General features: G+C 65.7%; 47 protein-coding genes (2 of these 47 running past the window's edge). 28 read left to right on the top strand and 19 right to left on the bottom strand.

Translation table 11 applies throughout. From position 1 onward, the window contains the following. A protein-coding gene (locus tag EN857_RS17270; protein ID WP_127309616.1) for an alkaline phosphatase crosses the window boundary here: on the top strand, positions 1-12 show its 3' portion. It extends 1,563 nt beyond the left edge of the window; only the last 12 of its 1,575 coding nucleotides appear in the window; its start codon lies beyond the left edge, outside the window; the stop codon is at positions 10-12. A gap of 99 nt (positions 13-111) precedes the next feature. On the opposite strand, the gene EN857_RS17265 is transcribed toward EN857_RS17270, so the two are convergent. Next, a complete protein-coding gene (locus tag EN857_RS17265) occupies positions 112-390 on the bottom strand; it encodes a hypothetical protein (RefSeq protein WP_127309615.1) in 279 nt (92 codons plus the stop codon). Positions 391-591: 201 nt separating this feature from the next. Between EN857_RS17265 and typA the strand changes: the two genes are divergently transcribed. Then, positions 592-2,421 (top strand): translational GTPase TypA, encoded by a 1,830-nt coding sequence (gene typA / locus EN857_RS17260; RefSeq protein ID WP_127392094.1) that lies wholly within the window; start codon positions 592-594, stop codon positions 2,419-2,421. 57 nt (positions 2,422-2,478) lie between these two features. Here typA and EN857_RS17255 read toward each other — a convergent pair whose 3' ends face one another. Continuing rightward, positions 2,479-3,105: a DUF1062 domain-containing protein gene (locus EN857_RS17255; protein WP_135858923.1), complete on the bottom strand. Its 627-nt coding sequence runs from the start codon at positions 3,103-3,105 to the stop codon at positions 2,479-2,481. Between the two features lie 417 nt (positions 3,106-3,522). Between EN857_RS17255 and EN857_RS17250 the strand changes: the two genes are divergently transcribed. Then, entirely contained in the window at positions 3,523-4,137 is a 615-nt protein-coding gene (locus EN857_RS17250) for a LysE family translocator (protein WP_127392096.1), read from the top strand. Between the two features lie 4 nt (positions 4,138-4,141). Here EN857_RS17250 and EN857_RS17245 read toward each other — a convergent pair whose 3' ends face one another. Together EN857_RS17245 and EN857_RS17240 are read right to left on the bottom strand one after the other, a co-directional pair. Then, positions 4,142-4,465, bottom strand: a complete 324-nt coding sequence (locus EN857_RS17245) for a YciI family protein (protein WP_127284803.1) — start codon at positions 4,463-4,465, stop codon at positions 4,142-4,144. 195 nt (positions 4,466-4,660) lie between these two features. Continuing rightward, the gene (locus tag EN857_RS17240) at positions 4,661-5,248 is read right to left on the bottom strand and encodes a peroxidase-related enzyme (RefSeq protein WP_127392097.1); all 588 of its coding nucleotides are present in this window, start codon (positions 5,246-5,248) and stop codon (positions 4,661-4,663) included. A gap of 140 nt (positions 5,249-5,388) precedes the next feature. On the opposite strand from EN857_RS17240, the gene EN857_RS17235 reads away from it, so the two are divergent. Together EN857_RS17235 and EN857_RS17225 are read left to right on the top strand one after the other, a co-directional pair. Continuing rightward, complete coding sequence (locus tag EN857_RS17235) at positions 5,389-10,188, top strand: NAD-glutamate dehydrogenase (RefSeq protein ID WP_135858919.1); 4,800 nt, start codon at positions 5,389-5,391, stop codon at positions 10,186-10,188. Between the two features lie 275 nt (positions 10,189-10,463). Continuing rightward, positions 10,464-11,843, top strand: a complete 1,380-nt coding sequence (locus EN857_RS17225; protein WP_127393248.1) for an MFS transporter — start codon at positions 10,464-10,466, stop codon at positions 11,841-11,843. 151 nt (positions 11,844-11,994) lie between these two features. Here EN857_RS17225 and purH read toward each other — a convergent pair whose 3' ends face one another. The 3 genes from purH to EN857_RS17210 form a co-directional block, all read right to left on the bottom strand. Next, complete coding sequence (gene purH / locus EN857_RS17220) at positions 11,995-13,611, bottom strand: bifunctional phosphoribosylaminoimidazolecarboxamide formyltransferase/IMP cyclohydrolase (RefSeq protein ID WP_128345984.1); 1,617 nt, start codon at positions 13,609-13,611, stop codon at positions 11,995-11,997. Between the two features lie 105 nt (positions 13,612-13,716). After that, positions 13,717-15,441, bottom strand: coding sequence for a heparinase II/III family protein (locus tag EN857_RS17215; RefSeq protein ID WP_127392992.1), 1,725 nt, complete (start codon positions 15,439-15,441; stop codon positions 13,717-13,719). 158 nt (positions 15,442-15,599) lie between these two features. Continuing rightward, positions 15,600-16,436, bottom strand: coding sequence for a helix-turn-helix domain-containing protein (locus EN857_RS17210; protein ID WP_127392993.1), 837 nt, complete (start codon positions 16,434-16,436; stop codon positions 15,600-15,602). 94 nt (positions 16,437-16,530) lie between these two features. On the opposite strand from EN857_RS17210, the gene EN857_RS17205 reads away from it, so the two are divergent. Beyond that, positions 16,531-17,448 carry a phytanoyl-CoA dioxygenase family protein gene (locus EN857_RS17205; RefSeq protein ID WP_127392991.1) on the top strand — a complete coding sequence of 306 codons (918 nt, stop codon included), beginning with the start codon at positions 16,531-16,533 and terminating at the stop codon, positions 17,446-17,448. A gap of 144 nt (positions 17,449-17,592) precedes the next feature. Here the strand turns inward: EN857_RS17205 and EN857_RS17195 are convergent, their stop codons facing one another. Next, on the bottom strand, positions 17,593-18,969 hold the full coding sequence (locus EN857_RS17195) for an RsmB/NOP family class I SAM-dependent RNA methyltransferase (protein ID WP_245493236.1): 1,377 nt from the start codon (positions 18,967-18,969) through the stop codon (positions 17,593-17,595). Then, on the bottom strand, positions 18,966-19,985 hold the full coding sequence (htpX, locus tag EN857_RS17190; RefSeq protein WP_127286786.1) for a zinc metalloprotease HtpX: 1,020 nt from the start codon (positions 19,983-19,985) through the stop codon (positions 18,966-18,968). Before htpX ends, EN857_RS17195 begins: the two co-directional genes overlap by 4 nt. Before the next feature lie 102 nt (positions 19,986-20,087). Here htpX and EN857_RS17185 point away from each other — a divergent pair, with 102 nt between their 5' ends. After that, positions 20,088-20,309, top strand: a complete 222-nt coding sequence (locus tag EN857_RS17185; protein ID WP_127286787.1) for a DUF1674 domain-containing protein — start codon at positions 20,088-20,090, stop codon at positions 20,307-20,309. A gap of 44 nt (positions 20,310-20,353) precedes the next feature. Here the strand turns inward: EN857_RS17185 and EN857_RS17180 are convergent, their stop codons facing one another. Beyond that, positions 20,354-21,016 (bottom strand): HAD-IA family hydrolase, encoded by a 663-nt coding sequence (locus EN857_RS17180; protein ID WP_127392989.1) that lies wholly within the window; start codon positions 21,014-21,016, stop codon positions 20,354-20,356. Positions 21,017-21,268: 252 nt separating this feature from the next. Here EN857_RS17180 and EN857_RS17175 point away from each other — a divergent pair, with 252 nt between their 5' ends. Both EN857_RS17175 and EN857_RS17170 read left to right on the top strand, forming a co-directional pair. Further along, a complete protein-coding gene (locus EN857_RS17175) occupies positions 21,269-22,138 on the top strand; it encodes a transglutaminase family protein (protein ID WP_127310069.1) in 870 nt (289 codons plus the stop codon). A gap of 408 nt (positions 22,139-22,546) precedes the next feature. Then, a complete protein-coding gene (locus EN857_RS17170; protein WP_127391482.1) occupies positions 22,547-23,959 on the top strand; it encodes a pilus assembly protein in 1,413 nt (470 codons plus the stop codon). Positions 23,960-24,271: 312 nt separating this feature from the next. Here the strand turns inward: EN857_RS17170 and EN857_RS17165 are convergent, their stop codons facing one another. Further along, positions 24,272-25,021, bottom strand: a complete 750-nt coding sequence (locus EN857_RS17165; RefSeq protein ID WP_127391483.1) for an MOSC domain-containing protein — start codon at positions 25,019-25,021, stop codon at positions 24,272-24,274. Then, positions 25,021-26,976, bottom strand: a complete 1,956-nt coding sequence (gene acs, locus EN857_RS17160; RefSeq protein WP_127391484.1) for an acetate--CoA ligase — start codon at positions 26,974-26,976, stop codon at positions 25,021-25,023. The genes EN857_RS17165 and acs overlap by 1 nt, the downstream gene beginning before the upstream one ends. Before the next feature lie 304 nt (positions 26,977-27,280). On the opposite strand from acs, the gene EN857_RS17155 reads away from it, so the two are divergent. Beyond that, positions 27,281-27,553, top strand: coding sequence for an aspartate-semialdehyde dehydrogenase (locus EN857_RS17155; protein WP_127283041.1), 273 nt, complete (start codon positions 27,281-27,283; stop codon positions 27,551-27,553). Positions 27,554-27,733: 180 nt separating this feature from the next. Here EN857_RS17155 and EN857_RS17150 read toward each other — a convergent pair whose 3' ends face one another. Beyond that, positions 27,734-28,768: an aldo/keto reductase gene (locus tag EN857_RS17150; RefSeq protein ID WP_127391485.1), complete on the bottom strand. Its 1,035-nt coding sequence runs from the start codon at positions 28,766-28,768 to the stop codon at positions 27,734-27,736. A 38-nt stretch (positions 28,769-28,806) separates the two neighbouring features. Continuing rightward, positions 28,807-29,988 (bottom strand): MFS transporter, encoded by a 1,182-nt coding sequence (locus EN857_RS17145; RefSeq protein WP_127391492.1) that lies wholly within the window; start codon positions 29,986-29,988, stop codon positions 28,807-28,809. A 122-nt stretch (positions 29,989-30,110) separates the two neighbouring features. Between EN857_RS17145 and EN857_RS17140 the strand changes: the two genes are divergently transcribed. After that, entirely contained in the window at positions 30,111-31,016 is a 906-nt protein-coding gene (locus EN857_RS17140) for a LysR family transcriptional regulator (RefSeq protein WP_127391486.1), read from the top strand. A gap of 54 nt (positions 31,017-31,070) precedes the next feature. On the opposite strand, the gene EN857_RS17135 is transcribed toward EN857_RS17140, so the two are convergent. Continuing rightward, positions 31,071-32,120, bottom strand: coding sequence for an aldo/keto reductase (locus EN857_RS17135; protein ID WP_128345985.1), 1,050 nt, complete (start codon positions 32,118-32,120; stop codon positions 31,071-31,073). A 161-nt stretch (positions 32,121-32,281) separates the two neighbouring features. Further along, a complete protein-coding gene (locus tag EN857_RS17130; RefSeq protein ID WP_135858916.1) occupies positions 32,282-32,944 on the bottom strand; it encodes a YggS family pyridoxal phosphate-dependent enzyme in 663 nt (220 codons plus the stop codon). Between the two features lie 147 nt (positions 32,945-33,091). Between EN857_RS17130 and leuS the strand changes: the two genes are divergently transcribed. Beyond that, complete coding sequence (leuS, locus tag EN857_RS17125; RefSeq protein ID WP_127391489.1) at positions 33,092-35,719, top strand: leucine--tRNA ligase; 2,628 nt, start codon at positions 33,092-33,094, stop codon at positions 35,717-35,719. Continuing rightward, complete coding sequence (gene lptE, locus EN857_RS17120) at positions 35,706-36,287, top strand: LPS assembly lipoprotein LptE (protein ID WP_127391490.1); 582 nt, start codon at positions 35,706-35,708, stop codon at positions 36,285-36,287. Before leuS ends, lptE begins: the two co-directional genes overlap by 14 nt. A 218-nt stretch (positions 36,288-36,505) precedes the next feature. Here lptE and fsa read toward each other — a convergent pair whose 3' ends face one another. Continuing rightward, a complete protein-coding gene (gene fsa / locus EN857_RS17115; RefSeq protein WP_127283048.1) occupies positions 36,506-37,162 on the bottom strand; it encodes a fructose-6-phosphate aldolase in 657 nt (218 codons plus the stop codon). 89 nt (positions 37,163-37,251) lie between these two features. Here fsa and EN857_RS17110 point away from each other — a divergent pair, with 89 nt between their 5' ends. The 9 genes from EN857_RS17110 (at position 37,252) to lepB (ending at position 47,156) form a co-directional block, all read left to right on the top strand. Further along, complete coding sequence (locus EN857_RS17110; RefSeq protein WP_127309054.1) at positions 37,252-39,435, top strand: primosomal protein N'; 2,184 nt, start codon at positions 37,252-37,254, stop codon at positions 39,433-39,435. Between the two features lie 30 nt (positions 39,436-39,465). Beyond that, on the top strand, positions 39,466-40,161 hold the full coding sequence (locus tag EN857_RS17105) for an aspartate/glutamate racemase family protein (RefSeq protein ID WP_127391491.1): 696 nt from the start codon (positions 39,466-39,468) through the stop codon (positions 40,159-40,161). Between the two features lie 94 nt (positions 40,162-40,255). Beyond that, the gene (locus EN857_RS17100; protein ID WP_126057603.1) at positions 40,256-40,651 is read left to right on the top strand and encodes a DUF4345 family protein; all 396 of its coding nucleotides are present in this window, start codon (positions 40,256-40,258) and stop codon (positions 40,649-40,651) included. A 246-nt stretch (positions 40,652-40,897) separates the two neighbouring features. After that, positions 40,898-41,458 carry a F0F1 ATP synthase subunit delta gene (locus tag EN857_RS17095; RefSeq protein ID WP_127390811.1) on the top strand — a complete coding sequence of 187 codons (561 nt, stop codon included), beginning with the start codon at positions 40,898-40,900 and terminating at the stop codon, positions 41,456-41,458. Then, positions 41,458-42,987: a F0F1 ATP synthase subunit alpha gene (gene atpA, locus EN857_RS17090; RefSeq protein WP_126057605.1), complete on the top strand. Its 1,530-nt coding sequence runs from the start codon at positions 41,458-41,460 to the stop codon at positions 42,985-42,987. Before EN857_RS17095 ends, atpA begins: the two co-directional genes overlap by 1 nt. A gap of 34 nt (positions 42,988-43,021) precedes the next feature. After that, a complete protein-coding gene (locus tag EN857_RS17085; RefSeq protein ID WP_126057606.1) occupies positions 43,022-43,909 on the top strand; it encodes a F0F1 ATP synthase subunit gamma in 888 nt (295 codons plus the stop codon). Between the two features lie 76 nt (positions 43,910-43,985). Next, positions 43,986-45,551, top strand: a complete 1,566-nt coding sequence (atpD, locus tag EN857_RS17080; RefSeq protein ID WP_127283052.1) for a F0F1 ATP synthase subunit beta — start codon at positions 43,986-43,988, stop codon at positions 45,549-45,551. A 108-nt stretch (positions 45,552-45,659) separates the two neighbouring features. Continuing rightward, entirely contained in the window at positions 45,660-46,067 is a 408-nt protein-coding gene (locus EN857_RS17075; protein ID WP_127390810.1) for a F0F1 ATP synthase subunit epsilon, read from the top strand. 342 nt (positions 46,068-46,409) lie between these two features. After that, entirely contained in the window at positions 46,410-47,156 is a 747-nt protein-coding gene (gene lepB / locus EN857_RS17070; RefSeq protein WP_127390814.1) for a signal peptidase I, read from the top strand. Positions 47,157-47,185: 29 nt separating this feature from the next. Here the strand turns inward: lepB and EN857_RS17065 are convergent, their stop codons facing one another. Continuing rightward, the gene (locus tag EN857_RS17065; RefSeq protein ID WP_127390809.1) at positions 47,186-48,757 is read right to left on the bottom strand and encodes a mannitol dehydrogenase family protein; all 1,572 of its coding nucleotides are present in this window, start codon (positions 48,755-48,757) and stop codon (positions 47,186-47,188) included. 374 nt (positions 48,758-49,131) lie between these two features. Between EN857_RS17065 and kduD the strand changes: the two genes are divergently transcribed. Beyond that, positions 49,132-49,911, top strand: coding sequence for a 2-dehydro-3-deoxy-D-gluconate 5-dehydrogenase KduD (gene kduD, locus EN857_RS17060; protein ID WP_128345986.1), 780 nt, complete (start codon positions 49,132-49,134; stop codon positions 49,909-49,911). 11 nt (positions 49,912-49,922) lie between these two features. Continuing rightward, positions 49,923-50,261 carry a cupin domain-containing protein gene (locus EN857_RS17055; RefSeq protein WP_127390807.1) on the top strand — a complete coding sequence of 113 codons (339 nt, stop codon included), beginning with the start codon at positions 49,923-49,925 and terminating at the stop codon, positions 50,259-50,261. Positions 50,262-50,276: 15 nt separating this feature from the next. On the opposite strand, the gene EN857_RS17050 is transcribed toward EN857_RS17055, so the two are convergent. Beyond that, entirely contained in the window at positions 50,277-51,290 is a 1,014-nt protein-coding gene (locus tag EN857_RS17050; RefSeq protein ID WP_135858912.1) for a glycosyltransferase family 9 protein, read from the bottom strand. A gap of 343 nt (positions 51,291-51,633) precedes the next feature. Between EN857_RS17050 and EN857_RS35780 the strand changes: the two genes are divergently transcribed. The 4 genes from EN857_RS35780 to hutH form a co-directional block, all read left to right on the top strand. Continuing rightward, positions 51,634-53,301 (top strand): sulfotransferase, encoded by a 1,668-nt coding sequence (locus EN857_RS35780; RefSeq protein WP_245511334.1) that lies wholly within the window; start codon positions 51,634-51,636, stop codon positions 53,299-53,301. A gap of 138 nt (positions 53,302-53,439) precedes the next feature. Further along, positions 53,440-55,284 carry a DNA helicase RecQ gene (gene recQ / locus EN857_RS17040; RefSeq protein ID WP_127390812.1) on the top strand — a complete coding sequence of 615 codons (1,845 nt, stop codon included), beginning with the start codon at positions 53,440-53,442 and terminating at the stop codon, positions 55,282-55,284. Positions 55,285-55,931: 647 nt separating this feature from the next. Beyond that, entirely contained in the window at positions 55,932-56,102 is a 171-nt protein-coding gene (locus tag EN857_RS34800) for a hypothetical protein (RefSeq protein ID WP_187331380.1), read from the top strand. A gap of 261 nt (positions 56,103-56,363) precedes the next feature. Further along, positions 56,364-57,671, top strand: partial view of a histidine ammonia-lyase gene (hutH, locus tag EN857_RS17035; protein WP_135858907.1) — the 5' portion only. The gene runs 180 nt beyond the window's last position; only the first 1,308 of its 1,488 coding nucleotides appear in the window; the start codon lies at positions 56,364-56,366; the stop codon falls past the right edge of the window.

The following is a 57,671-nucleotide window of genomic DNA, read 5'->3' as shown; positions in this document are numbered from 1 at the left end:
CGCTCGGCTTAGGAGACTGTTGGAAATCCGGCGGCCATCTGCTGGCGTTTTCTGACTCGCCGGAGCGAATTTCGAAACAGTCTCTGGGAGGACGACCGCGACCGGTGGTCGTCAGTCCGGATAGCAAGTCGCGGGAATCTTCGGCCACACGGCGCTGTCGCAGCCGGCATCCTGCTGCCGCTGCTTGAAGGCGGCGCTGACGGGGCCGGTCACGACGGGGTCGACGCCATCGGGGGCATCGGCGAACATCTGCTCCGCCGTCTGCGTATCGGGGGGCAGAGCGGGATTTCCCTTGAGTGTCGCGGCCGACTGCGCGGCGCCCACCGCCAGCAGCACGGTAAGTGCTGCCCAGGCCAGGATCGGACGCAATCTGATGAAAGAATCGGTCATGGGAGTCGAACTGCCCGGACCCCGAAAGGTTCCGCCCTGGTGAATTGATACATTTGACGCAAAGACGCTTAAGAATTGGTAACCACATATTTGGGTACGAGCCTCCCCTTTCGCAAATGCGAAAAACCCTGTATGAGCCGCGCAACCGAAAAAGGCGGCGCCTCTGGGCCTGCTGCCTGCAACGCTCCCGAGACCAGACACATGAACCTCCGCAATATCGCGATCATCGCGCACGTCGACCATGGAAAAACCACCCTCGTCGACCAGCTCCTGAAACAGTCCGGCGCCTTCCGCGACAACCAGCGTGTCGCCGAGCGCGCCATGGATTCCAACGACCTCGAAAAGGAACGCGGCATCACCATCCTGGCCAAGGCGACCTCGGTCGACTGGCACGGCACCCGCATCAACATCGTCGACACGCCCGGCCATGCCGATTTCGGCGGCGAGGTCGAGCGCATCCTGTCGATGGTGGATTCGGCGATCGTGCTGGTCGACGCCGCCGAAGGGCCGATGCCGCAGACCAAGTTCGTGGTCGGCAAGGCGCTCAAGGTCGGCCTGAAGCCGATCGTCGTCATCAACAAGATCGACCGCCCGGACGCCCGCCATGTCGAGGTGGTCAACGAGGTGTTCGATCTCTTCGCCGCGCTCGACGCCACCGACGAGCAGCTCGACTTCCCGATCCTGTACGGTTCGGGCCGCGACGGCTGGGTTTCGGAAAATCCTGAAGGCCCGAAGGACCAGCAGCTGGCGCCCCTGTTCGACCTCGTTGTCAAGCATGTGCCGGCGCCGACCGTGCATCCCGGCCCGTTCCGCATGATCGGCACCATCCTGGAAGCCAATCCCTTCCTGGGCCGCATCATCACCGGCCGCATCGAGTCCGGCTCGCTGAAGGCCAACCAGGCGGTCAAGGTGCTGCACCATGATGGCACCCAGATCGAGACCGGCCGGGTCTCCAAGATCCTCGCTTTCCGCGGTCTCGAGCGCCAGCCGATCGACGAAGCCCAGGCGGGCGACATCGTCGCCATCGCCGGCCTGTCGAAGGGCACCGTCGCCGACACGTTCTGCGATTCGACGGTGACCGAGCCGCTGCACGCGCAGCCGATCGATCCGCCGACGGTGACGATGTCCTTCCTCGTCAACGACAGCCCGCTCGCCGGCACGGAAGGCGACAAGGTGACCAGCCGCGTCATCCGCGACCGCCTGCTGCGCGAGGCCGAAGGCAATGTCGCGCTGAAGATCGAGGAATCGCCGGAAAAGGATTCCTTCTTCGTCTCCGGTCGTGGCGAATTGCAGCTCGCGGTGCTGATCGAGACGATGCGCCGCGAGGGCTTCGAGATCGCCGTGTCGCGGCCGCGCGTCGTCATGCAGAAGGGCGAGAACGGCGAATTGCTGGAGCCGGTCGAGGAAGTCGTCATCGACGTCGACGAGGAGCATGCCGGCGTCGTCGTGCAGAAGATGTCGGAGCGCAAGGCCGAGATGGTCGAATTGCGTCCCTCCGGCGGCAACCGCCAGCGCCTGGTCTTCCACGCGCCGACGCGCGGCCTGATCGGCTACCAGTCGGAACTGTTGACCGACACGCGCGGCACCGCGGTGATGAACCGGCTGTTCCATGCCTACGAGCCCTACAAGGGCGAATTGCCGGGCCGCACCAACGGCGTGCTGATCTCCAACGAGCAGGGCGAATCGGTCGCCTATGCGATGTGGAACCTGGAGGATCGCGGCCCGATGGTCATCGATCCGGGCGTCAAGGTCTACCAGGGCATGATCATCGGCATCCACTCCAGAGACAACGACCTCGAGGTCAATGTGCTGAAGGGCAAGAAGCTCACCAACATCCGCGCCGCCGGCAAGGACGAGGCGGTGAAGCTGACGCCGCCGATCCGCATGACGCTGGAGCGCGCGCTGGCCTGGATCCAGGACGACGAGCTGGTCGAGGTGACGCCGAAGACGATCCGGCTGCGCAAGCTTTATCTCGACCCGAACGAACGCAAGCGCTTCGAGAAGTCGGCCAAGGCGGTCGGCGCGGCGTAAGGTTTTCGACGGAGCAATCATCGAGGGAGGGAGCACTGCTCCCTCCCTTTTTCGTTTCTACGCGCCGGCAGCGGCGACGATGGTGTCGCGATCCGGTTCGTCGCTCAGATCGATACGGATGGCCATGCCGTCGCGCGGCGGCCTGCGCAGCGCCCTGGGGCCATCAAGCTCGACGCAAAGCTGCCGCCGCTCTTCCCAGGCCTGAAGCCGCGAGCGCGAGACGCCGAGTTCGCCGGCCAGCAACCGGTCGAGCCGCAAGGGCACAGGCATTTCCAGAGTGAGCCGCAGGTCCAGCACGGTCGCATGTTCCGGCCGCCGTTCCAGCACATGCCTTTCAACGGCGACGTCTGAGAACTCCTCGATGCGTCCGACGTGGCTCTTCAGTACGGCGGCATCGAAGGCATGACGCCGGGCCAGCGCCGGGTCGTTGCCTTCGAGCGCCGCGAGCAGCGCCGGCTCGATGTCGCGGCGGTTGCGGCGCTCGAAGATGGCGAAATTCCAGGAATTGTCGCAATCGACGCAGCGGTAGATCAGCCCGGCGTCGATGCGCTTGCCGTTGGCGTTGACGCGGAATTTGCCGCTCGATCGATATGGCCTGAGGCCGCCGCAGCGATTGCAGGTGATGAGAGGTCGAGGCGCGATCTCGGGCGCGATCGCCCAGCGGATACGCAAGAGTCCAGACATGCCGAAAGCCCTTCCCGTCGGGAAGTTCGCCAGGTCGGCGATGTCGAGTTGCCCGGGCGGGCACGGCGTGGCTGGAGAGCTGCGGCTTTAAGGAAATCAGGCGTCGCGCGGCGCGCGACAGGTTCAGCAATGCCAAGCCGGTCTCGAACCGCCGCCTGAGGAACACATGAAATGATCGGGACGCCGCAGCTGCAGCGCCCTGTGTTTTCAGGAGAGTTGACGAGACCGGCGGTTACTGAGGCAAAGTGAAGCTCGGAATGAATGTCGGGGCGGCTCTTCTAGCCGTGGCCGACGGGAACGGCAAGACGGCAATTGTCGAGATCGGCGCCGCCGCGACCGAAGCGATTGCCTGTTCTTTGCCAAAGCTGCCGTTGCTGGCTAGATTGGCAGCCAAACCTCAGATCGGAGATTTTGGCCATGCATCTCACCTCGCTGCTGATCTTCGCCGCCGCGCTTTTCGTCGCCGCCGGGTCGCCCGGCCCGTCGATCGCCGCCCTTGTCGCAAGGGTGATCTCGAAGGGTTTTCGCGACGTGTTCCCGTTCCTGCTCGCCATGTGGATCGGCGAGGGCATCTGGCTGTCGCTGGCGGTGTTCGGGCTGGCCGTGGTGGCGCAGACCTTTCATCTCGCCTTCGTCGCCGTGAAATGGGCGGGCGTCGCCTATCTCGCCTATCTGGCGTGGAAGATGTGGACCGCGCCCATCGAGGCGAAGGAAGGCGAGATGCCGCGCGAGGATTCGCCGGCAAAACTGTTCTTCGCCGGCATGGCGGTGACATTGGGCAACCCCAAGATCATGATGTTCTATCTGGCACTGCTGCCGACCATCATCGATCTTGCCTCGGTCAGCGTCGTCGGCTGGATGGAACTGACGGCGACCATGGCGGTGGTCCTGGTCGCCATCGATCTTGCCTGGGTGCTCGCCGCCGCGCAGGCCCGCAAGCTGCTCAAAAGCAGGCGGGCGATGAAGATCGCCAACCGCGTCAGCGCCGCCACCATGGCAGGCGCCGCCGCCGCGATCGCGGCCCGTTCCTGAACGGCTACATCATCTCGATGATCGGCGCGATCTCGACGGTGAAGGCCGGGTCCATCAGGATCGGGCAAGCCTTGGCCTTGGCGACGGCGTCGTCGATATCCCTGGCTTCGACGATGGTGTAGCCGGCGGTCGGATTGCTGCCGCCATTGTTCTCGACCTTGCCGCTCGCCAGCACCGTCTTCGACATGCCGACCGGATTGCCGCCGTCGACCACGGCCGGGCCGAGCTTGTCGTACCAGCCGGTCCACGCATCCATGGCCGCCTTCCGCTCAACCTCGTCGGTCGGCATCTTGCCGGAGCCATGATAGACATAGAGAAACTTCGCCATGTTCTCCTCCCTTGATCGGCGGCATCGAACCGGCATGCGGCCATGCCGCTTGGCGATATGCGGCTCAGCCGCAATCGTGTTGATATGCGGCGATGCCGCAATCCTTGATATGCGGCGATGCCGCAATCGTTGATCATCGGACCAAAACGGCGGAGAAGCAATGAGAATGCGCGATAGCTAAAATAGTGCCGCCGCCTAGCGTGCCATAGCGTGGTATTCGTCATTCGGGCGCATGTCTATCGCGGCCGCTACCCGGTTCGACATGTTGAAGAAGGCGGCGGTCGAGGCGATGTCCCAGATGTCGCGGTCGGAAAAGCCTGCCTTGCGCAAGGCGGCGCGGTCGGCCTCGATGGTCTTCGCCGGCTCCTCAGTCAGCTTGACGGCGAATTCGAGCATCGCGGTCTGCCTGGGTGAAAGGTCGGCGGCGCGGAAATTCATCACCATCATCTCGCCGAGGGAAGGGTCGCCGGAAAGCTGGCGCACCGCGGCGCCATGCGCGGCCAGGCAATAGTAGCAGTGGTTGATCGAGGAGACGACGACGGCAATCATCTCGCGCTCCAGTTTCGACAGGCCGGACTCGCCCAGCATCAGGTCGTTGTACATGTCGGTGAAGGCGCGCAGCTTCTTCTCGTCGAAGGCGTAGGCCTTGAGCACGTTGGGGACGAGGCCGAGCTTTTCCTCGCATTTGGCGAAGTAGGCTTTCGTCGCCTCGCTGAGCTCGGCCTGGGCGAGGTCGAGCGCGGTGATCTTGCCGGTGGTTTTGGCGGTCTTGCTTGCACTCATTGGGCTTCGTCCTTCTCATTCGCTGCCGATTTGCGATCAAAATTCCGAAGAATCTTTGCAAGCCGTCAAACCTTTGTCGCCAAACGGCGGTCATCTGCTACCATAATCGCAAAAGCATGTGACGGGAGGGACTTCACATCATGGCCAGCCTCAAAACCGCAAGCCAGCCGAAGAAGACGGTTCCAGCAAAGGGAGGCGCGGCGAAGGGAGGCGAAAGACCGGGTCGGCTTGCCGACTATCTTCTTGCCCGCGCGCCGGCCGAGGACGTCGCCGCGTACGAGGTTGCCGATCTCGAGCGTGCCGCCGATCTTGCCGGGCGAGCCGTCGCCAGGCACAAGAAGGGCGACTGCATCGTCGCGATCGACGTCGATTCCGGCGTGGCGCGCCAGGGCCGGCCGGTGACGGTGGTCACCGTCGTCAACGACAATATGCCGTTCCTGTTCGATTCCATCCTGGGCGAGATCACCGAGAGCGCCGGCGAGCCGCTGCTGGTCACGCATCCGGTCGTCACCGTCAGGCATGGCAAGGCTGGCGTCGAGGAAATCCTCGGCGATGGCGGTTTCGCCAAGGGCGACGGCAGCCACGACCGGCTGAGCGTCGTGCATGTCCATATCGGCCGGCTGTCCGCCGACCAGGCCGAAGCGCTGGCCGGGCGCTTGAGGAAGCTGCTGGTCCAGGTGCGCGCCGCCGTCACCGACTGGAAGCCGATGCTCGCCCGCCTCGACCAGGCGATCTCGGAATTCCGCTACGCGCCGGTGCCGCTCGACAAGGCGCACGTCACCGAGGCGATCGCCTTCCTCGAATGGCTGCGCGACGACAATTTCACCTTCCTCGGCATGCGCGAGTTCAAATACACCGGCGGCGAAAAGAGCGGCACGCTGGAGCGCGCCGACAAGCCCGGCCTCGGCATCCTGTCCGATCCCGACGTGCTGGTGCTGAGGCGCGGCACCGAAGCGGTGACGACGACGCCCGAGATCCGCGCCTTCCTGCACGGTCCGGAGCCACTGATCGTAACCAAGGCAAACGCCAAATCGTCGGTGCACCGCCGCATCTATCTCGATTACATCGGCGTCAAGACCTACACCGCCAAGGGCACGCTGCTCGGCGAATTGCGCATCGTCGGCCTGTTCACCTCGACCGCCTACACGCGCTCGGTGATGAAGATCCCCTATCTGCGCTCCAAGGCCGAAACCGTCATCACCAAGTCCGGCTTCAACCCAAGCGACCATTCCGGCAAGGCGCTGATCAACGTGCTGGAAAGCTATCCGCGCGATGAGCTGTTCCAGGTGCCGGTACCGATCCTGCGCAAGCACGCCGAGGCCATTCTCGGCCTGATCGAGCGGCCGCGCGTCAGGGCGCTGGTGCGCGCCGACCAGTTCGACCGCTTCGTCTCGATCCTGGTCTTCGTGCCGCGCGACCGCTACGACAGCGTCGCGCGCGAGAAGATCGGCACCTATCTCAAGACCGTGTTTGAGGGCCGGCTCTCGGCCTACTACCCCGCCTTCCCGGAAGGCGGGTTGGCGCGCGTCCACTTCATCATCGGCCGCTCCGGCGGCAAGACGCCGAAGGTCGAACAGGCGGCGATCGAGGCGGCGATCCGCGACATCGTGCGGACCTGGGACGATGCGCTGCGGGAGACCGCGGCCGAAACGGGCACGGACAGAGCCCTGACGGCAATCGCCGCGCGCTTTTCGGAAAGCTATCGCGACTCCTTCTCGCCGGCGGTGGCGCTGGCCGATGCCGGGCGCATCGCCAGGATCGACGCCGCCAATCCGATCGCCATCGACTACTATCGCCATGCCGACCAGAAGCCGCACCAGGCGGCCCTGAAGATCTATCATCATGGCAGCCCGGTGGCGCTGTCGCGGCGCGTGCCGGTGCTGGAGAACATCGGCTTCCGCGTCATCAGCGAGCGCACCTTCGAGGTCGGCGACGATCCGTCCGGCATGGTCTTCATCCACGACATGGAGCTGGAGAACAGCTACGGCAAGCCGATCGACCTCACGGACGGCGGGGCGCTGTTCGAGGACGCGTTCCTGTCGGTGTGGCGCGGCGATGTCGACAATGACGGTTACAACGGTCTCGCGCAGACCGCCGGCCTGTGGTCCGGCGAGGTCACCATCCTGCGCGCCTATGGCCGCTATCTGCAGCAAGCCGGCATTCCGCAAAGCCAGGACTTCATCGCCGCCGCGCTCAACCGCTATCCCGACATCGCGCGCGGCCTGCATGCGCTGTTCGTCGCCCGCCTCGGGCCGACGGCCGAAACCGAAGGCGTGGTGGCGGCCAAGCACCTCAAGGCCAAGATCAAGGACGCGCTGGAGGAGGTGCCGAACATCGATGACGACACCATCATCCGCCGCTACCTCAATCTGATCGAATCCTCGCTGCGCACCAATCATTTCGTTGCCGGAACGAAAGAGCGGGGCCAGTCGCTGGCGATCAAGCTCGATTCGCAGGCGGTCGACGGGCTGCCGGCGCCGCGGCCGTGGCGGGAGATCTTCGTCTATGGTTCCGAGGTCGAAGGCGTGCATCTGCGCTTCGGCCCGGTGGCGCGCGGCGGCCTGCGCTGGTCGGACCGCGCCCAGGACTACCGCACCGAGGTGCTCGGCCTGGTCAAGGCGCAGCAGGTGAAGAACGCCGTCATCGTGCCGGTCGGCGCCAAGGGCGGCTTCTATCCCAAGCGCCTGCCGGTCGGCGGCAGCCGCGACGCGATCTTCGAGGCCGGCACCTCGGCCTACAAGAACTATGTCTCCAGCCTGCTGTCGATCACCGACAATATCGGCATCGACGGCGTCATCCCGCCGGCCGGCGTGGTGCGGCGCGATCCTGACGATCCCTATTTCGTCGTCGCCGCCGACAAGGGCACAGCGACCTTCTCAGACACCGCCAACGCGATTTCCGAGAAGCACGGCTTCTGGCTGGACGATGCCTTCGCCAGCGGCGGCTCGGCCGGCTACGACCACAAGAAGATGGGCATCACCGCCAAGGGCGCCTGGGAAGCGGTCAAGCGGCATTTCCGCGAGATGAACCGCGACATCCAGACCTCGCCCTTCACCGTCGTCGGCGTCGGCGACATGTCGGGCGACGTGTTCGGCAACGGCATGCTGTTGTCGCCGCAGACGCGGCTGATCGCGGCCTTCGACCATCGCGACATCTTCATCGATCCCGATCCGGACGTGGCGGCGTCGATGGCCGAGCGGGAACGCATGTTCGCGCTGCCGCGCTCCTCATGGCAGGACTACGACAAGTCGAAACTGTCGGAAGGCGGCGTCATCGTCTCGCGCAACCAGAAGTCGATCACGCTGCCGCAAGCCGCCGCGGCCGCGATCGGACTCGGCAAGACCACCGCGACGCCGGTCGAGATCATGAACGCCATCCTCAAGGCGGCTGTCGACCTTCTGTGGTTCGGCGGCATCGGCACCTATCTGAGGGCATCGAACGAGACCAACGCCGATGTCGGCGACCGCGCCAACGACGCCATCCGCGTCACCGCGCTCGATGTGCGCGCCAAAGTCATCGGCGAGGGCGCCAATCTCGGCGTCACGCAGCGGGCGCGCATCGAATTCGGGCTTGCCGGCGGCCGCTGCAATTCCGACGCCATCGACAATTCGGCCGGCGTCAACTGCTCCGACGTCGAGGTCAACATCAAGATCGCGCTGGCCTCAGCCATGCGCAAGGGCGCGCTGGCCCGGCCGGCGCGCAACAAACTGCTCTCGGAGATGACCGGCGAGGTGGGCGGGCTGGTGCTGTCCAACAATTACCAGCAGACGCTGGCGCTCTCGATCGCGCGCAAGCGCGGGCTGGCCGACATCGCGCATCAGAGCCGCTTCATGACGGCGCTGGAGGCGCGCGGCCTGCTCAACCGCGCCGTCGAGACGCTGCCGTCACCGGCGGCGCTTGCCGAGCGCGAGGCGCGCGGCGAGCCGCTGACCAGGGCCGAGCTCGGCGTGCTGCTCGCCTATGCCAAGATCGTGCTGTTCTCCGACATCGTCGCCAGCGACGTGCCCGACGATCCGCATTTCGAGCGCGATCTGCTTGGCTATTTCCCGGAGCGGATGGCGAAGAAATACGCCGCCGAGATCGACGGCCACCGGCTGCGCCGCGAGATCATCGCCCGCGTGGTCGCCAACGACCTCGTCAATCGCGGCGGTCCGTCCTTCGTCAACCGGCTGCAGGAGGCCACCGGGCGCACCGCCGCCGATGTGGTGCGCACCTTCGCCGTGGTGCGCGACGGCTTCGCGCTGCCGGCGCTCTCCAAGGAAATCGACGCGCTCGACAGCCAGATCGACGGCCAGGTGCAGCTCGATCTCTACCAGGCGGTTAGCCGGCTTATCTTCATGACCAGCGGCTGGTATCTGAAGAACCATGCCGGCACGGCGCCGCTCGGCCAGCGCATCGCCGAATTGCAGGAGGCGCGCAGGGCGCTGGAGCCGAAGCTCGCCTCGCTGCTGCCGGCCTACTCGCGCGAGCGGATCGAGGAGCGGCGGCACAGCCTGTTCAAGGGCGGGGCGCCGGAACGGCTGGCCGGGCAGCTGGCGTTGGCCGATCTGGCCGAGTTGATCCCCGACATCGCGCTGACCGCGCGCACCGCCAATGCCGATATCGTCGCCGCCGCGAGAGCTTTCTTCGCCGTCAGCGACGCCTTCCGCATTCCGCGCGTCGAGGAGGCGGCGCGGGCGATCTCGCCGCCGGATTACTATGACCAGCTGGCGCTTTCGCGCGCCACCGACACGATCGGCGCGGCACGGCGCGGCATCGCAGTGGCGGCGCTAACCGCCCACGCCAAGGCGGCGGATCCGGTGGCGGCCTGGCTGGAAGCCGGTGGTGAACGCGTCGCGCGCATCCGCGAGCGGCTGCAAGCGCTGACAGAGGGCGGCGACATCACCGTGTCACGGCTGTCCGTGGCATCCGGGCTGATGAGCGACCTGACGGGGATGTAGGCATCTCCGAAACACCGGCGCCGCCCCTCATTGCCCTGCCGGGCATTTCTCCCCGTATAGTGACGGGGAGAAAGGGCTGGCCGTGGCCTCGGCGCTCCTTTTTGCAACGCTGTTGATTGGCGAAATCTGCGGCGACAGCGCCCCTCTCCCCGTCTCTATACGGGGAGAGGATGCCGGGAGGCAGGTGAGGGGCAGCACGAACATTTGCCAGTTTGCATGCTCATGAAAAACATGCAGACATGGCGCCCGACGCGGGGCGGGCCGAGGGAATCAGCATGGCGGCAATAGAGACAGTGCAGCGGGCGTCGGGGCGCGGCATCTGGGGCTGGATGTTCTTCGACTGGGCGGCGCAGCCGTTCTTCACCGTCGTCACCACCTTCATCTTCGGGCCTTACTTCGCCTCGCGCATGGTCAGCGATCCGGTGATGGGCCAGGCCGCCTGGGCCTGGGGCATCGCCGCCGCGGGACTGGTCATCGCCGTGCTGTCGCCGATACTGGGCTCGATCGCCGACCAGACCGGGCCGCGCAAGCCGTGGATCGCTTGCTTCGCCGCGATCAAGATCACCAGCCTGACGCTGCTGTGGCTCGCCGCCCCCGGCTCGAACGTCTTCCTGATCGTGGCCCTGTTCTCGCTGGCCTCGGTGGCGGCGGAGTTCTCAACTGTTTTCAATGATTCGATGATGCCGCGCCTGGTGCCGAAGAGCGAGATCGGCCGCGTCTCCAATATCGCCTGGGGGCTGGGCTATCTCGGCGGCATGATCGCGTTGATCTTCGTCATCCTGTTCATGGCCGGCAATCCCGAAACCGGCAAGACTATCATCGGCCTCGACCCGATCCTCGGGCTTGACCCGAAGCTTGGCGAGGATGCCCGCGCCACGGGGCCGATGTCGGCCGGCTGGTATTTCCTGTTCATCCTGCCGATGTTCTTCTTCACCCCCGATGCCGCCAAAGGCATCCCGATCGGACCGGCCGTGCGCCAGGGTCTGTCCGAGCTGAAGTCGACCCTGGCCGAGGCGCGCAAGCGCGTCGGCATCTTCCGCTTCCTCGTCGCCCGCATGATCTATCAGGACGGCGTCAATGCGCTGCTGACGCAGGGCGGCGTGTTCGCGGCGGCGATGTTCGGCTGGTCGATCACCGAGATCGGCATCTTCGGCATCATCCTCAATGTCGTCGCCATCTTCGGTTGCTGGATCGCCGCCCGCCTCGACACCGCGCTCGGTTCCAAAGCGGTGGTGATGATCGCGCTGGTGATGCTGACAGTGGCCACCGCCGGCATCGTCTCGACAGGCCCGGGTTTCACGCTGCTGGGCCTGATCCAGCTTTCCACCGTCGATTCCGGCGGCCTGTTCGGCACCGCGGCCGAGAAGGCCTACATCCTCTACGGGTTGTTGATCGGGCTTGCCTTCGGACCGGTGCAGGCCTCGTCGCGCTCCTACATGGCGCGCAGCGTCACCGCCGCCGAATCCGGCCGCTATTTCGGCATCTACGCCCTGTCCGGGCGGGCGACCAGCTTCCTGGCGCCGTTCCTGCTGGCGACGATCAGCTGGGCCACCGACTCGGCCCGGCTCGGCATGGCGGTCATCATCCTGTTCCTCGGCATCGGCATAGCGATCCTGATCAGGACGCCATATCCGGCGGACCAGCCTGTGGAATGAGAGACATTCGATAATTCTACTTCGCTGGCCGCCTGACGCGGTTTTCTGCGCTTCCGGTGCTCACGGACTTGAATGTCCCTCCGCTCCGGTTCTCGAAAACCACGCCATCCGACTCAGCGGAGCGAATTCTCAAACGTCTCTCAGCCGGGAGCTAGTGTCGGAAATGCCTGACGCCGGTGAACACCATGGCGATGCCGTGCGCGTCGGCGGCGGCGATCACGTCGTCGTCGCGCATCGAGCCGCCCGGCTGGATGACGGCGGTGGCGCCGGCTTCGATCGCCGACAGCAGGCCGTCGGCGAAAGGGAAGAACGCGTCTGAAGCGACCACGGAACCCTTGGTCAACGGCTCCGGGAGCCCCGCGGCTTCCGCCGCGTCGAGCGCCTTGCGGGCGGCGATGCGCGAGGAATCGACGCGGCTCATCTGGCCGGCGCCGATGCCGACCGTGGCGCCGTCCCTGACATAGACGATGGCGTTTGACTTTACATGCTTGGCGACGCGGAAGGCGAACTTCAGGTCGGCCATCTCGGCCGACGTCGGCGCCCGCCTGGTCACCACCTTCAGTTCGAGATCGTCGACCACCGCATTGTCGCGGCCCTGGACGAGCAGTCCGCCGGCGACCGATTTCGCTAAAGTGCCGGCGGCGCGCGGATCGGGCAAGCCGCCGGTGACCAGAAGGCGCAGGTTCTTCTTGGCGGCGACGATCGCGGTCGCCTGCTCGGAAGCGTCGGGCGCGATGATGACCTCGGTGAAGGTCTTGACGATCTCCTCGGCCGCTTCGGCGTCGAGGGTGCGGTTCATGGCGACGATGCCGCCGAAAGCCGAGACCGGATCGCAGGCGAGCGCCTTGGCGTAGGCCGCCTTCAGCGAGGTCCCTTCGGCGACGCCGCAGGGATTGGCGTGCTTGATGATGGCGACGGCCGCGGCGCGGGCCGGATCGAACTCGCCGACCAGCTCGAAGGCGGCGTCGGTGTCGTTGATGTTGTTGTAGGAGAGCTGCTTGCCCTGCAGCTGGCGCGCCGTGGCGACACCTGGCCGCTTGTCGCCGTTGGGGTAGAAGCCGGCGCTCTGGTGCGGGTTCTCGCCGTAGCGCATCACCTGATCGAGATGGCCGCCGAAGGCGCGCCAGGTCGGATGCTCGATGTCCAGCGCTTCGGCGAACCAGCCGGAGATCGCCGCGTCGTAGCTGGCGGTGCGGGCGAAGGCCTTGGCCGCCAGCTTCTTGCGGAAATCCAGCGACAGCGAGCCGATGTTCATCTCCAGCGCGTTGAGCACCGCGGCATAGTCCTCGGGATCGGTGACGATGGCGACATAGGCGTGGTTCTTGGCCGAGGCGCGGATCATCGCCGGTCCGCCGATGTCGATGTTCTCGACGATCGAGGCGTAGCCGGCGCCGGAGCGGCGCACCTCCTCGAACGGATAGAGGTTGCAGACGACGAGGTCGATCGGCTCGATGTGATGGTCGTGCATCGCCTTGGCATGCTCGGGATCGTCGCGCACGCCGAGCAGCGCGCCATGCACCGAGGGGTGCAGCGTCTTGACGCGGCCGTCCATGATCTCGGGAAAGCCCGTCAGTTCGGAGACGTCGCGCACCGCCATGCCGGCATCGGCGATCGCTTTCGCGGTGCCTCCGGTCGAGACCAGTTCGACGCCGCCGGCGGCGAGCGCCCTGGCGAAGTCGATCAGGCCGGTCTTGTCGAAGACGGACAGCAGCGCGCGGCGCACGGGAACCAGGTCGGGCGCGGGAATGTTCTTGGCGGCGACGGCCATGGGCTGGCGGCCTTTCAAGGCTGGATTGGAAGCAGCCCGCGCCGTAGCATATGAGGTCAGGAAATCAAGCACCGTGCGGTTGGCATCGCACGCCGTTGCGCGCCGTCAGCTGTTTTCCGGGTAGCCGGCGATGGTCGTGCGCGTCAGCTGCCAGTGGACCTCCGATAGCTCGGAGGCCTTGAAGGCAACCACGATCTGGCGGCTGCGGCGCGGGCCGCCGAGCCCGGCGAAATAGATCGATTCCTCCACCTCGGGCACCACCTCGGTGCAGGTGAACACCCAGGTGTCGCCCTGGTCGGCGGCGAGCACCAGCCGGTCATGCTCGTCCTGCAGCAGGTTGATGTCGGGGTGGACGTGGAAGCGGACGGTGACGAAGTCGCGGCCATTGTTGCGGATCGCGGCTCCCCCGGGGCGCAGGAAGCGGTCCCGGCCCGCCAGCACATTGCCATTGGTCGACAGCTTCAGTTCGCGCTCGTGCAGAAAGCCGAAGCGCTGGGCATAGCCATCGTGACGGGCAAGGAAACCCTGGCTGCCCTTCTGATCGGTGCGCTTGCAGGGCACATGCTGCGGGCCGCCGATCAAGGGCGAGCCGAGCAGGTCGTTGACGCGCAGCGAGTGGCTGAAGCGCGCCGAGGACGTGTCGTTGATGGTGGCGGTCGAATGCGCCGCGGTGGCGCGGGCCAGCGGCCGGAACTCGGCGGCGCCATAGGTGTCGATGCCGGCATTGACGATGTAGTGCTGGCGGCCGGAGGACATTTCGAAGGCGAGGCAGCCGGCATGCGCGGCGTTTGAGACGTCGACCGGCGGCGGCAGGCCGGTATCGGCTATGACGGTGACGCCGCCCATCGACAGCCGTTCATAGCCGGAATGCGGCGCGTGCAGCAGCGGTGCGCCGACGGTGTCGTCGTGGCGCAGGATGGTGGCGATGCGGTCATGAATGGTCGCGCCCATGCCGTTGAAGCGGGCGAGGCTGCCGTCCTGATGGCGAAAGAAGCGCAATGCCGGCAGCATGCGGTCGATGGCGCCCATCAAGGCCGGCGGCGGCGTCTCGGCCTGGTTGGCATAGGTCTGGCGCAGCGGCAAAAGGTCAGCAAGAAGCTCGAGCACCGTCATCGGGTTGCGCGAGATATGGCCGCCGTCGGGAAGGATCTGGCGGTCGAGCTCCTCGGCGAGGTTGCGGGTGGCGCCGCGCAACGCCGATGCCGGCGCCGGCAGCGACAGAGCGGCGAAGGCGAGCGCGATACGGGCGCGCAGCCTGTCCTTGCCTTCGGGCATCGCCCGCGCCATCGAGCGGAGATAGCGGATCTGCACGGCCAGCGATTTGAGGAAGGCGCGGTAAAAGGGGAATTCGGCGCCCTGCAGCACGACGGAGGAATGCTGCAGCCAGGCAATCACCCGCTTTGCGGTGGTGCCGGGCTCCCAGGCGATGCCGGAAATCTGGTTGCCGTGGATGGCGATCCAGTCGGAGACAAGGGCGCGGGCATTGGCGGCGGCAAGCTCGGTGCCGGCCGCGCGCATATGGCGCAGCCAGCGAAAGCCGTGCAACGTCTTTTGCCAGCCGCGATTGGGCACCTCGATCTGGAAGGGGGACTTGCCGCCGGTCTCGACGAGATGCCCGGACAGCGGATAGCGGCCATAGTAGATCTCAAGCGCGATCTGCGGATCGGCGAGTCTCAGGTCCGGCGGCGCGATCAGGACGCGTTCGGGCGTGCGGCCGGAATAGCGCCAGCGGTAGACTGGACCGGCGCGCAAACGCCGGCGCGTCTTGCGCCAGAACTCCTTCGCGACGAGCGTCCATAGACGCGTCGTGTTTCCGGCAACAAGTGCCAAAGCCCCTCCTGATGTCCCTGCCCAAGCACAAGCTTATATGATTCAAGAACTTATGCGAAGGCGCATTTCGCGGAAGTGAGGCCGTGCACGCAATCCGGACACGGCCCTCCCTGAAAAAGTCGGTTCATCTCGCCGATTGACGCGTCGTTTCTCGGCGCTCACTTCCGCCTGTGGCGGCCGCGGAACTCGCTTGGGGAGCAATTTTCGCGATCCCGGAACAGCCGGGAAAAATAAAACGCGTCGTGGAAACCAACCGCGGCTGCGATTGATTCGATGGGTGAATCCGAGGCGGCCAGCATTTGCTTGGCAAGATCGAGCCGGATGCGCAGTTGAAATGCCTTGGGCGACATGCCGGTGAGCCGCGCGGCCTTGCGGCGCAGCGTCGCCGGCGAGACGCCGAATTCCGCGGCGAAGGCGTCGAGGTCGATTTGCCCGACCGCGCGATTGCGCAATTCGTCGATCACATGCTGGAAGTCGGCCGCGCCCTGGCGATCTGGCTCCCGGCCGCTCCAGCCCGCCGCTTGCCGGGCGGCCCGCACGACGATCTGGTGCATGGTCGCGGCGGCTTCCGACCGGCTGAGCACGCTATCCTGCGACAGTTCGGCATGCAGCCTGTCAAACAGGCGCTGCATCTCGCCAAGATCCCGCAAGGGGACCACCGGCGCCGCGTCGATCATCAGCCGCTGCCGCGTGAAATCGCGCGTCAGGGCGCCTTCGAAGAGCGCCCAGCGCTCAAGCCATCCCGATCCGTCCGGCCCATAGGAGTGCGTCCTGCCTGGGAACAGCCAGAACAGGGACGGCGCCTCGATCGCCTGCTTGCCGCCGGCCCTGGTTTCAAGCCAGCCGCGCCCTTCCTCCACAAGCACCAGGGCAAAATGGGGCAGGCTGCGCTTGGTGATTGCCTGCGTGACGCGATGGCGGCCGACCCCGGTCACCGACAGGCCGCCCGCGGCCGCCGGCGGCGATCTGTACAGCGCAAAATGTCGATCGAGCATGAGCGAAAAGTCCAGCTCTGCTGTTCCGTCCATGGCCGCAATGCCACGTTCAAGGCACATACACGGGAGCTGATAACCGTCGAGGATGATTGAAATGTCAAGATCGGCCGACATCGTCCCTCCGGTCGCGCTGACGGCCAATGGCAAGGCGCTGTCGACGGCTCCGAACCGGTTGGGGTATCTGATGCCCACCGATGCTTGCGCCGGGATCGAGGCCATCCGCGAACTCTTCGGCAGGCAAGGTTATGTCTGGCTGAAGGGCTTGCTGCCGCGCGGCGATGTGATCGATTTCCGCGGCTGGGTGCTGTCGCATCTGGCCGAGAGCGGTCTGCTGATGCCCGGGCACGACCCTTCGCTCGGCATCGCGGCCGTCGGCGCGTTCGACCGCCAGCTCGCCGATCGCCGTCTGATGTCGCTGGTCCGCTCGACCGCCTATGAGGGGTTTTGCGCGCAGCCGCTGATGGCGCGCCTCATGGATGCGTTCGTGGGTGGGGTGTCCTATCTCCACAAGCGCAAGATCATGCGCTTCACCCAGCCCGGCACGTCCGTCGCCACGCCGGCGCATTACGACCTCGTCTATCTGCGTGGCGGCAGCAGCCGCGTGGTCACCGCCTGGATCCCGATTGGCGACATCCCGGTCGACATGGGCGGGCTCGTCTATCTCGAAGGCTCGCACGTCGTCGGCGCCGCCATGGAGGCGCAGTTCATGAAGGACAATGCCGGGCTCAGCGCCGAGGAGCGCATCAGCGCCTACAATCGCAATATGGGCGAGGGCGGCTGGGTGTCGAAGGACCTGCCCGATATGGCGGAACGGTTCGATACGCGCTGGCTGATGGCGGACTACGAGGCGGGTGATGTCGTTCTTCACTCGCCCTACATGATCCATGCCTCGACGACCAACCAAAGCCTGACCGGGCGGATCCGGCTCTCCACCGATATCCGCTATCAGAACGTCGATGACGAGATCGATGCCCGGTGGGGCAAGCATTGGTCGCTAGACGACATGCTCTAAAGGCGGACCGATATTCAGGTGAGGCCAGCCTGCAAATGGCGGCTTCCTGCCGGTGCTCGCTTACTTCAAGCACGCTCCGCTCCGGTTCTCGGAAGCCACCATTTTCGTCCCCGCCCTGACCTGAATCTCAGCCCGCCTTTGGCGCTAGGCCACTCGCCGCATACGGGCGGCGAAGAAGCCGTCCAAACCGGACAGTCCGGGCGATTCGTGCGGTAGATCGGCTGGTGTGGTGCGCAGCGTGCCGTGCGGCGTCAGGAACGGATCGATGCCGGCGATCTCGCCGGGGTGGATGGGATCGTCGGCGACATCGGCGGTATCGGCGAGGAAAGCGCGGTAAAGCTCCTCGCCTTCGAGCGGGTCGAGCGAACAGTTGGAGAAGACGATGCGCCCGCCGGGCCTGACCAGGCCGACGGCGCGGTCGAGCAGCTTGCGCTGCAGCGCGGCGAGCTTTTCGACATCGGCCATGGTCTTGGTCCACGGCACGTCGGGATGCCGCCTGACCGTGCCGGTCGAGGAGCAGGGCGCGTCGAGAAGAACGGCGTCGAACGGCTCCGCCGGCCGGTAGTCGAGCAGGTCCGTCTGCACGAGCTCAGCGGCCAGGCCGAGGCGTTCGAGATTTTGCGCCAGCCGCGTCAGCCGGTTCTTCGAGGTGTCGACGGCGGTCACGCGCGCGCCGGCAAGGATGAGCTGCGCCGTCTTGCCGCCGGGGGCAGCGCAGAGGTCGGCGACGCGCAGGCCATTGATGTCGCCGAACAGGCGGGCGGGAAGGCCGGCGGCGGCGTCCTGCACCCACCAGGCGCCATCGGCGAAGCCGGGCAGTTCGGGGACGGAGGCACTGAGCCTTTCCACCCGCACCGTGCCGGTCGGCAGGACGATGCCGCCGAGCCGCTCGGCCCAGACCACCGGATCGGACTTGACCGAGAAATCGACCGGCGCCTCGTGGCGATGCGCGGCAAGGATTGCCATCGCTTTGTCCGCGCCGTAGGCGGCCCTCAGCCGGCCGGAAAACCAGGTCGGCGCCTCCTCGATGGCGGCCAGCGCGGGAGCGAGTTCGGCGTCCTTGGCCCGCGCCAGAGTGCGCAGCACGCCGTTGACGAGGCCGGAAAAGCGTAGCGTGCGCGGATCGGACTTGGCATGGGTGACGGCAAGGTCGACGGCGGCGCTGTCGGGAATGTCGAGGAACAGGATCTGCGCCGCCGCCACATGCAATATGTGCGACAGCGCGGTGGCGTTCTGCGGCAGCGGCTTTTCCAGCCGGCGGGAAAGCAGCCCGGCGATCGTCATCCGGTGGCGCAGCGCGGTGACCAGTATGGCGCGCACCAGCGCGCGGTCGCGCATGTCGAGCGCCCGATATTGCGGGTGGCCGTTCTCGTGGTCGGTCAGCCCGTCGAGCGGCGTGCGCGCGTCGATGACAGCGGCAAGCAAGCGCGCCGCCGCCTTGCGCGCGGCGAGGCCCGCGACTGCCTCGGTCCTGTCGTCACGATCGCCTGGGGTGCGCTGCCGGCGTTTGGCGCCGCTCACGACCACGGACCCTTGGGCCCGGTCGGGTTGCGGCCCCAAGGATTGGGCCTAGGCCTGGCGGGTTGCGCCGGCTGCTCCGGCCGCGCGGCCTGGTCCCATGGACCTGGCGTCCGCTCGTCATCCGCCGGATCGGATGTCGGCGCCTGCCGTGGCGCCTGCGCTGGGCGGCCGCCCATCTCGCGCGCCATCTCCTGCAGGGCGGCGATGCGGTTGTCGGTGTTGGGATGGGTGGAGAACAGACTGTCCATGCGCTCGCCGTGCAGGGGATTGATGATGAAGAGGTGCGCCGTCGCCGGATTGCGCTCGGCATCCGGGTTGCGGATGCGTTCGGCGCCGCGGGCGATCTTGTCAAGGGCAGATGCCAGCCAGAGCGGATTTCCGCAGATTTCGGCACCGCGCCGGTCGGCCTCGTATTCGCGGGTGCGGCTCACCGCCATCTGCACGATCATGGCGGCGAAGGGCGCAACCAGCATCGCCACCAGCACGCCGACGAAGCCGAACGGGTTGTTGTTGTCGCGGTTGCCGCCGAAGAAGAAAGCGAAGTTGCCGAGCATCGAGATGGCGCCGGCCAGCGTCGCGACGATGGTCATGGTCAACGTGTCGCGGTGCTGGACATGGGCGAGCTCGTGCGCCATCACCGCCGCCACTTCCTCATGCGAGAGCTGTTCCAGAAGCCCGGTGGAGGCGGCCACCGCGGCATTCTCGGGATTGCGGCCGGTGGCGAAGGCGTTCGGCTGCGGATTGTCGATCAGATAGGTCTTCGGCATCGGCAGGCCGGCCTGCTTGGCCAACGCCTCGACGATGGCGTAGAACTCGGGCGCGTTCTTCGCATCGACCTCGACGGCGCGATTCATCGACAGCACCATCTTGTCGGCGTTCCAGTAGCTGAACAGATTCATGCCGGCGGCGATCAGCAGCGCGATCACCATGCCGCCGGAGCCGCCGATCAGGAAGCCGACGCCCATGAACAGCGCCGTCATCGCGGCAAGAAGCATGGCGGTGCGAAGGGTGTTCATCGTCTAGATCCGTCCGTGATGGCGAAAGGGGTCGATCCTTGCGAGTTCATGGCTATATGATGGGAGACACCTGCCCCTGTTTCAATGCGCCGGGACTATCGCATGACCGACCAGACCAGCAAAGTCGATGCCGCGGCGGCGAGCGACGCGCCACAAAAGACCCTGACGCCGGCGGCCAGCCGCGCGCTGGCGGAGGCTGAGGCGAGGCGCCGGAAATATCGCGAAAAGGAAGCCGCGATGCCCAAGGAAATCGGCGGCCGCGGCGGCAAGGAACCCGGCCGCTACGGCGACTGGGAGGTGAAGGGTCTCACCAGCGATTTCTGAGAGAATATCCAGGTGAGGCCGGCCTGACCTGAATCTCACGCATCCTAGGCTGCATCGCGCTGTGGTTCGAGGACGATCCAGCCGTCGTCGGTCGCGACGCCGAGCGCGTCATAGGAGGCGATGCTGACGTGCGGCGTCGCGAGCGGGTGCGTGTGCGTGGCGCTGATCACCATCACCGTGGCACCCGCCGCTTCCGCCGCCGCGATGCCGGCCGGCGCGTCTTCGAAGATCAGGCAGTCGCGCGCATCGACGCCGAGCTTTTCGGCCGCCAGCCGGAAGCAATCGGGCGCCGGCTTGCCGCGTGTCACATCCTCCGCCGCGACGATCACGGCGGGAACCGGAATGCCGGCCGCCTCCATGCGCAGCAGCGCCAGTTCGCGCGGCGCCGAGGTGGCGATCGCCCAGCGCTCCGGCGGCAGCGAGCTCAGAAACGCCACCGCGCCGGCGATCGGCACGATGCCTTCGAGATCGGCCGCTTCGGCTTTCAGCAACGTGTCGGCCTCGAGCACCGGATCGATGCCCGGAAGCATCAGTCCGGCGATGGTCTCGACGGCCCGCTTGCCGTGGATCGTCGGCAGGAAGGCCGCCACGTCGAGGCCCTGGTGCTGAGCCCAGTCAGTCCACACCCTTTCGGCCGCGGCAATGGAATTGATCACCGTGCCGTCCATATCGAACAGGAAGGCCGCGAATTTTCTGCCTGCAAACATCTAAAATCCTGGAGGTCGTTTTCGGGAGGGACTAAGCTGCGATCGACCGTAGCCTCATGGCCGGCCCGTGGAAAGGCGCAAGGCTGCCTTTTGACACGCCGGAGCGGTGCGAACCGCTCCAATATCTGTTTTGCGCAATTCCGTACGGAAGACCACTACGCACTGTTCCTGAAAGCGTTCCAAGCGGAACCATGGCAGGCCTGCCGCGTTTGAAAAGACTGTCTTCCAGAATGACCGCAGGGGGTAATCGTGATGCTGATACGGCTCGGCTACGAAATCGCCATTGAATGCACCGGAGCCACGCCGATCATCTCACTGCTCGACATCCACAGCGAGCGCCAGCCCGACATCAAGCGGCAGACGCGCGTGCTGACATCTCCTTCGGTGCCGACCAGGGTCTACCACGACCGCCACGGCAACAGCTGCCGTCGCTTCACCGCGCCCGCCGGGGGCTTTCGCATCCTCTACGACGCGGTCGTCGAGGACAGCGGCGAGCCGGACGAGGTCAACACGCTGGCCGGGGAAACGCCGGTGGCGGAACTGCCCGACGACGCGCTGGTCTATCTGCTCGGCAGCCGCTACTGCGAGACCGATCATCTCAGCGATCTCGCCTGGCAGCTGTTCGGGAACCTGCCGCCGGGCTGGGCACGGGCGCAGGCGATCGTCGATTATGTCCACAGCCGGCTGTCGTTCGGCTACGGCTATGCGCGCGCCACCCGCACGGCGGCGCAGGCGCATGAGGAGCGTGTCGGCGTCTGCCGCGACTTCGCGCATCTGGCGATCACGCTCTGCCGCGCCATGAACATCCCGGCCCGCTATGTGAACGGCTATCTCGGCGACATCGGCGTGCCTGTCGACCCGGCGCCGATGGATTTCTCGGCCTGGATCGAAGTCTTCCTCGACGGCAAATGGTACGCGTTCGATCCCCGCCACAACATTCCGAGGATCGGTCGCATCGTCATCGCGCGCGGCCGCGACGCCACCGACGTGCCGCTGCTGCACAGTTTCGGCCCGCACCGGCTCACCCTGTTCAAGGTCTGGACCTATGAGCAGGAACGCAATCTGTTCAGTCCGCCCCATCACGGTCTCGACAGGACGGCCAGCGCGCGCATGCTGGCGTAGAGCAATTCCAGGAAAAGGGTGACACGGTTTCCGTCAGGAATTGCGTCAAAACAAGAGGCAGGTGGTCAGCGTTTTCATGAAACGATGAACAACCCTGGTCGCCCGCCGCGACTGCCTGATCGCCCAAACGCCATGATCCGCTTCGGCACAGCGCGCCTGTGCCGGACTGGGACCGCGTTCCGCGGCTCGGCGGCGCCAAGGCCGATCATGGTAAGCGCTTCCTAAACGACGGCGCGCCTGCGGTTTTTTGTTTACCGGCCGTTCACCTTGTGCCGCTTAGAACACAAGCAAAAACAAGAGCTTGACCAGAGGACGCCGGATTCCATCCGGCGTGACGGCCCAACCGGCCGGAATCCTGCACCGCATCCGTCAGACGGCTTCGAGGCCGATAGCGAATGGAGGCGGAAGATGCGGCGTTTTGTAGGTCTTGTTCAGGGCGGCTTTGCCAGGGATCGCGGCGGAAACTTCGCCATCCTGTTCGGCTTTGCCGCGTCGGTGCTGGCGCTCGGCGTCGGCTTCGGCGTCAACATCACCCAGCTCTATAATGCCCAATCGAGCCTGCAGGGCGTGGTCGACGCAGCGGTCACCTCGACGGCGCGGGATCTGACCACCGGCGTCATCAAGGAAGCCGATGCGAACAAGTCGGTGCAGGCGTTTCTCGACGCAAACAGCGCGGCCGGCATCCTGGAGGCCGATCAGATCGTTCTCGACAGGCTGACGGTCGACAAGACCGCAAAGACCGTCCGGGCGGACGCGCATGTCGATGTCGCCTTCTACTTCCCGCTGTTCAGCATGGGCGACACCAAGCGCGTCGCGGCCTCCACCACGGCGCTCTATTCCGACAAGACGATCGAGGTGGCGATGATGCTCGACGTCACCGGTTCGATGGCTCCCGACAAGCGCGCCAAGACCAACAAGATCGGCGACCTGCAGGCCGCCGCTTCGAACGCCGTCAGCGATCTGCTCGGCCAGAACCGCGACCCCAGCAACCCGCGTGTGCGCGTATCAATCGTCCCCTATGCCGAGGCCGTCAACACAGGCGGCCTGGCCGGCACCGTGTTCGTCGAGACGACGAATGGCCCGAAGGTTCCGCCGCCGATCGATGCGCCTGTCTCGGCTTCGGCGACGTCGGCGCCGGACAAATGCGCGACCGAGCGCAAGGACAAGGACGGCTATGCAGACTATTCCTCCGACGGACCCTACACGCTGCGTCTCGACAACAAGGGCAAGACTTACCAGGCCAAGGTCAACCGCGACTACCGCATGAAAGTATGCCCTTCGGCGGCCCTCGTTCCGTTGACGGCCGATGAAGCAAAGCTGCTCACCGCCATCGATCATTTCAGCGCCGCGGGCGTCACGTCCGGCGGGATCGCCGCGCAGTGGGGCTACTACATGCTCTCCCCGGCGTGGCGCTCCGCCATCGCCGATGCCGGCCTCGGCGCCGGTCCCGCCAATTTCGACAGCAGGAAGGTGGCCAAGATCGCCATCCTGATGACGGACGGCCAGTTCAACACCGCCTTCGCCGGAGCACGCGGCGCGCCGAAATCACAGGACGCCGGCCAGATGTCGCGCGGCAACGCCGAAAGCATCTGCTCCAACATGAAGCGCGACGGCATCGAGATCTTCACCATCGGCTTCGATCTCAACGATCCGTCGATGACAACGACGGAGCGCAACCAGGCAAAGACCTTGCTCAAGGATTGCGCCACGGCGGATACGTCGTCGCTCAAGCACTATTATGAGGCGGCGAACGGTCCGGAACTGGCCGAAGCCTTCGGCAAGATCACCAAGAATATCGAGAAGCTCACGATCAATCGCTGAGGCGTTCCCCGGCGAGCCTGCGCAACTCCCACAAACGGAAAAGGCCGCCGCTTCTTGACGAAGCCGGCGGCCTTCCGTGTTTCCGTCCATGGCGCGGTCTCTGGCGGTGATGCCATCGCATCACCTGCCGCGCTTCTCGCGCCTTAACGGGAAGACTGCTTCCCGAAAGTGCAATCCGCTGAGGCCACGTTCTGGAAAACGAAATCACTCGACATCGGATCACCTCCTTTCGATCTGTTGAACACACCTTCATGATGGGGTGCGTTGCAGCAAAAGACAAGGGGCAGACGAAAACGGTGCGCGGCGCCTTGGTCAGACGAAGCGCATCGGCGCGCCGATCTCGACCCGCGCCGGCCGGTCGACAGTGCAGTAGACGCCGAGATTGTGGGCGTTGTGGCGCACCAGATTGCGCAGGATGCCGGGATCGCTGTCGAAACCGTCCTGGGCGATGATTGTGAAGCCGCAGCGCCGGCACGGCTCCGAGACCGTCAGCAGCAGGTCGCCGACGGCCAGCTTGCGGCCGATCCATTCGGTTTCGGGAAACGAGCCCTCGACCGGTTCCATGTCGACGACGATGTTCGGGCGGAAGCGGCGTGGGTCGGCCGCCCCTTCCGGATGCAGCGCCTTCAGCCGCGCCAGCGAGGCGGTGGTCAGCAGATGGATCGGCGCCTTGGCATAGCGCGCCTCGGTCAGCGGGCCGGCATAGGAGGGCGCGGCGTTATCCTGGTCGAACGGCCGGATCGAGGCTTCGAAGCCGAGGAAGGCGGACACGGCGCGATCGCTTTCGGCCCCGGGCGCCGCCAGCCAGCCGCCGCCGGGGACGGCGACTTCCAGCTCGCGGGCCTTCGACAGCCGGGTGCGGATCAACGGCACCTTGTGCCATTTCGCCTCCCGGTCCGGCCGTGCGATCTCACCATTTGTCGCATCGACGAGGCCGAACAGGCGGTCGCCGGCGACGGTGCGGCTCCCGACCTCGATCGCGTCCTGGCGCTCACCGGCGAGCGAGCTTGCCGGATAGCGCCAGAGCTGGCTGACCGTGCCCAGGGCCGCGGCGTCGGCCATCAGCTCTTCTTGTTTTGCCGGTTGGCCACGAGGTCGTCGACGACGGCCGGATCGGCCAGCGTCGAGGTGTCGCCAAGCGCGCCGAAATCGTCCTCGGCGATCTTGCGCAGGATGCGGCGCATGATCTTGCCCGAGCGGGTCTTCGGCAGGCCCGGCGCGAACTGGAGCTTGTCGGGCGTGGCGATGGCGCCGATCTCCTTGCGGACATGGTCGACCAATTCCTTGCGCAGGCCGTCGCTCGGCGTCTCGCCGGCCATCAGCGTGACATAGCAGTAGATGCCCTGGCCCTTGATGTCGTGCGGATAGCCGACGACCGCGGCCTCGGAGACCTTGTCGTGGCTGACCAGCGCCGATTCGACCTCGGCGGTGCCCATGCGGTGGCCGGAGACGTTGAGCACGTCGTCGACGCGACCGGTGATCCAGTAATAGCCGTCGGCGTCGCGGCGGCAGCCGTCGCCGGTGAAGTACTTGCCCTTGTAGGTCGAGAAATAGGTCTGCACGAAACGGTCGTGGTCGCCATAGACGGTGCGCATCTGGCCGGGCCAGGAATCGGTGATACAGAGATTGCCGTCGGCGGCGCCCTCGAGCACCTTGCCGTCGCCGTCGACCAGTTGCGGCTGGACGCCGAAGAAGGGCCGCGTCGCCGAGCCGGCCTTGAGGTTGGTCGCGCCGGGCAGCGGCGTGATCAGGATGCCGCCGGTCTCGGTCTGCCACCAGGTGTCGACGATCGGCACCTTGCCGTTGCCGACGACGTTGAAATACCACTCCCAGGCTTCCGGATTGATCGGCTCGCCGACCGAGCCCAGCACGCGCAGCGACTTGCGCGAGGTCTTCGTCACATGGCTGTCGCCGGCGCCCATCAGCGCGCGCAGCGCCGTCGGCGCGGTGTAGAAGATGTTGACCTTGTGCTTGTCGATGACTTCCCAGAAGCGCGACTGCGAGGGGTAGTTCGGCACGCCCTCGAACATCAGCGTGGTGGCGCCGTTGGCGAGAGGGCCGTAGACGATGTAGCTGTGGCCGGTGACCCAGCCGACATCGGCGGTGCACCAGTAGATGTCGCCGTCGTGGTAGTCGAAGACATATTGGTGCGTCATCGAGGCGTAGACGAGATAGCCGGCGGTGGTGTGCAACACGCCCTTCGGCTTACCGGTCGAGCCGGAGGTGTAGAGGATGAACAGCGGATCCTCGGCCTTCATCCTCTCCGGCTTGCAGTCGGCCTTAACGGTGGCGGCTTCCTCGTGGTACCAGACGTCGCGCCCCGGCGCCCAGCCGACCTTGCCGCCGGTGCGGCGCACCACCACCACTTTGTCGACCGCGGTGCCGGCCCTGGCGGCGATCTCGATCGCCTTGTCGGTGTTTTCCTTCAACGGCACATGCTTGCCGCCGCGCAGGCCCTCGTCAGCGGTGATGACGATGGTCGACTTGCAGTCGTCGATGCGGCCGGCCAGCGCGTCCGGCGAGAAGCCGCCGAAGACGACCGAATGGATGGCGCCGATCCGCGTGCAGGCCAGCATCGCATAGGCTGCTTCCGGGATCATCGGCATGTAGATGGTGACGCGGTCGCCCTTCTTGACGCCGTGCTTCTTCAGCACATTGGCGAAGCGGCAGACATGCGCGTAGAGCTCGTTGTAGGTGACCTTCCTGTCGTCATAGGGATTGTCGCCTTCCCAGATGATGGCGGTCTGGTCGCCGCGCTTCTTCAGGTGGCGGTCGATGCAGTTCCAGGACACGTTGGTCTCGCCGTCCTCGAACCATTTGATCGAGACCTTGCCGTCGAACGAGGTGTTCTTGACCTTGCTGAAAGGCTTGAACCAGTCGATGCGCTTGCCGTGCTTGCCCCAGAACTTGTCCGGGCTCTTGATGCTGTCGGCGTACCATTTGAGATAGGTATCGTTGTCGATCAGCGCGTTCTTCTTCCACGCCGGCTGCACCCGATGGACGTGAACCTCGGACATTCTTCGCTTTCCTCCCGGACTGTTCCGCTGGCTTGAAGCGCCGGCGGCGACGCGGCGACGCGGCCGCGAATTCGGGCGCATTATTAACAGTTCCGCGCCGACGGCAATATTAGACGTTGGATTCGCGCGGCGGGATGACGCAGGGGCATCGCAACACCCTGTCAGCACTCTCCGCCCATCGCTGCTAACTGCATGTTTTGGCGAAGGAAAAGGCCGATACGATCAGAAAAAATCAATAGACAGTTAAGCAACTGAGCGCAGAATCCGACATTGGGAGGAAAGGAGATCGTCGCAGGGGGCTGCAATGTATGATCATTCCGAAATCGATCTGATGCTCAAGGGGTATGGGCTGACCACGGCCAAGATTCTCTATCATTTCCCGGACCATCCGCATCTCTTGCAGAGCTACATCTGGCAGGACTACGACATCGCGCCGAAGTTTCCGGTGCTGATCCGCTTCATCGAGTTCTGGAAGGCCAAGCTCGACGGGCCGCTGCATTCGGTGACCTACACGCACCAGACGCTGATCGCGCCGAACGAGTGGCGCAAGGTGGATGGAGAGTTCGTGCTGCATTGAGGCTAATCTCCCCCCTTGAGGGGGAGATGGCCGCAAAGCGGCCAGAGGCGGTCGTCTCACATAGAGCGCGACGCCCTTGCGGAACCGTGAAGATCAAGTCGGCGCTTCACGCGCGGCGACCCCTCTGTCGCCTTTGGCGACATCTCCCCCTTGAGGGGGGAGATTAGGCGGCGCCAGCCCTCACATCGTCGGCGGATTGAGCCGGGCGAAACCTTCCTGGCGGCGATAAGGGAAATACGGGTAGGGCGCGGTGACTTCGCTTGCCGTGTCGAGCTTCTTCATCTGCTCCGGCGTCAACGCCCAGCCGACGGCGCCGAGGTTCTGGCGCAACTGCTCTTCGTTGCGGGCGCCGATGATGACGGAGGAGACGGTCGGCCGTTGCAGGAGCCAGTTGATGGCGATCTGCGGCACGGTCTTGCCGGTTTCCTCTGCCACGGCGTCGAGCGCCTCGACGACCTTGAACAGGTGCTGGTCCTCGACCGGCGGGCCGAAGCTTGCCGTGTCGTGCAGCCGGCTCATTTCCGGCAACGGCTGCCCGCGGCGGATCTTGCCGGTCAGCCGGCCCCAGCCGAGCGGGCTCCACACCAGCGCGCCGACGCCCTGGTCGAGGCCGAGCGGCATCAACTCCCATTCATAGTCGCGGCCGAGAAGCGAATAGTAGACCTGATGCGCGGCGTAGCGCGGATAGCCGTGCTGCTTCGCCAGACCGAGCGACTTCATCACCTGCCAACCGGAAAAATTGGAGACGCCGACATAGCGCAGCTTGCCGGCGCGCACGAGGTCGTCCAGCGTCGACAGCACCTCCTCGATCGGCGTGCCGGCATCGAAGGCGTGCAATTGCAAGAGGTCGATATAGTCGGTGCCGAGACGCCTGAGCGCGTCCTCCACCGCCTTGATCAGACGCGAGCGCGAGGAGCCGTAGTCGGCTGGCCCGTCGCCCATCGGCAGCGATGTCTTGGTCGAGATCAGCACGGCGTCGCGGCGGCCCTTGATCGCCGCGCCCAGCACCTCCTCCGAAGCGCCGTTCGAATAGACATCGGCGGTGTCGAAGAGGTTGACGCCGGCCTCGAGGCAGATGTCGAGCAGCCGGCGCGCCTCTTGCGCATCGCTGTTGCCCCAGGCGCCGAACAGCGGGCCGGAGCCGCCAAAGGTGCCGGCCCCGAACGAGAGCGCCGGAACCTTCAGGCCCGAGGCGCCAAGACGTCGATAGTCCATTTTTTGCTCCTGTGGTGTCGAAGGGGTTTGTCGGGTTGTTACGAGCGGGCGGATGCCGGCTCGCCTAATATCGTGGTGCGATCGAGGCGCAGCGCCAGTGCCGTGACGCCGAGTGCCGAAAGCGGCAGCAGGGCGGCAACCCAGGTCACTGCGCCGAGGCCCGGACCATGGGAGATGACCGCGCCGCCCAGCCAGGCGCCGGCCGCATTGCCGAGGTTGAAGGCGGCGATGTTGAAGGAGGAGGCGAGGCTCTGCCCGGCGCCTTCGGCCTTTTCCAGCACCCACATCTGCAGCGGCGCCACGGTGGCGAAGGCAGCGGCGCCGAGCAGGCCGACAAAGATGACCGCAAGCACCTGGCTCTGCAGGGCGAAGGTCATCAGGCCAAGTACCAGCGCCAGCACGATCAAGCTGCCGAGCACGGACGGCACCAGCCAGCGGTCGGCGGCCTTGCCGCCGACCAGGTTGCCGGCGATGAGGCCGCCGCCGAAGACCAGCAGGATCGGCGACACCGCCGCTTCCGGAAAGCCGCTGATTTCGGTCAGCATCGGAGCGATGTAGGTGAAGACGGCAAAGACGCCGGCATAGCCAAGCACGGTGGTGGCGAAGCCGAGCAGGACGGGTGCGCGGCCGAGCACCGCGAGATCGGCGCGCAGATTGCTCTTCTGGGGCTCTGGCTGGTCGCGCGGCACCAGGGCCAAGATGACCGCGAAGGCCGCGATGCCAACCAGCGTCACCGCCCAGAAGGTGGCGCGCCAGCCGAAGGCCTGGCCGAGCCAGGTGCCGAAGGGAACGCCGAGGATATTGGCGACGGTCAGCCCGGTGAACATCAGCGCGATCGCCGAGGCTTTCCTGTTGGGCGCGACCAGCCCCGTCGCCACGACCGAGCCGACGCCGAAGAAGGTGCCGTGGGCAAAGGCGGTGAGCACGCGGGCGCCCATGAGCGTCCAGTAATCGGGAGCGAGCGCGCAGGCCAGATTGCCAAGGGTGAAGATCGCCATCAGCGCCAGGAGCACGGTCTTGCGCGGCCAGCGGCCGGTGGCGATGGTGAGCAGCGGCGCGCCGATAACGACGCCCAGCGCATAGCCGGAGATCAGCTGGCCAGCGGCCGAGATCGAGACTCCAAGGTCGCCGCTGACCTCGAGCAGCAGGCCCATGATGACGAACTCGGTGACGCCGATGCCAAAGGCGCCGGCGGCAAGGGCATAGAGAGCAAGAGGCATGGCGATCGTCCCGTTGGTGGTGCCGGGACGCACTTCCCCGCGTCCCGGCTCGGAAGATCGTGTTGCTGCCGTCTGTGAACCAGACTTGCCCGAGGCACATCGGTTGTGAAATAGATTCTTAGATGGCGAGATCAGAGATAAACCGCTCCGGCGAGATCGAGGTGTTTGTCCGCGTCGTCGAGGCTGGCAGCTTTTCGGCGGCGGCGCGCGCGCTGCGCATGACGCCGTCGGCGGTGAGCAAGCTGATCGCGCGGCTGGAGGCGCGGCTCGGCGCCCGCCTGGTCAGTCGTTCGACGCGCAGGCTGCAGCTCACGCCGGAAGGGGCCGCCTTCCACGACAGCGGCGTGCGCATCCTGGCCGACATGGCGGCGGCCGAGCGCGAGGCAGCAGCGGGTGCCGCGCCGCGCGGCCTGCTCAGGATCAACTCCTATGTGCCGTTCGGCCAGCACCGGCTGATCCCGCTTTTGCCGAGCTTCCTGGAGCGCTATCCCGAAATCTCGGTCGACATCGTCCTGACCGACCATGTCATCGACCTGATGGAGGAGCGCGCCGATGTCGCCATCCGCGCCGGGCCGCTCGGCGAATCACGGCTGGTGGCACGCAAGCTCGGGCAGAGCGGCGTGGTGGTGGTCGCGGCACCTTCCTACCTCGATGCGCGCGGCACGCCGCGCACGCCGGCCGATCTCGATCGCCACAACCGCATGGGCTTCCGCTTCGCGCGCCATATCGACGGCTGGCCGTTTGCCGACAGGGCCGGCCGTGCCACCGTGGTCCCAATCACGGGCAATGCCCAGGTCAGCGACGGCGAGGCGATGCGGCTGATGGCTCTTGCCGGCGCGGGCATCGCTCGGCTGGCGCGCTGGCATGTCGAGCCCGACATCGCCGCCGGCCAGCTGGTGCCGTTGCTCGAGGATTTCAATCCCGGCGACGAGGAAATGACCCACGCCGTCTATGTCGGCCAGGGCAAGCACCTGCCGGCCAGGGTGCGTGCCTTTCTCGATTTTCTGGTCGAAACGGTGCGGCTCTGAACGAGGAAGCCGCGCGCCCGAGGGACGCGCGGCTGCTCAGACGAAGCGGACGAACTAGGCCTTCGGCACGAACGGCGCCGGGCGCCGGCCCGCGCCCTGCCGGTCCAGCATCCAGCCGGGATATTCGGAGGGCAGCGCGCTGACCTCGTCCAGCCTGGCGAGATCCTCGGCGTCGAGCTTCAGCGCGGTGGCGGCAAGGTTCTGCTCGAGCTGGTCCATGCGGCTGGCGCCGATGATGACGCTCATCACGAAGGGCTTGGCCAGCACGTAGCCGAGCGCCACCGTGGCAACGCTGACATCGTGCTTCCTGGCGATCTCGCGCATGACGGCGACCGCCGCCCAGGCGCGATCCTCGTTGACCGGCGGGAAGTTGAAGGAGGCGCGGCGGCCTTCGCCATTGCCGGGCGCGCCCGGACCGTATTTGCCGGAGAGCAGGCCGCCGGCCATCGGTGACCAGACCATCAGGCCGAGCTTCTCCTCATTGAGCAGCGGCACGATCTCGCGTTCGAGGTCGCGGCCGGCGATCGAATAGTAGGACTGCACGGTCTCGAAGCGGGCAAATCCCTTTCGCTCGGCAATGCCCAGCGCTTTGGCGATGCGCCAGGCTTGCCAGTTCGAGACGCCGACGTAACGCACCTTGCCGCTGGACACGAGATCGTCGAGCGCCCGCAGCGTCTCGTCGATCGGGCTCACCGTGTCGGTGCCGTGCAGCTGGTAGAGGTCGATGTGATCGAGCTGCAGCCGTTCGAGGCTGGCCTCGACCGAATCCATGATGTGGCCGCGGGAGGAGCCGCGCTGGTTCGGGCCCTCGCCCATGACGCCATGCACCTTGGTGGCGATGATGACGTCCGACCTTTTGACGCCGAGGTCGTGGAGCGACTGGCCGAGCAGTCTTTCGGAGGCGCCGAAGGAGTAGACGTCGGCCGTGTCGAAGAAGTTGACGCCGGCGGCAATCGAGCGGCCGACGATCTCGTTGACGCCTTTCTGGTCGAGGCTGGCGATCAGGCCCCATTGGGCGTTCTCGCCGGCGGCGCCGAAGGTCATGGTGCCGAGGCAAAGTTCGGAGACGAACAGCCCGGTGTTTCCGAGTTGATTGTAGCGCATGGTGGGAGCTCCAGGGAGGAATGGGAATGACGCTGAGCAAATAGGAACGGTACGTTCCGTTTCAAGTGCTGGAGCAAGCAAGGCGGGCAACTGGCTCAAGAGAACCGTCGGGCAGCCACCGCTAGGCCTGGCAAGCCTTTGCGGCAAGATTCATCGCCCAGCTATCGGCTGCCGAAGATCGCCGAGCCGACCCGGACGCCGGTCGCGCCGAAGGCGATGGCCGTCTCGTAGTCGCCGGACATGCCCATCGAGAGCTTCGCGACGCCGGCCTCCTTGCCGAGCTTCTCCAGCAGCGCGAAGTGCGGGCCGGGGTTCTCATCAGCCGGCGGGATGCACATCAGGCCTTCGATGGCGAGGCCGTGCACCTCTTGGCAGCGCCTGACGAAGGCGACCGCCTCGCGCGGCTCGATGCCGGCCTTTTGCGGCTCCGAGCCGGTGTTGACCTGAACGTAGAGTTTTGGCTTCCGGCCCTGCCGTGCGATCTCCTTGGCAAGTTCGGCGGCGATCTTCTCGCGGTCCACGGTCTCGATGACGTCGAACAGCGCGACCGCTTCCTTGGCCTTGTTCGACTGCAGCGGACCGATCAGATGCAATTCGATGCCGGGAAATTGATGCTTCAGCGCCGGCCATTTGCCTTGCGCCTCCTGCACGCGGTTTTCGCCGAAGACCCGCTGGCCGGCCTCGATGACCGGGCTGATCGATGCGGCCTCGAAGGTCTTTGACACCGCCACCAGCGTGACCGCGCCTTGGTCGCGGCCGGCGTCGCGCGCGGCGGCGGCAATCCTTGCCTTGACGGCAAAAAGCTGTTCGACGGCGCTCGTCATGCCCATATCCTGCCTGTAGTTTTGGTCCTCGCCGGCTCGCCGCAGTTGACGGGTCCGGCAATCCATGGTGAACACCGCGACGACATTTTCCTGGGCCGCCGGGCATTGCCCCGCGGTTCGTGCCAGCTTTTAAGTGAAAAACATCCGATGGCAACCGAACGATACAATCCGCGCGCGTCAGAGCCCAAATGGCAGAAGGCCTGGGCCGAAAAGAAGCTGTTCGAGGCCGACAACGCCGATCCGAAGCCGAAATACTACGTGCTGGAGATGTTCCCCTATCCGTCGGGGCGCATCCATATCGGCCACACCCGCAACTACACGATGGGCGACGTCGTGGCGCGCTACAAGCGCGCCAAGGGTTTCAACGTGCTGCACCCGATGGGCTGGGACGCCTTCGGCATGCCGGCCGAGAACGCGGCGATGCAGAACAAGGTCCACCCCAAGGACTGGACCTATGAGAACATCGCCACCATGCGCGAGCAGCTCAAGGTCATGGGCCTGTCGCTCGACTGGGCGCGCGAGTTCGCCACCTGCGACGTCGACTACTACCACCGCCAGCAGATGCTGTTCCTCGACTTCGTCGAGAAGGGGCTGGTGACGCGCAAATCCTCCAAGGTCAACTGGGACCCGGAGGACATGACGGTGCTCGCCAACGAGCAGGTCATCGACGGTCGCGGCTGGCGCTCCGGCGCGCTGGTCGAGCAGCGCGAACTGACGCAGTGGTTCTTCAAGATCACCGACTTCGCGCAGGACCTGCTGGATTCGCTCGAAGGCCTCGACGAATGGCCGGAGAAGGTCAAGCTGATGCAGCACAACTGGATCGGCCGCTCGGAAGGGCTGCTGATCCGCTGGCCGCTGGCCAAGCCGGTCGCGGGCGAGCATGAGCTGGAGGTCTACACGACCAGGCCGGACACCATTTTCGGCGCCTCGTTCATGGCGGTCGCCGCCGACCATCCGCTGGCAAAGAAGGCTGCCGAGGAGAATGTCGAGCTGGCCAAGTTCATCGACGAGGTGCGCCATATGGGCACCTCGGTGGCGGCGCTGGAAACGGCCGAGAAGAAGGGCTTCGACACCGGCATCCGGGTCGTCCATCCGTTCGACGAGAACTGGACGCTGCCGGTCTATGTCGCCAATTTCGTGCTGATGGAATACGGCACCGGCGCGATCTTCGGCTGCCCGTCCGGCGACCAGCGCGACCTCGACTTCGCCAACAAATACGGCCTGCCGGTGATCCCCGTGGTGATGCCGGAAGGCGGCGACGCCAAGACCTTCCAGATCATCGAGGAGGCCTATGTTGACGACGGCGTGATGATCAATTCGCGCTTCCTCGACGGCATGAAGCCGGAGAAGGCCTTCGACGAGGTGGCCAAGCTGCTGGAAAAGAAGACGATCGGCAACCGGCCGATGGCCGAGCGCAAGGTGAACTTCCGCCTGCGCGACTGGGGCATTTCGCGCCAGCGCTACTGGGGCTGCCCGATCCCGATGATCCACTGCGAGGATTGCGGCGTGGTGCCGGTGCCGAAGGCCGACCTGCCGGTCAAGCTGCCCGACGACATCGAGTTCGACCGGCCGGGCAACCCGCTCGACCGCCACCCGACCTGGCGGCACGTCAATTGCCCGCAATGCGGCAAGCCGGCGCGGCGCGAGACCGACACGATGGACACGTTCGTCGATTCGTCCTGGTATTTCGCGCGCTTCACCGCGCCGTGGGCCAACGATCCGACTGAGCCGAAGGCGGCCGACGAATGGCTGGCGGTCGACCAGTATATCGGCGGCATCGAGCACGCGATCCTGCATTTGCTCTATTCGCGCTTCTTCACCCGCGCGATGCGCGAGACCGGCCATCTCGATCTCGCCGAGCCGTTCAAGGGCCTGTTCACGCAAGGCATGGTGGTGCACGAGACCTACCGTGTCGGCGGGCCGTCCAACAACGGACGCTGGCTGTCGCCGGGCGAGGTCAGGCTCGAGGACGTCGGCGGCAAGCGCCGCGCCGTCGACATCGCCACCGGCGAGGAGGCTGTCATCGGCCCGCTGGAGAAGATGTCGAAGTCGAAGAAGAACACGGTGAGCCCGGAAGAGATCACCGACGGCTACGGCGCCGATACCGCGCGCTGGTTCATGCTGTCGGATTCGCCCCCAGAGCGCGACGTGGAATGGACCGACGACGGCGCCGCCGGCGCGCATCGCTTCGTCCAGCGCATCTGGCGCCTGGTGTCGATCGCGGCCGAGCAGCTGGCCGGCGTGAAGCCCGAGGCTGCGAGAGAGGGCGAGGCCGGCGCCGTCTCCAAGGCCGCGCACAAGATACTCAAGGCGGTCGGCGAGGATATCGAGAAGCTCGGCTTCAATCGCGCAATCGCTCGCATCTACGAGCTCGCCAACGCCTTGACCACGCCGCTCAACGAGGCGGCCGAAGGCAAGGCCGACGCCGCGCTGAAGGGCGCCTGCCGCGAGGCGGTGGAGATCCTGGTGCATCTGATCGCGCCGGTCATGCCGCATCTGGCCGAGGAGTGCTGGGAGACGCTGGGCGGCACCGAAATGGTCGCCGAACGGCCGTGGCCGGTCTACGATCCGGCGCTTGTCGTCGACAACGAGATCGTGCTGCCGGTCCAGGTCAACGGCAAGAAGCGCGGGGATTTGACAATTGCCCGCGACGCGGACCAAGGTGCGGTCGAAAAGGCGGTGCTGGCCCTCGAATTCGTGCAGAAGGCGCTGGAAGGTAAGGCGCCCCGCAAGGTGATCATCGTGCCGCAGAGGATCGTCAATGTCGTTGCCTGATCGGGAAAAGACTGGTGTGACGCGCTTGCTCGGCCGCACCGCGCTGTACGGCCTGGTCGCCTCGCTGGCATTGGTGTCGGCCTGCACCGTCAGGCCGCTCTATTCGAACGCGCCGCTCACCGGCGGCTCGACAGTCGGCGCCGCCGCTGAGCTGGCGTCGATCTCGGTCAAGCCGGTCAAGACCCGCTACGCGCAGCAGGTGCGCAACAATCTGATCTTCGGCCTCGGCCAGGGCGCCGGCGAGCCGGCAACGCCTGCCTACATACTCGATCTCGGCGTCACCGAACTGGTCGAATCGGCAGCACTTGTGCAGATACAGACCGACGAGGACGAGCCGACCGCGGGCACGGTGACGCTGACCTCGTCCTATGTGCTGACCGATGCGAGCACCGGCACGGTCATCGCCACCGGCAAGCGCTCGGTGCCGTCGTCCTTCGACCGGCCGCGCCAGGAATACGCGTCCTACCGGGCACAGATCGATGCCGAGAACCGCGCCGCGCGCGAGCTGGCGGACCTGCTCAGGCTCTCGGTGGCGCAGGATCTGGTCAAGCACGGCAAGAAGGCCTGAGAGACCGTTTGGAAATTCTACTCCGGCGGCCATCTGCCGGCGGTTTCTGCGCTTCCGGTGCTCACGGACCTGAATGTCCGCTGCGCTCCGGTTCTCGAAACCACCGCCATATGACTCGCCAGAGCGAATTTCGAAACGGTCTCTGAGCGTTTCCGACTTTGCTGTTTGCAACAAAAAAGGCCGGTCGCCCGGCCTTTTTTCGTATCGTTGAGACGAGATCAGCCGATCTTCTGGCCGGTCTTGGCCCAGTCGGCGAGGAAGGCGGCAAGGCCCTTGTCGGTCAGCGGATGGCTGACCAGCGCCTTCAGCGTCGCCGGCGGCGCGGTGATGACATCGGCGCCGATCAGCGCCGCCTGCTTGACGTGGTTCACGGTGCGCACCGAGGCGGTCAGGATCTCGGTCTGGTAGTCGTAATTGTCGTAGATCTGCCGGATCTCCTGGATCAGCTCCATGCCGTCCGAGCCGGTGTCGTCGATGCGGCCGACGAAGGGCGAGATGAAAGAGGCGCCGGCCTTGGCGGCGAGCAGCGCCTGGTTGGCGGAGAAGCAGAGCGTGACGTTGACCATGCGCTTCATCTCGGTGCGGATGGTCTTGCAGGCCTTCAACCCGTCCAGCGTCAGCGGCACCTTGATGCAGACATTGGGGGCGATCTTGGCCAGCACCTCGGCCTCGGCCATCATCTGCTTGTATTCGGTCGCCACGACCTCGGCCGAGACCGGGCCCTCGACGATGTCGCAGATCTGCTTGGTCACCTCGGCAATCTTGCCGCCCGATTTCAGGATCAGCGAGGGATTGGTGGTGACGCCATCGAGCAGCCCCAGATCGTTCAGCTCGCGGATTTCCTTGATATCGGCGGTGTCGACAAAAAATTTCATCGCGGTCTCCTGAAGATTTTCATGTGCATGACATGCAGCTTGGGGGTCGGCCTTTGCTCTAGACCAAAGTCGGGGCAAGGTCACGCCTCATGATGGAAGATTCGCCCTTTGTCGCGGCCGCGCCGGTGCTGGTGCCGATGCCGGCCGAGCGGCCTTACACCTATGCGGTGCCGGCCGGCATGCGCGTGGTGCCGGGTTCGATCGTGCGCGTGCCGCTGGGGCCCCGGCAGGTCGCCGGCATCGTCTGGGACGGCGCCGTCGAGACGGTCGACGCGAGGAAATTGCGGCCAATCGAGCAGGTGTTCGATTGCCCGCCGATCGACCGCGCGATGCGCCGCTTCGTCGACTGGATCGCGCAATACACGCTGGCGGCGCCGGGCATGGTGGCGCGCATGCTGCTTCGTGCGCCGGAGGCCTTCGACCCGGAGCCCTGGATCGAAGGCCTGCAGCTCACCCTGGCCAGACCCGACCGGATGACCGAGGCGAGGGCGCGCGTGCTGGCGACGGCCGAGGGCGGCCTCGCCTGGACGCGCTCGGGCCTGGCGCATGCGGCCGGCGTGTCGTCGGCGGTCATCGACGGCTTGCGGGCGCAAGGCGTGTTCGAGACGGTGATGATCCCGCCGCGGCCGGTGGTGGCGGCGCCCGATCCGGCCTACGCGCAGCCGACGCTGATGCCCGACCAGGAGGATGCGGCGGCCATGCTGCGTGCCGGCGTCGCGGCGAACGCCTTTGGCGTCACGTTGCTCGATGGCGTCACCGGATCCGGCAAGACCGAGGTCTATTTCGAGGCGGTGGCGGCGGCGCTCGACCAGGGCAGGCAGGTGCTGATCCTGCTGCCGGAAATCGCGCTGACCCATGCCTTCCTGGAACGCTTCCAGGACCGGTTCGGCGCCAAGCCGGCCGAGTGGCATTCGGACCTGCCGCCGAGGATGCGCGAGAAAGTCTGGCGGCAGGTGGCGGAAGGCGGCGTGCGCGTCGTCGCCGGCGCGCGCTCGGCGCTGTTCCTGCCTTTCCCTGAGCTTGGCCTGGTCGTCGTCGACGAGGAGCACGACCCCGCCTACAAGCAGGAGGATCGCGTCTTCTACAATGCCCGCGACATGGCGGTGGTTCGCGGCCACATAGGCGGCTTCCCGATCGTGCTCGCCTCGGCGACGCCGTCGGTCGAGAGCCGGGTCAATGCCAGCCAGGGCCGCTATCATCGGGCGGTGCTTTCGTCGCGCTTTGCCGAGGCGGCGCTGCCCGACCTGAAGTCGATCGACATGCGCCGCGCGCCGCCGGCGCGCGGCGGCTTCCTGTCGCCGCTGCTTCTCGACCAGATGCGGCGCACGCTGGAGAAGAAGGAGCAGTCGCTCTTATTCCTCAACCGGCGCGGCTATGCGCCGCTGACGCTGTGCCGCGTCTGCGGCCACCGTTTCGGCTGTCCGGTCTGCTCGGCCTGGCTGGTCGAGCACCGCTTTCGCGGCCAGCTTGTCTGCCACCATTGCGGGCATAATGAGCGGCGGCCGGAGGCGTGCCCCGAATGCGGTACGCTCGACCATCTGGTCGCTTGCGGTCCCGGCGTCGAGCGCATTGCCGAGGAGGTGGTGGCGCACTTCCCCGACGCCCGCACCATCGTGCTCTCGTCCGACCTGATGGGCGGCGTGCGACGGCTCAGGCTCGAGTTGGAAGCCATCGCCAATGGCGAGGCCGACATCGTCATCGGCACGCAGCTCGTCGCCAAGGGCCATAATTTTCCCAACATGACATTGGTCGGCGTGGTCGACGCCGATCTCGGCCTCGCCAATGGCGATCCGCGCGCGGCCGAGCGAACCTTCCAGCTGCTCAGCCAGGTGACGGGTCGCGCCGGCCGCACCGGCAAGAAGAGCCTCGGCCTGCTGCAGACCTACCAGCCGGACCATCCGGTGATGCGGGCCATCGTCTCCGGCGATGCCGAGGCCTTTTACGAGCGCGAGGTCGCCGAGCGCGAGCGGGCGGCGCTGCCGCCCTTCGGCCGGCTCGCCGGCGTTATCGTCAGCGCCGCGACGCGGGCCGAAGCGGAGGCGCATGCGCGCGGCCTGCGCCGCGCCGCGCCGCAGGCGGCCGATCTGTTCGTGCTGGGCCCGGCCGAGGCGCCGTTGTCACTGCTCGGCGGGCGCCACCGCTTCCGCCTGCTGATCCAGGGCGAGCGGCGCGCCGACATGCAGGGCTTCATCCGCGCCATGCTGGCCGAAGGGCCGAAATTGCGCGGCTCGGTCCGGGTCCAGGTCGATATCGATCCGCAGAGCTTTTTGTGAGATTGATCACGCGATCGGAGGCATGAACAGATGAAGACCCTCGGCCTCATCGGCGGCATGAGTTGGGAATCGACCGCCATCTACTATCGCCTGCTCAACGAGATCGTGCGCGAGCGGCTCGGTGGGCTGCATTCGGCGAAGCTGCTCTTATGGTCGTTCGACTTCGCCGAGATCGCCGAGCGCCAGCATGCCGGCGACTGGCAGGGCGCGGGCGTGCTGCTCGTCGAGGCCGCGCGCAAGCTGGAGGCGGGCGGCGCCGAGGGCCTGGTGGTCTGCACCAACACCATGCACAGGCTGGCGGACGACGTGCAGGCGGCGGTGTCGATCCCCCTGATCCACATCGCCGACGCCACCGCGGTCGCGGTCAGGGATGCCGGCGTCAGGCGGCCGGCGCTGCTCGCCACCCGCTTCACCATGGAGCAGGATTTCTACAAGGGCCGGCTCGCCGAGAAATATGGCCTGCAGCCTATCGTGCCCGACCAGGCCGGCCGCGACATGGTGCACCGGGTGATCTATGACGAACTCTGCCAGGGTATCGTCAAACCCGATTCGCATGCGGCCTATGTCGAGGAAGTCGGCCGGCTGCGGCGCGATGAGAATATCGACGGCGTCATCATGGGCTGCACCGAGATCACCATGCTGATCGGCCAGGCGGACTTCGACATTCCGGTGTTCGACACGACGCGCCTGCATGCCGAGGCGGCGGTCGCATTCGCCCTGTCTTGATACGCCTTTCCTAAAGTTCCGGCGCCATCTGGCGCACGGCTTTTCCTCCGCTAGAATGCCCCGGTTTTCAAACAGGCATTTACGAGGGGACAAAATGGAATTTGCGTTTCCGTGGCCGATGAGCCAGGGCGAGTGGCTGGCATGGTCGAGCGCGGTGGCGACCTTGCTCATCGGCCTGCTGCTGTTCCTGGCGCCGAACCTCGCTTTCAGGATCCTCAGGCTGCAGGCCAGGCCGGAGAAGGCGGCGGCGATCGCCGAGGGGCGCGGCCGCATGTCGGGCTTCTATCTCGGCGTCAGCCTGTGCTGCATCCTGCTCGCGCAACCGCTGCTTTACATGGCGCTCGGCTTCTCCTGGCTGTTCACCGCTTTCGGCCGTTTGCTGTCGATGATGTCGGACGGCGCCAATACGCCTTTCAACTGGGCTTCGATCGTGGTTGAGCTGGTGCTGGCGGCATTGCCGCTGGCCTTTGCTTTCGGCTTTTTGCCCTGAATCATTGACTAATCCGGCGCTTGCGGTTGGTCTCTACCGCCGGATGCGACAAAAGTGCCTGAAAACCATGCCGGACGACGCATTGCGGTCTTAAAAGGCCTGTGCTAGACGGCAATCGACTTTCGGCCGGGGATAGCGGAAGCCGCGCCTCCGTGCTTGGAAAAATGCAGTAAGGTCAAAGATTTAGCCAGAGTTCTCGCTCGCGCCAACAATCTGCGGCCTGTCAGACAAGAGAAAAGACGGTCCGTGGCTCAATCGTCATCGCCAATCTCAGCTGTCGCAGAACGCTATGCGGGTTCGCTGTTCGAACTCGCGCTGCAGGCAAATTCGGTCGCCCAGGTCGAGGCCGACCTCACCAGTTTCGAGGCGCTGCTTGAAGGCAGCGCCGATCTTTCCCGGCTGATCAACAGCCCGGTGTTCTCCAGCGAGGATCAGGCCAAGGCGATCGCCGCGATCGTCGCCAAGGCAAAGCTCGGCGGGCTCGCCGGCAATTTCCTGCGCGTCGTCGCCAAGAACCGCCGCCTGTTCGCAGTGCCCGGCATGATCAAGGCTTTCCGCCGCATCGCCGCCGAGCATCGTGGCGAGGCTTCGGCCGAGGTCACCTCGGCGCATGCGCTGACGGCCGCGCAGGAGACCGAACTGAAGGCGGCGCTGAAGAGCGTTGCCGGCAAGGACGTGGCCATCACGGTCACCGTCGACCCGTTGCTGCTCGGCGGGCTGGTGGTCAAGATGGGCTCGCGCCAGATCGATACGTCGCTCAAAACCAAACTCAATTCGCTCAAGCTTGCACTGAAAGAGGTCGGCTGATGGACATCCGCGCCGCGGAAATTTCCGCAATTCTGAAAGACCAGATCAAGAATTTCGGCAAGGAGGCCGAGGTCTCCGAAGTCGGCCAGGTGCTGTCCGTCGGTGACGGCATCGCCCGCGTCTACGGCCTCGACAATGTCCAGGCCGGTGAAATGGTCGAATTCCCCGGCGGCATCCGCGGCATGGCGCTGAACCTCGAAGCCGACAATGTCGGCGTCGTCATCTTCGGCAACGACCGCGACATCAAGGAAGGCGACACCGTCAAGCGGACCGGCGCCATTGTCGACGCGCCTGTCGGCATGGGCCTGCTCGGCCGCGTCGTCGATGCGCTCGGCAACCCGATCGACGGCAAGGGCCCGATCAAGGCGACCGAACGCAAGCGCGTCGACGTCAAGGCGCCCGGCATCATTCCGCGCAAGTCGGTGAACGAGCCGATGTCGACCGGCCTCAAGGCCATCGATGCGCTGATCCCGGTCGGCCGCGGCCAGCGCGAGCTGGTCATCGGCGATCGTCAGACCGGCAAGACCGCCATCATTCTCGACACGATGCTGAACCAGAAGTCGGTGCACGAAAACGGCCCGGAAAAGGAAAAGCTCTACTGCGTCTACGTCGCCGTCGGCCAGAAGCGCTCGACCGTCGCGCAGTTCGTCAAGGTGCTGGAAGAGCGCGGCGCGCTTGAATATTCGATCGTCGTTGCCGCCACCGCTTCCGACCCGGCGCCGATGCAGTTCCTGGCGCCGTTCACCGGCGCCACCATGGGCGAATATTTCCGCGACAACGGCATGCACGCGCTGATCAGCTATGACGATCTGTCGAAGCAGGCCGTCGCCTATCGTCAGATGTCGCTGCTGCTGCGCCGCCCGCCGGGCCGCGAGGCCTATCCGGGCGACGTCTTCTACCTGCACTCGCGTCTGCTCGAGCGCGCCGCAAAGCTCAATGACGATCTGGGCGGCGGCTCGCTGACCGCGCTGCCGATCATCGAGACGCAGGCCAACGACGTGTCGGCCTACATCCCGACCAACGTGATCTCGATCACCGACGGCCAGATCTTCCTCGAAACCAACCTGTTCTTCCAGGGCATTCGTCCGGCGGTCAATGTCGGCCTGTCGGTGTCGCGCGTCGGCTCGTCGGCGCAGATCAAGGCGATGAAGCAGGTTGCCGGCTCGATCAAAGGCGAACTCGCTCAGTATCGCGAAATGGCGGCCTTCGCGCAGTTCGGCTCCGACCTCGACGCCGCCACGCAGCGCCTGCTGAACCGCGGCTCGCGCCTGACCGAACTCCTGAAGCAGCCACAGTTCTCGCCGCTCAAGGTCGAGGAGCAGGTTGCGGTGATCTTCGCCGGCGTCAACGGTTACCTCGACAAGCTGGCGATCAACCAGGTCGGCAAGTTCGAGCATGGCCTGCTCAGCCACATGCGCTCGGCCGGCAAGGACGTGCTCGACGGCATCCGCAAGGAGAAGGCGCTGTCGGATGATCTGCGCGCCAAGCTCAAGGCCGAGATCGACGCCTTCGCCAAGACCTTCGCCTAAGAAGAAGCCGGACGCACGGGATCAGGTTTGAAGCATGCCTTCATTAAAAGACCTTCGTAACCGTATCGCCTCGGTCAAGGCGACGCAGAAGATCACCAAGGCGATGCAGATGGTCGCCGCGGCGAAGCTGCGCCGCGCGCAGGAAGCGGCGGAAGCGGCGCGTCCCTATTCCGAGCGGATGGGCGCGGTGCTGGCCAACATCACCCAGGCGATCGGCGGCGGCGGCGATGCTCCGGCGCTGATGACCGGCACCGGCAGGGACGACGTGCAACTGCTCGTCGTCTGCACCGCCGAGCGCGGCCTCTGCGGCGGCTTCAATTCGCAGATCGCCCGCCTTGCCCGCGACCACATCCGCAAGCTCCTGGCCGACGGCAAGCAGGTCAAGATCATCTGCGTCGGCAAGAAGGGCTACGACATCCTGCGCCGCGACTACGCATCGCTGATCCTTGAGCGCGTCGACCTGCGTGAAGTGCGGACGCTCGGCTTCGCCAATGCCGATGCGATCGCGAAGAAAGTCATCCACCTCTTCAACGAGGGCGGTTTCGACGTCTGCACACTGTTCTACTCGCAGTTCAAGTCGGTGATCAGCCAGATCCCGACGGCGCAGCAGATCATCCCGGCGGCGACTGCCGCTCCGGCTGCTGCCGAGGCGACCAATGGCGGCAACGCCGTCTACGAATACGAGCCGGAGCCGGGCGAGATCCTCTCCGACCTCATCCCGCGCAACATCTCGGTCCAGATCTTCCGCGCGCTGCTCGAAAACGCAGCCGGCGAGATGGGCGCCAAGATGAGCGCCATGGACAATGCGACGCGCAACGCCGGCGACATGATCAACAAGCTGTCGATCACCTACAACCGCCAGCGGCAGGCGCAGATCACCAAGGAATTGATCGAAATCATTTCGGGCGCCGAGGCGCTCTAGTCGCGGGCCCATGTGGAGGTCGCTGACCTCCATGCGGACAGCGCGAGAAACAGAAAGACGAAAAAGGGCAAAGACGATGGCGAAAGCAGCGACTCCGAAGACCGCCGCCAAGGCGGCACCGGCCAAGGCTCCGGCAGCAGCCGCGAAGGCCGCTCCGGCCAAGAAGGCGGCGGCACCAGCCAAGGCAGCACCGGCCAAGGCGGCGAGCGTCGCCGTCAAGAAGACCGGCGCCGTCGGCAAGGTCCGCCAGGTCATCGGCGCCGTCGTCGACGTGCAGTTCGGCGACCACCTGCCGGCGATCCTGAACGCGTTGGAAACCTCCAATGTCGGCAACCGCCTCGTGCTCGAAGTGGCCCAGCATCTCGGCGAAAACACCGTGCGCTGCATCGCCATGGACTCAACCGAAGGCCTGGTCCGCGGCCAGGAGGTCTATGACACCGGCGCGCCGATCTCGGTGCCGGTCGGTCCCGGCCTGCTCGGCCGCATCATCAACGTCATCGGCGAGCCGGTCGACGAGGAAGGCACGGTCGACGGCGTCGAACAGCGCGCCATCCACCAGCCGGCTCCGGCCTATGTCGACCAGTCGACGGAAGCGCAGATCCTGGTCACCGGCATCAAGGTGCTCGACCTGCTCGCTCCTTACGCCCGCGGCGGCAAGATCGGCCTGTTCGGTGGCGCCGGCGTCGGCAAGACGGTGCTGATCCAGGAACTGATCAACAACGTCGCCAAGGCGCATGGCGGCTTCTCGGTGTTCGCCGGCGTCGGCGAGCGCACCCGCGAAGGCAACGACCTCTATCACGAGTTCATCGAATCGGGCGTCAACAAGAAGGGCGGCGGCGCCGGCTCCAAGGCCGCTCTCGTCTACGGCCAGATGAACGAGCCGCCGGGCGCCCGCGCCCGCGTCGGCCTGACCGGCCTCACCGTTGCCGAGTACTTCCGCGACCAGGGCCAGGACGTGCTGTTCTTCGTCGACAACATCTTCCGCTTCACGCAGGCGGGTTCGGAAGTGTCGGCGCTGCTCGGCCGTATTCCTTCGGCCGTGGGCTATCAGCCGACGCTGGCCACCGACATGGGCGCGCTGCAGGAGCGCATCACGACGACGACCAAGGGCTCGATCACCTCGGTGCAGGCGATCTACGTGCCGGCCGACGACTTGACCGACCCGGCGCCGGCGACCTCGTTCGCTCACCTTGACGCCACCACCGTGCTCAACCGCGCGATCTCGGAAAAGGGCATCTACCCCGCCGTCGATCCGCTCGACTCGACCTCGCGCATGCTCGACCCGATGGTCGTCGGCGAGGAGCACTACCAGGTCGCGCGCCAGGTGCAGTCGATCCTCCAGCGCTACAAGTCGCTGCAGGACATCATCGCCATCCTGGGCATGGACGAGCTGTCGGAAGAGGACAAGCAGACCGTCGCCCGCGCCCGCAAGATCGAGCGCTTCCTGTCGCAGCCGTTCTTCGTCGCCGAAGTGTTCACGGGGTCGCCGGGCAAGCTGGTCGACCTCGCCGACACCATCAAGGGCTTCAAGGGCCTCTGCGCCGGCGACTACGACCACCTGCCGGAAGCCGCCTTCTACATGGTCGGCGGCATCGAGGAAGCGGTCGAGAAGGCACAGCGCCTGGCGGCTGAAGCGGCGTAATCAAGGCAATAGGGAGTAGTCAGTAGTCAGTAGTGAATAGCAGCTGGGTGATCGGACAATTGTCCTCTCCCTACTCCCTACTCACTATTCCCTACTCACTAGATTGACATGGCTGAAGCTTTCAAGTTCGAACTGGTCTCGCCGGAGCGCCTGCTGGTTTCCGAAGAGGTCGAGTCCGTCGTCATTCCGGGCGCCGAAGGCGAGATGACCGTGATGGCCTTGCACGCGCCGGTCATGACCACGATCAAGCCGGGCGTCGTCACGGTGAAGACCGTCGGCGGCAAGGAAGAGCGCTACGTGGTGTTCGGCGGCTTCGCCGACATCGTGGCTTCCGGTTGCACGCTGCTTGCCGAATCGGCCGTGGCGGTCGGCGACATCGACCGTGCCGACCTCGCCCGCCGCATCCAGGAAGCCAAGGAAGACGCCGCCGACGCCAAGGACGACCAGGCGCGCAGCAAGGCGGAACAGTTCCTTAGCCAGCTCACCACGCTGGAAGGCGCCATCCTGCCGGCCTGAGACCAGGCTTCCACCGGAGATTGAAAAAAGCGGGCTTGTCCCGCTTTTTTGTTTGCCCCCGTTTCTCGCCTGATAGACAGTCCGGCTGCCTTGGCGTGGGGGGTGGCGATGACGTAGCAATCAGACCAGCGAGAAATCGCGCCGCGATCCAAGTGGTCGACGGCGCTGGTGTCGGCCTTTGGCGGGCCGTTCGGCGGGTTTCTCTGGATCGGCGCCGGAAGGCTGGCGCTTGCCGTCCTGATTGTGTTCAGCGCCCTCGGCGTCGCGGCTGTCTATATCGGGTTTCCGGTGCTGCCGGGCACCGATCTTGCCGGGCTGGCCAATCTTTCAGGGTTCGTGTTGATGATCCTGTGGGTGGCGCTCGTCGTGCCCTTTGCACATCGCTTCAAGCCGGACAAATGGTATGCGCACGGGCTTTCGGTGCTGGTGCTCGTCCTGCTCACCTCGTCGGTGCCTGCCTTACTGATCCGATCGTTCCTGTTCCAGCCGTTCTCGATTCCCTCCGGCAGCATGGTGCCGACACTGCAGGAGGGCGACCATGTCTTCGTCTCCAAATTCGCCTACGGCTACAGCCGCTACAGCGTGCCGTTCACTCTGCTGCCGATCGAAGGACGCATGTTCGGCGCAGAGCCCAAGCGTGGCGATGTCGTGGTCTTCAAATTCCCGTCCGACCCAAGCATCGACTATATCCAGCGGATCGTCGGCTTGCCGGGCGAGAAAATCCAGATGGTCGACGGCGTGCTCCACATCAACGATGTGCCCGTCGGTCTCGAGGATGCCGGCACGTTCCCGTACGAGGAGATGTCGCAGCCGGCCAAGCTTCAACGCGAGGCCTTGCCAGGCGGTGTCAGCCATTTCGTTCTCGACCTGGCGGACAATTCCGTTGGTGATAACACGCGCGTGTTCGAGGTGCCCGAAGGCCACTATTTCGTGCTTGGCGACAATCGGGACAATGCTTCAGACAGTCGATTCACTGTCGGATTCGTCCCTTACGAAAACCTGGTCGGCAAGGCCGTGCGGCTGTTCTGGAATTCCAAGGGCACCGTTTATTCGTCCCGGCAAACACTGGATGGCTCGGCTGTAGAATAAGTGAGCCATCCGTGCGTGGAACTGCAAGTCTATTCGGTGTCGGCGCCTTGCCGTTCGCCGTCTATGCCAAGCGCGGCGAAGGCCAGGGTGGGGCCGTCGCGGCGCAAGTGGACGAGATGGACCGCCACGAGTTCAATCAAGGTCTGGCGCTCGGCGTGGTCCCTGGCGAAGCCTGCGAGATCGAACACGGCCGTCACGGTTTCGTTCGCCGGCAGCTGCTGGCTCAAAAGTTCCGTCAGCGGCGCGTCGAGCGGATCCGTGAAATGGGCTTCCGGCAAGGCCTTGCCGCGCGCCGCGCAGGCGGCGATCCAGGCGGCCACCACCAGCGTGAGATGGACCATCTCGGTGCCGGCTTCCAGGCACTCCACGACTGACGCCACGATGCGCTGCGGCAGTTTCTGGCTGCCGTCATTGGCGATCTGCGCGGTGCGATGGGCAAGCGCGGTGTTCGAAAAACGTTGGGCGAGTTCCGCCGTGTAGGCGCTGGTGTCGAGCCCGGCATCCTCGGGCAGCGTCGAAATGGCCTCGGCCCACAGGCGATCGACGAACTGCCGGATCGCCGGATCGGCGAAGGCGCGGTCGACGGTCGCATGGCCGCTGAGCAGGCCGAGATAGGCGATGCCCGAATGCGAACCGTTGAGCAGTCTCAGCTTCATGTCCTCGAAGGGACCGACATCGGCGACCATGGTGACGCCGAATTTTTCCCAGGCCGGCCTGCCTGCTGGAAAATCGTCTTCGACCACCCATTGGCAGAACGGCTCGGTCATCACCGGCCAGGCATCCTCGACGCCGAGCTCGACCGCGATGCGTGTCCGGTCGGCGTCCGTGGTCGCCGGCACGATGCGGTCGACCATGCTCGACGGGAAGGCCACGTCGTTTGCGATATGGCTGGCAAGAGGGGCATCGCCCTGTGGGGCGAGCCCGGCATCGCCCTGTCGGGCGAGCTGGACATCGCCCTGTCGGGCGAGTCCTTGATCGTGAAGCGCGGCGAACTCGACCAGCAACCGGTGCAGCGTGGCGCCGTTGGCCGGCAGGTTGTCGCAGCAAAGAACGGTGAAAGGCGGCGTGCCGGCGGCGCGGCGGCGCGCCAGCGCTTCGGTCAGGAAACCATGCGCGGTGCGCGGCGATCCCGGATTGGCCAGATCGTGGACGATGTCGGGGTGGGTTTCGTCGAGCCGGCCGTCGGCGGCCCTCAGATAGGCCTTCTCGGTGATGGTCAGCGTGACGATGCGGGTGCGCGGGTCGATCAGCACGGCCAGCACCGCGCCTGGGTCCTCAGGCGCCACCAGCATCGATTGGATCGAGCCGATGACGCGCAGGCTCTCGCCGCCGCTGTCGCGGATCGCCAGCGTGTAGAGTCCGTCCTGCGGCGCCAGCGCATCGCGTGTGTCGGCGCTGCGCAGCGAGACGCCGACAATGCCCCAGTCACGCTCTCCCGCCGCCAGGCAGTCGTCGACATAGGCGGCCTGGTGGGCACGGTGGAAGGCGCCGACGCCGAGATGGACAATGCCCGGCGCGATGTCGGCCCGATCGTAGGCGGGAACCGAAAGCTGATTTGGCAAGGACCGCAGCGTCCCATCGGAGAGACGGTCGTGGGTCATGGCACCAAAAACGCTGGGAGGTTTCGGCGGAGCGGCATGCGGATGTCCCCGTGCGATGGATCGGATGCGGGGTATCATCTGTTCCCCAATGCCGCAAGCAGGCGGGTGGATGCCGGCCGCGTTGACATCGTTCCTGCCCGACCGTACCGATTGTCCATCCTGGGGGAGCCGCTATGTCCATGATCGCGCTGACCGATCCGGATTTGCTGTTCCCTCCGAGGCGGATGCGCGCGTTGCCGGCGCGCTTTGCGCCGGCGTGGAAAAGTTGCCCATCGTCAGCCCGCACGGTCATACACCGGCGAACCGGCTTTTGCGCGGCTTGGACGCGATCACGGAGGCACTGCGTCATCGATGACAGACAGATGTTGGATATCATGAGCAGTACAGGGCCCGATCTTTCCGCCTTCAGCCTCGCCGGCAAGCGCATCCTGGTCACCGGCGCCAATACCGGCATCGGCCAGGGCATCGCGGTGTCGGTCGCGCGTGCCGGCGGCACGGTGGTCGGCGTCGGCCGCTCGGCGATGGATGAGACCGCCGAAAGGATAGAGGCGGCCGGCGGGCACTTCGAGGCGGTGCGCTGCGACCTTGCCGACTCGACGGCCGCGCAGGCGATGCTCGACCGGGTCTGGCACGACAGCGGATCGCTCGACGGCCTGGTCAACAATGCCGGTATCATAAGGCGAGCCGATGCGGTCGAGCTGACCGAAGCCGACTGGGACGACGTCATCGACGTCAATCTGAAGACGGTGTTCATGCTGAGCCAAGGCTTTGCCCGGAATGTGCTTGCCGAACCCGGACGGCGCGGCAAGATCGTCAACATCGCTTCGGTGCTGAGTTTCCAGGGCGGCATCCGCGTCGCCTCCTACACGGCCTCCAAGCACGGCGTGCTCGGCATCACCCGGCTGCTCGCCTGCGAATGGGCGCAAAAGGGCATCAACGTCAACGCCATCGCGCCCGGCTATATCGAGACCAACAACACCGAGGCGCTGCGCGCCGATCCCGATCGCAGCGCCTCGATCCTGGCGCGCATCCCGGCCGGGCGCTGGGGGCGGCCGGAAGACATCGGCGGCGCCGCCGCGTACCTGCTCGCGCCGGCGTCGGACTATATGCACGGCGCCGTGGTCCCGGTGGACGGCGGCTGGCTGGCGCGGTGAGGAAGATGACGATGACCGAAGCGAAGATATTCTCGCATGCCGGCGAGGCAGCATGGACGCCGACGCAGGACGGCAACCGCCGGCGCGTGCTCCTCCACACCGACGAGCTGATGATGGTCGAGTTCGGCTTCGACAAGGGTGGCGTCGGCGCGCTGCATTCGCATCCGCATGTGCAGGCGAGCTACGTCGCCGAAGGCCGCTTCGAGGTGACCGTCGACGGCCGCACCGAAATCCTGGAAGCGGGCAGCAGCTTCATCGTTCCGTCCAATCTGCTGCACGGCGTCAGGGCGCTGGAGGCCGGGCGCCTGGTCGACAGCTTCACGCCGCACCGCGCCGATTTCCTCGGCTGATTTCTTGACGGTGATCTAGCGGGGCAAGGCGTGGTCGCGTCGGCTCGCGGCGAGCAAGCGATGCGTGGCCTCGATAATCGCCTCGGCCGGCGTATCGGAGACTTTCGCCGATCTCCCGCGCCTTGGCGCGGTGACCACCTCGACGGTGTTCGACAGTGGCCGCCAACGTTCCATGTTGGCGCCGTTGTTGATGATCACCGTCGGGGTCATGACCGTGGCGAACAGATGGCCCAGGCCGCCTTCCATGCCGACATAGGCGGCCGCCATTTCGCCGAGCGCAAGCAGCAGGTCGCTGAACGCCTCGGCATCGAGCCCAAGCTCCGGGCCGACCAGTTGAAGACGGGGTTCCTTCGCGGCAAGGGTCTGCGGGCTCGGTCCGCTGCCCGGGGTGACCAGATAGAGCACCCGGTAGCCGGCATCGATGAGGTTGCCGGCGACGGCGGCGACCTGGGCGTTGCCCATGAACTTGTTGCCCTTGGCGTTGCCGCCAAGAAGGATGAGCGGACGCTGGTCCGCGCCGCGTAACTGACGCGCCAGGGCGCGGGCAGCCTGCGGAACGTCCAGCCTGTGGTCGAATGGCAGATGCCTGCCGGCCAGCCGCTCCACCAGCCGATGGTAGCGCCAGGCATTGTGTTCGGGACGCAGCGTCCATCGGACGCCCGGACGCCAGGACGGCAAATAGCCGGCAAAATTGGGCTCGTAGCGAACGCCGCGGCCGATGAGCTGCAATCCGGTCACCAGCAGGCCGGGCACACCGGTGCGGAAATCGACCAGCCTCGTTTGCGCGCCGCGCGGCTTGAACTCGGCGAGAACAGCCGAAAGCGGCGTCACCGGCCTGAAATCGTCGATGAGGGAAGCGACGTGCTTCCTCAAGACACCGGTAAGCGAGGAGTTGCCCATTGTGCCATAAACGATGTGGCTATGCGGGAAGGCCGTCCTTGCGGCGCGCAATGCCGGCAGCCTCAGCAATCCGTCGCCGAGGGCGTCGTTGCGGGCATAGAAGATCAGCAGCGGTGCGGTCGAATCCATGCCGGTGCGGAACCCGTGGCTCAGGGCGGAAATGAGCCTCGATCAAGGCGCGCTCTGGTCCAGCCGCTGATACTGAAGCCGTCCTGGCGAGTCAAAGGCGATCTGCCGCGCATCCAGGAACAGAAAACCCGCGCCTCCGGGGAGGCGCGGGTATGTTGCCTGGGCGCGTGTCGCGCCGCGGTACTCAAAACATCACCGCAGGACTGGGACGGTGCCGCAACATGGTGAAGATAGGTTTAACGCGGGCTCGATCGAGGTTCTCCTGCCTGTGGATAAACCAGGCCATTTGCAGGCCTCTGGAAATGCACGTATCTGACCATGTACGGGGGTGGAGAGGCAAAGCTTGAACGAAGGCCGCAAAGAGGCTTTTCAGCTTGGGGCTCGCGTGGTCCTGGAGGCGCGGCGGCACGGGCCCATCATCACGCCGGGCATGCTGCCGGGCGACGATGGCGCCAACATCAACGGCCCGTCGCTGATCAGGGTCCCCGACTGGCTGCCGGGCCGGCTCGGCGCCTATTATCTCTATTTCGCCCACCACACCGGCACATACATCCGGCTCGCCTTCGCGGATTCGCCGCAGGGCCCGTGGCGGGTCCATCCCGGCGGGTCGCTGTCGCTCGACCAGTGCGCGTTCCTGCGAGAACACATCGCTTCGCCGGACGTCCATGTCGACGATCAAGGCCGCCGCCTGGTCATGTATTTTCACGGACCGACCGAGGCCGGCGGCCGCAGGCAGACGAGTTTTGCCGCGACCTCGCGCGACGGCATCCATTTCGAGCCCCATCCGGAGCCGCTCGGGCCATCCTACGCGCGGATCTTCCGTCACGGCGGCTGGTGGTACGGGCTTTTCGGCACCGGCGCCGTCAGGCTGTCGCGCTCCAGCGACGGGCTTTCGGGCTTCGAGCCGGGCCCCGTGCTGTTGCCTGCCTCGGGCCGCCGTCTCTCCCCCAGGCATGTCGCCGTGCAGACATGCGGCGAGCAGCTCAGGATCTACTACACGCGCCGGGGCGATGCGCCGGAGCGGATCCTCCACGGGACCGTCGATCTTGCCCGCGACTGGCAACGCTGGAAGGTGCAGGGCAAGGCCGAGCTGCTGCGGCCTTCATGCGGGTTCGAAGGCAATGGCGAGCCCGTCCGGCGCAGCCGCACAGGAGCGGCAAAAGGCCGGGAAAATGCCTTGCGCGATCCGGCGACCTTCGAGGAAGACGGCCGGACATGGCTGCTCTATGCCGTCGCCGGCGAGAGTGGTATCGCGCTGGCCGAAATCCATACGGCGCAGGAGCGGATGGCGGAACGGCTTCCCGGAACCCTTCGCCGGGTGACCTCGCCGCTGTCTGAACGGCTTCGACGCCTCGGCATCCGCACCAGGGCGCCCAGGCGGATATTCATTGCCGGCTGCGCGCGCAGCGGAACCACGCTCGCTCGCCGGCTGATGGGCTGCTTCGACGATACCTATGTCCATGAATTCGAATCGCCGTTCCCGAAGCTGCTCGAACTGAAGCGCCCGCATGCCAATCTCGTCGTCAAGCGCACCGCCGAGAGCCATGAGCTGCTATGGCAGCTGCCCGCCGGCATCGGCCTGATCTATTGCGTGCGCCATCCTTTCGACGTGCTGACCAGCGCGCATCCGCAGACGGTGCATCTGCGCCCCTTCCATGTCACGACCGAACGCTGGGAGGCGGAGTATGCCGGCTTGATCCGGTTGCGCGAAGCCCAGCCGGCGCGAAAGATCCTCTATCTGCGCTATGAGGACCTGATTGCCGAGCCGGATGCCGAACAGGCGCGGATCGCCGGCGCGTTCGGCATTGCGCCGGCGATCCGCTTCAGCGCCGATGCGGACAATCCGGTCCACGCCACCTCGTTGCGGAAATGGGAACGCAATGAGGCGCTCAGGACCTATCTCCAGGGTCTGCCGCCGGCCTTCCTCGCCCGCGTCGAGATGTTCTGCCGCGAATTCGGCTACGAGCTGCCGGCAGACGTGAATGCCGGAAGGGGCGAACCTGGAGAGTGAGTCGCATCGGGCGCCTGCAACGGCGCACGGTCCGCCGCTTGAAGCCGACCAGAACGCAGGCGACGTACGCGGCGGGTGGCGCCCGGGCGATCTTGCCTTTAAGACCATGGCCTCGAACAAACCGGGGACCATCGGGTGATGCACAGATCGGCGGCGAGCGTCCCGGCGGATGGACGGGATGCCAAGCATCGCGTCCTCAAGGACGTCTTCGGTTTCGACGATTTTCGTCCCGGCCAGGCCGCGGTGATGGAGGCGCTGCTTGCCGGGCGCCATGTGCTGGCGGTGATGCCGACCGGCGCCGGCAAGTCGCTCTGCTACCAGGTCCCGGCGCTGGTGCTGGGCGGGCTCACCATCGTCGTGTCGCCGCTGGTGGCGCTGATGCAGGACCAGGTCGCGGCGCTGCGCCTGGCAGGTGTGACCGCCGACACGATCAATTCCTCGCTCGACCGCGACGCCAACGTCGCCGCCTGGCGCCGCGTCGCGTCCGGCCAGACGCGGCTTCTCTATCTCGCCCCGGAGCGGCTGATGACCGAGCGCATGCTCGATGCACTCGCCAGGCTCGACGTCCGCCTGATCGCCGTCGACGAGGCGCATTGCATTTCGCAATGGGGGCCGGCGTTCCGGCGCGAATACGAGGACCTGTCGCGGCTCGGCGGCATCTTCCCGGATGTGCCGGTCATCGCGCTGACGGCGACGGCGGACGAAGGGACGCGCGCCGACATCGAAGCCCGGCTGTTCGCCGGACGCGTCGAGACCCTGGTGCTGGGCTTCGACCGGCCGAACATCAAGCTTGCCATCGAGGCCAAACAGGACAGCAAGCGCCAGTTGCTGCGCTTCGTCGAGCGGCATCCCGGCCGCAGCGGCATCGTCTACTGCCTGTCGCGCCGGAAGACGGAGGAGATGGCGGCCTTCCTCGAGAAGAACGGCGTCACCGCGCTCGCCTATCACGCCGGCATGAGCAAGGAGGCGCGTGAAGCGAATCAGAACGCCTTCATGACGCTCTCCGGCGTCGTCATGGTGGCGACCATCGCCTTCGGCATGGGCATCGACAAGCCGGATGTCGCCTATGTCTTCCACACCGACCTGCCGGGCAGCCTCGAAGCCTATTACCAGGAGATCGGCCGCGCCGGCCGCGACGGCAGGGCGGCGGAGGCGCATATGCTGTTCGGCCTCGGCGACATCCGCACGCGCCGCATGTTCATCGACGATGAAGATGCGGCGCCTGAGCACAAGCGCCGCTCGCATGGCCGGCTCGACACGCTGATCGGCTATTGCGAGACGGCGCAGTGCCGGCGCCAGGTGCTGCTCGGCTATTTCGGCGAACAGGCCGAGCCGTGCGGCAATTGCGACAACTGCCTTGAGCAGGTGCCGCGCGCCGACGGCAGCGCCGAGGCGCGTCTCATCCTCGCCGCCGTCGCACAGAGCGGCGAGCGTTTCGGCGCCGCCCATGTCATCGACATCCTGCTCGGCCATGAGACCGAGAAGGTGCTGGCCAGGAGCCATCAAAGGCTTGCCAGCTTCGGCACCGGCATGGCGCACAAACGGCCTGCGTGGCTGTCACTGATCCGCCAGCTCGTCGCTGGCGGGTTTCTCATGCCCGATCCGGCCGGCCATGGCGGCCTCGCCATCGCCGACAGCGGCCATGCGCTCGGTCGTGGCGAGGGCTCGTTCGAGTATCGCGTCGAGACGCGGCACCGCTCCATGCGTGGCAAGGCGCGCTCCGCCGAGGGTGGCGGAGCGGACATGGAAGGCGTGGATACCGCGCTGCTCGCCACGCTCAAGACGCTGAGGCTGCGCCTGGCCAAAGAACGCCAGGTGCCGGCCTATGTCGTCTTCTCCGACCGCACGCTGATCGACATGGCCGACCGCCGCCCGCGCGACCTCGACGCCTTCGCCGAGGTGAACGGCGTCGGCGAGGCCAAGCTCAGGGAGTTCGGCGAGGTATTTCTCGAAACCATCGCCGGGCATGGATCCGGAGCTTGACGGCGCCGATACCCTTCAATAGTGCGCGTAGCCGCTTAGAGAGCATCTCTGCGACGCCGGGTACCTCAAAGGGCCGTCAATGCTGCGGCAGGTACGGAACCTGGACTTCGCGCCGCCGGTGCGCGCCTCTCGTCTGCTGGACGCAACAATTCAAATGAAAGCGCGGCGTTCATGGGACATCCGACCACATCCGGCGGGAGGCGAACGCGATGAGTTTCTGACTGTTGCCCCAGTGAGACAGTGCAACGGCTGCGCATCATCACCGCGGATGGCACGCAACGGTTGCTGTCAGATTTTCCCTTGGCGTTGATGATAGCTGGCGGGTTCGACGAATCCGAAATCGGCCAGCAAGAACGCCAAATCCCTATATTAGCAAGCTCTTGTATTTCTACTGAAGGAGGAGCATGCTTGTAGAAGGGCGGAGGAGGCCACCAAGGTAAACACGGTGGTCAAAGGGGTTAGGGCTATGGAAGCTGTTTGTTACGTCCCCAGTGCATTCTGTCAGTTGTCGTTGCTCGTCAGCGTCGCGACGACGTTCCTCGTCATGACACCGTTCGCGGCTACTCGCCTATTGGTGTTGAGGATGCGCAAGCACTCTATCGGGAAGCTTCAGTTCGCCTAGTTCCCCTTGGGGGAGGATTATCGCGATGCGATCGTTTATGCTCATCCTTGTCGCGGTTGCCGCGTTCTTCGCATGGGACGGGCTGTTGAACGATGGCCGCTATGCCGATCAGATATTCAACCTCGAATTCCGGCAAGCTGCGCTCAGCCTGCCGAGCGACATTAGCTACGGTTACGAGGGCAAGTTCAACCGCTGACACGGCGTTATGCCGACGGTGGAAAGCGGAGAAGAACCCGCCATCGCGGTGGCTCAGGCCACGTTTCCCGATCGTAAGGCGCATTCCTGGCTGGCAGTTGCCGAACGCCGGTCGGCACGAGCCAAGTTCCGCCGATTTTTTTCACCTTTGTCCCCCGCCGCGGCGAAATTCCTACAAAAGGCATGCTCGGAAAGCCTTAGGTACGGCGCTGCTGGGACCCAGCGCAGTTTTTGAGGGCGTCAGCCCGGGTGGAATGCACGAATGACAATAATCATCGACAATGCCGCAAACTGGCGCGACATCGCGCGCGTCGGAGACGGCGAAAAGCTGGAATTGGCGCCGGCCGCCTGGGATCGCATCGCCCATGCGAACCGCATCGTGGCAAGCCTCGTCGAAAAGGGCATCCGTGCCTATGGCGTGAACACCGGGGTCGGGGCGCTTGCAAGCCAGGTGGTGGCGCCAGCCATGCAGGAGAAGCTGTCGCGCAACATCATTCTCAGCCACGCCTGCGGCGTCGGCGAACTGGCGCCTGAACGCGGTATCCGCGCCATTATCGCCGTGCAGGTGGCAAATTTCGCGCATGACCATTCGGGCGTGCGGCCCGAGATCGTCCGCAATCTGCTCACCTTCCTCGAGCGCGGCTGCATTCCGGAAGTTCCTTCCCGGGGATCTGCCGGATATCTCACGCACAATGCCCATATCGCGCTGGTGCTGATCGGCGAGGGCATGGCAAGGGTCGCCGGACGCAGGATGAACGGTCGCCAGGCTCTGGCCGAGATCGGCCTGGAGCCGCTGGTGCTGGGCGCCAAGGAAGGCTTGAGCCTCGTCAACGGCACGGCATGCGCTACCGGCCTGACAAGCATCGCGCTGGTGCGCGCCGAGCGTTTGCTGTGCTGGGCCGATGCGGCGGCGGCGCTCACGCTGGAGGCCGCGGGCGGGCAGATGGCGGCCTTCGACGAACATGTGCTCGCCATGCGGCCGTCGCCCGGCATCGAGGCAGTCGGCACGTCGTTGCGGCGTCTGCTCGATGGCAGCGGGCTGATCGCGGCGGCGCAGGGCAGTCGCACGCAGGATGCGCTCAGCCTTCGCGCGGTGCCGCATGTGCACGGCGCGGCGCGGGAAGTCCTCGAGCGTTCCGCGCTACTGGTCGATCGTGAACTGGCCTCGGTAACCGACAATCCCGCGGTCTCCGGCACGATCGATGATCCGAAAGTGTTTTCGCAGGCGCATCCGGTGGCGCCCGCGCTCGGTCAGACCGCCGACAGTTTGACGATTGCGCTGGCGCAGGTTGCCGCCATGAGCGAACGTCGCATCGACCGCCTGGTCAACCCGCTGGTCAACAATCTGCCGGCATTCCTGGCGGCGGAAGGCGGTTGCAATTCCGGCTTCATGATCGCCCAGTACACCGCCACTTCGCTAAGCAACGTCAATCGACGCCTTGCCGCGCCGGCGGCGACAGACGGCGGCGTCACGTCCGGCCTGCAGGAGGATTTCCTCGCCCACCCGACCGTGGCGGCCAACAAGCTTTTGGCCGTCATCGACAACGCCGAATACATTCTGGCGATAGAA

The sequence above is a fragment of the Mesorhizobium sp. M4B.F.Ca.ET.214.01.1.1 genome, assembly GCF_004791545.1.
In the GTDB taxonomy this organism is placed as follows: Bacteria; Pseudomonadota; Alphaproteobacteria; order Rhizobiales; family Rhizobiaceae; genus Mesorhizobium; species Mesorhizobium abyssinicae.
This window is presented reverse-complemented; position numbering and strand designations above follow the sequence as displayed.

Bases quoted from the DNA above. Each gene is read 5' to 3' on its own strand.
- EN857_RS17265 (WP_127309615.1), bottom strand. From the start codon at position 390: ATGACCGATTCTTTCATCAGATTGCGTCCGATCCTGGCCTGGGCAGCA.
- typA (WP_127392094.1), top strand. From the start codon at position 592: ATGAACCTCCGCAATATCGCGATCATCGCGCACGTCGACCATGGAAAA.
- EN857_RS17255 (WP_135858923.1), bottom strand. From the start codon at position 3,105: ATGTCTGGACTCTTGCGTATCCGCTGGGCGATCGCGCCCGAGATCGCG.
- EN857_RS17250 (WP_127392096.1), top strand. From the start codon at position 3,523: ATGCATCTCACCTCGCTGCTGATCTTCGCCGCCGCGCTTTTCGTCGCC.
- EN857_RS17245 (WP_127284803.1), bottom strand. From the start codon at position 4,465: ATGGCGAAGTTTCTCTATGTCTATCATGGCTCCGGCAAGATGCCGACC.
- EN857_RS17240 (WP_127392097.1), bottom strand. From the start codon at position 5,248: ATGAGTGCAAGCAAGACCGCCAAAACCACCGGCAAGATCACCGCGCTC.
- EN857_RS17235 (WP_135858919.1), top strand. From the start codon at position 5,389: ATGGCCAGCCTCAAAACCGCAAGCCAGCCGAAGAAGACGGTTCCAGCA.
- EN857_RS17225 (WP_127393248.1), top strand. From the start codon at position 10,464: ATGGCGGCAATAGAGACAGTGCAGCGGGCGTCGGGGCGCGGCATCTGG.
- purH (WP_128345984.1), bottom strand. From the start codon at position 13,611: ATGGCCGTCGCCGCCAAGAACATTCCCGCGCCCGACCTGGTTCCCGTG.
- EN857_RS17210 (WP_127392993.1), bottom strand. From the start codon at position 16,436: ATGCTCGATCGACATTTTGCGCTGTACAGATCGCCGCCGGCGGCCGCG.
- EN857_RS17205 (WP_127392991.1), top strand. From the start codon at position 16,531: ATGTCAAGATCGGCCGACATCGTCCCTCCGGTCGCGCTGACGGCCAAT.
- htpX (WP_127286786.1), bottom strand. From the start codon at position 19,985: ATGAACACCCTTCGCACCGCCATGCTTCTTGCCGCGATGACGGCGCTG.
- EN857_RS17185 (WP_127286787.1), top strand. From the start codon at position 20,088: ATGACCGACCAGACCAGCAAAGTCGATGCCGCGGCGGCGAGCGACGCG.
- EN857_RS17180 (WP_127392989.1), bottom strand. From the start codon at position 21,016: ATGTTTGCAGGCAGAAAATTCGCGGCCTTCCTGTTCGATATGGACGGC.
- EN857_RS17175 (WP_127310069.1), top strand. From the start codon at position 21,269: ATGCTGATACGGCTCGGCTACGAAATCGCCATTGAATGCACCGGAGCC.
- EN857_RS17170 (WP_127391482.1), top strand. From the start codon at position 22,547: ATGCGGCGTTTTGTAGGTCTTGTTCAGGGCGGCTTTGCCAGGGATCGC.
- EN857_RS17165 (WP_127391483.1), bottom strand. From the start codon at position 25,021: ATGGCCGACGCCGCGGCCCTGGGCACGGTCAGCCAGCTCTGGCGCTAT.
- acs (WP_127391484.1), bottom strand. From the start codon at position 26,976: ATGTCCGAGGTTCACGTCCATCGGGTGCAGCCGGCGTGGAAGAAGAAC.
- EN857_RS17155 (WP_127283041.1), top strand. From the start codon at position 27,281: ATGTATGATCATTCCGAAATCGATCTGATGCTCAAGGGGTATGGGCTG.
- EN857_RS17150 (WP_127391485.1), bottom strand. From the start codon at position 28,768: ATGGACTATCGACGTCTTGGCGCCTCGGGCCTGAAGGTTCCGGCGCTC.
- EN857_RS17145 (WP_127391492.1), bottom strand. From the start codon at position 29,988: ATGCCTCTTGCTCTCTATGCCCTTGCCGCCGGCGCCTTTGGCATCGGC.
- EN857_RS17140 (WP_127391486.1), top strand. From the start codon at position 30,111: ATGGCGAGATCAGAGATAAACCGCTCCGGCGAGATCGAGGTGTTTGTC.
- EN857_RS17135 (WP_128345985.1), bottom strand. From the start codon at position 32,120: ATGCGCTACAATCAACTCGGAAACACCGGGCTGTTCGTCTCCGAACTT.
- EN857_RS17130 (WP_135858916.1), bottom strand. From the start codon at position 32,944: ATGACGAGCGCCGTCGAACAGCTTTTTGCCGTCAAGGCAAGGATTGCC.
- leuS (WP_127391489.1), top strand. From the start codon at position 33,092: ATGGCAACCGAACGATACAATCCGCGCGCGTCAGAGCCCAAATGGCAG.
- lptE (WP_127391490.1), top strand. From the start codon at position 35,706: ATGTCGTTGCCTGATCGGGAAAAGACTGGTGTGACGCGCTTGCTCGGC.
- fsa (WP_127283048.1), bottom strand. From the start codon at position 37,162: ATGAAATTTTTTGTCGACACCGCCGATATCAAGGAAATCCGCGAGCTG.
- EN857_RS17110 (WP_127309054.1), top strand. From the start codon at position 37,252: ATGATGGAAGATTCGCCCTTTGTCGCGGCCGCGCCGGTGCTGGTGCCG.
- EN857_RS17105 (WP_127391491.1), top strand. From the start codon at position 39,466: ATGAAGACCCTCGGCCTCATCGGCGGCATGAGTTGGGAATCGACCGCC.
- EN857_RS17100 (WP_126057603.1), top strand. From the start codon at position 40,256: ATGGAATTTGCGTTTCCGTGGCCGATGAGCCAGGGCGAGTGGCTGGCA.
- atpA (WP_126057605.1), top strand. From the start codon at position 41,458: ATGGACATCCGCGCCGCGGAAATTTCCGCAATTCTGAAAGACCAGATC.
- EN857_RS17085 (WP_126057606.1), top strand. From the start codon at position 43,022: ATGCCTTCATTAAAAGACCTTCGTAACCGTATCGCCTCGGTCAAGGCG.
- atpD (WP_127283052.1), top strand. From the start codon at position 43,986: ATGGCGAAAGCAGCGACTCCGAAGACCGCCGCCAAGGCGGCACCGGCC.
- EN857_RS17075 (WP_127390810.1), top strand. From the start codon at position 45,660: ATGGCTGAAGCTTTCAAGTTCGAACTGGTCTCGCCGGAGCGCCTGCTG.
- lepB (WP_127390814.1), top strand. From the start codon at position 46,410: ATGATCCTGTGGGTGGCGCTCGTCGTGCCCTTTGCACATCGCTTCAAG.
- EN857_RS17065 (WP_127390809.1), bottom strand. From the start codon at position 48,757: ATGACCCACGACCGTCTCTCCGATGGGACGCTGCGGTCCTTGCCAAAT.
- kduD (WP_128345986.1), top strand. From the start codon at position 49,132: ATGAGCAGTACAGGGCCCGATCTTTCCGCCTTCAGCCTCGCCGGCAAG.
- EN857_RS17055 (WP_127390807.1), top strand. From the start codon at position 49,923: ATGACCGAAGCGAAGATATTCTCGCATGCCGGCGAGGCAGCATGGACG.
- EN857_RS17050 (WP_135858912.1), bottom strand. From the start codon at position 51,290: ATGGATTCGACCGCACCGCTGCTGATCTTCTATGCCCGCAACGACGCC.
- recQ (WP_127390812.1), top strand. From the start codon at position 53,440: ATGCACAGATCGGCGGCGAGCGTCCCGGCGGATGGACGGGATGCCAAG.
- EN857_RS34800 (WP_187331380.1), top strand. From the start codon at position 55,932: ATGCGATCGTTTATGCTCATCCTTGTCGCGGTTGCCGCGTTCTTCGCA.